The organism is Nostoc sp., from assembly GCF_036917935.1.
In the GTDB taxonomy this organism is placed as follows: domain Bacteria; phylum Cyanobacteriota; class Cyanobacteriia; order Cyanobacteriales; family Nostocaceae; genus Nostoc.
Map to the genome: position 1 here is coordinate 1 of NZ_JBALEL010000019.1, position 57,671 is coordinate 57,671.

Annotated in this window: 40 protein-coding genes and 3 pseudogenes; 28 read left to right on the plus strand and 15 right to left on the minus strand. The window is 43.1% G+C overall.

All coding sequences use genetic code 11. The features are described 5' to 3' along the window. From V7K62_RS08555 to V7K62_RS08590, 8 genes and pseudogenes are all read left to right on the plus strand, one after another. Window positions 1–1,953, plus strand: a pseudogene (locus tag V7K62_RS08555) (hypothetical protein); the annotation flags it as partial. 38 nt (window positions 1,954–1,991) lie between these two features. Further along, window positions 1,992–2,555 (plus strand): CIS tube protein, encoded by a 564-nt coding sequence (locus tag V7K62_RS08560; RefSeq protein WP_334863501.1) that lies wholly within the window; start codon window positions 1,992–1,994, stop codon window positions 2,553–2,555. Between the two features lie 432 nt (window positions 2,556–2,987). Then, window positions 2,988–4,721 (plus strand): VgrG-related protein, encoded by a 1,734-nt coding sequence (locus tag V7K62_RS08565; protein ID WP_334863502.1) that lies wholly within the window; start codon window positions 2,988–2,990, stop codon window positions 4,719–4,721. A gap of 190 nt (window positions 4,722–4,911) precedes the next feature. Then, window positions 4,912–5,409 carry a PAAR domain-containing protein gene (locus tag V7K62_RS08570; protein ID WP_334863503.1) on the plus strand — a complete coding sequence of 166 codons (498 nt, stop codon included), beginning with the start codon at window positions 4,912–4,914 and terminating at the stop codon, window positions 5,407–5,409. Window positions 5,410–5,948: 539 nt separating this feature from the next. Further along, window positions 5,949–6,362 (plus strand): GPW/gp25 family protein, encoded by a 414-nt coding sequence (locus tag V7K62_RS08575; protein WP_334863592.1) that lies wholly within the window; start codon window positions 5,949–5,951, stop codon window positions 6,360–6,362. Further along, window positions 6,359–8,557, plus strand: coding sequence for a putative baseplate assembly protein (locus V7K62_RS08580; RefSeq protein WP_334863504.1), 2,199 nt, complete (start codon window positions 6,359–6,361; stop codon window positions 8,555–8,557). Before V7K62_RS08575 ends, V7K62_RS08580 begins: the two co-directional genes overlap by 4 nt. A 50-nt stretch (window positions 8,558–8,607) precedes the next feature. Continuing rightward, window positions 8,608–9,639, plus strand: a complete 1,032-nt coding sequence (locus V7K62_RS08585) for a phage tail protein (protein WP_334863506.1) — start codon at window positions 8,608–8,610, stop codon at window positions 9,637–9,639. A 69-nt stretch (window positions 9,640–9,708) separates the two neighbouring features. Next, on the plus strand, window positions 9,709–10,908 hold the full coding sequence (locus V7K62_RS08590) for a DUF4159 domain-containing protein (protein WP_334863507.1): 1,200 nt from the start codon (window positions 9,709–9,711) through the stop codon (window positions 10,906–10,908). Between the two features lie 16 nt (window positions 10,909–10,924). On the opposite strand, the gene V7K62_RS08595 is transcribed toward V7K62_RS08590, so the two are convergent. The 4 genes from V7K62_RS08595 to serA form a co-directional block, all read right to left on the minus strand. Continuing rightward, the gene (locus V7K62_RS08595; RefSeq protein WP_442937239.1) at window positions 10,925–11,239 is read right to left on the minus strand and encodes a hypothetical protein; all 315 of its coding nucleotides are present in this window, start codon (window positions 11,237–11,239) and stop codon (window positions 10,925–10,927) included. 79 nt (window positions 11,240–11,318) lie between these two features. After that, a complete protein-coding gene (locus V7K62_RS08600; protein ID WP_334863508.1) occupies window positions 11,319–12,593 on the minus strand; it encodes a hypothetical protein in 1,275 nt (424 codons plus the stop codon). A 130-nt stretch (window positions 12,594–12,723) separates the two neighbouring features. Continuing rightward, on the minus strand, window positions 12,724–13,644 hold the full coding sequence (prmA, locus tag V7K62_RS08605; RefSeq protein WP_334863509.1) for a 50S ribosomal protein L11 methyltransferase: 921 nt from the start codon (window positions 13,642–13,644) through the stop codon (window positions 12,724–12,726). A gap of 121 nt (window positions 13,645–13,765) precedes the next feature. Then, window positions 13,766–15,346, minus strand: a complete 1,581-nt coding sequence (gene serA / locus V7K62_RS08610; RefSeq protein ID WP_334863510.1) for a phosphoglycerate dehydrogenase — start codon at window positions 15,344–15,346, stop codon at window positions 13,766–13,768. Between the two features lie 795 nt (window positions 15,347–16,141). On the opposite strand from serA, the gene V7K62_RS08615 reads away from it, so the two are divergent. Next, a complete protein-coding gene (locus V7K62_RS08615) occupies window positions 16,142–16,924 on the plus strand; it encodes a Uma2 family endonuclease (protein ID WP_334863512.1) in 783 nt (260 codons plus the stop codon). 105 nt (window positions 16,925–17,029) lie between these two features. On the opposite strand, the gene V7K62_RS08620 is transcribed toward V7K62_RS08615, so the two are convergent. Further along, window positions 17,030–17,884 carry an HIT family protein gene (locus V7K62_RS08620; protein WP_334863513.1) on the minus strand — a complete coding sequence of 285 codons (855 nt, stop codon included), beginning with the start codon at window positions 17,882–17,884 and terminating at the stop codon, window positions 17,030–17,032. Between the two features lie 62 nt (window positions 17,885–17,946). After that, a complete protein-coding gene (locus V7K62_RS08625) occupies window positions 17,947–18,789 on the minus strand; it encodes a Uma2 family endonuclease (RefSeq protein ID WP_334863514.1) in 843 nt (280 codons plus the stop codon). 182 nt (window positions 18,790–18,971) lie between these two features. Here V7K62_RS08625 and V7K62_RS08630 point away from each other — a divergent pair, with 182 nt between their 5' ends. Genes V7K62_RS08630 through V7K62_RS08645 form a run of 4 tightly spaced genes read left to right on the plus strand, consistent with a single transcriptional unit; the run spans window position 18,972 to window position 21,755 of the window. Continuing rightward, entirely contained in the window at window positions 18,972–21,041 is a 2,070-nt protein-coding gene (locus tag V7K62_RS08630; protein ID WP_334863515.1) for a HEAT repeat domain-containing protein, read from the plus strand. Between the two features lie 15 nt (window positions 21,042–21,056). After that, entirely contained in the window at window positions 21,057–21,287 is a 231-nt protein-coding gene (locus V7K62_RS08635) for a hypothetical protein (RefSeq protein WP_334863516.1), read from the plus strand. Next, window positions 21,280–21,528 (plus strand): type II toxin-antitoxin system RelE family toxin, encoded by a 249-nt coding sequence (locus tag V7K62_RS08640; RefSeq protein WP_334863517.1) that lies wholly within the window; start codon window positions 21,280–21,282, stop codon window positions 21,526–21,528. The genes V7K62_RS08635 and V7K62_RS08640 overlap by 8 nt, the downstream gene beginning before the upstream one ends. A 14-nt stretch (window positions 21,529–21,542) precedes the next feature. After that, on the plus strand, window positions 21,543–21,755 hold the full coding sequence (locus tag V7K62_RS08645) for a type II toxin-antitoxin system HicB family antitoxin (protein WP_334863518.1): 213 nt from the start codon (window positions 21,543–21,545) through the stop codon (window positions 21,753–21,755). Window positions 21,756–21,850: 95 nt separating this feature from the next. Here the strand turns inward: V7K62_RS08645 and V7K62_RS08650 are convergent, their stop codons facing one another. Beyond that, window positions 21,851–24,007, minus strand: coding sequence for a polyribonucleotide nucleotidyltransferase (locus V7K62_RS08650; protein ID WP_334863519.1), 2,157 nt, complete (start codon window positions 24,005–24,007; stop codon window positions 21,851–21,853). Between the two features lie 101 nt (window positions 24,008–24,108). Next, window positions 24,109–24,325, minus strand: a pseudogene (locus V7K62_RS08655) (GNAT family N-acetyltransferase); the annotation flags it as partial. A 448-nt stretch (window positions 24,326–24,773) separates the two neighbouring features. Between V7K62_RS08655 and V7K62_RS08660 the strand changes: the two are divergent. Next, entirely contained in the window at window positions 24,774–26,804 is a 2,031-nt protein-coding gene (locus tag V7K62_RS08660; RefSeq protein ID WP_334863520.1) for a S9 family peptidase, read from the plus strand. Window positions 26,805–27,605: 801 nt separating this feature from the next. Here the strand turns inward: V7K62_RS08660 and V7K62_RS08665 are convergent. Beyond that, window positions 27,606–27,800 (minus strand): annotated as a pseudogene (locus V7K62_RS08665) (GNAT family N-acetyltransferase); the annotation flags it as partial. Between the two features lie 144 nt (window positions 27,801–27,944). On the opposite strand from V7K62_RS08665, the gene V7K62_RS08670 reads away from it, so the two are divergent. Next, window positions 27,945–32,609, plus strand: coding sequence for an SNF2-related protein (locus V7K62_RS08670; RefSeq protein WP_334863521.1), 4,665 nt, complete (start codon window positions 27,945–27,947; stop codon window positions 32,607–32,609). 96 nt (window positions 32,610–32,705) lie between these two features. Beyond that, window positions 32,706–33,542, plus strand: coding sequence for an SWIM zinc finger family protein (locus V7K62_RS08675; protein ID WP_334863523.1), 837 nt, complete (start codon window positions 32,706–32,708; stop codon window positions 33,540–33,542). A gap of 220 nt (window positions 33,543–33,762) precedes the next feature. On the opposite strand, the gene V7K62_RS08680 is transcribed toward V7K62_RS08675, so the two are convergent. The 3 genes from V7K62_RS08680 to psbD form a co-directional block, all read right to left on the minus strand. After that, a complete protein-coding gene (locus V7K62_RS08680) occupies window positions 33,763–35,712 on the minus strand; it encodes a beta strand repeat-containing protein (protein WP_334863524.1) in 1,950 nt (649 codons plus the stop codon). Between the two features lie 129 nt (window positions 35,713–35,841). Then, the gene (psbC, locus tag V7K62_RS08685; protein ID WP_334863525.1) at window positions 35,842–37,233 is read right to left on the minus strand and encodes a photosystem II reaction center protein CP43; all 1,392 of its coding nucleotides are present in this window, start codon (window positions 37,231–37,233) and stop codon (window positions 35,842–35,844) included. Continuing rightward, a complete protein-coding gene (psbD, locus tag V7K62_RS08690) occupies window positions 37,217–38,272 on the minus strand; it encodes a photosystem II D2 protein (photosystem q(a) protein) (protein WP_012409998.1) in 1,056 nt (351 codons plus the stop codon). The genes psbC and psbD overlap by 17 nt, the downstream gene beginning before the upstream one ends. Window positions 38,273–39,197: 925 nt before the next feature. On the opposite strand from psbD, the gene V7K62_RS08695 reads away from it, so the two are divergent. The 11 genes from V7K62_RS08695 (at window position 39,198) to minE (ending at window position 51,346) form a co-directional block, all read left to right on the plus strand. Continuing rightward, window positions 39,198–39,767 (plus strand): photosystem I assembly protein Ycf4, encoded by a 570-nt coding sequence (locus V7K62_RS08695; protein WP_334863526.1) that lies wholly within the window; start codon window positions 39,198–39,200, stop codon window positions 39,765–39,767. Between the two features lie 112 nt (window positions 39,768–39,879). Beyond that, window positions 39,880–40,680 carry a peptidylprolyl isomerase gene (locus tag V7K62_RS08700; protein WP_334863527.1) on the plus strand — a complete coding sequence of 267 codons (801 nt, stop codon included), beginning with the start codon at window positions 39,880–39,882 and terminating at the stop codon, window positions 40,678–40,680. Window positions 40,681–40,755: 75 nt separating this feature from the next. Continuing rightward, window positions 40,756–41,901 carry a beta-ketoacyl-ACP synthase gene (locus V7K62_RS08705; protein ID WP_334863594.1) on the plus strand — a complete coding sequence of 382 codons (1,146 nt, stop codon included), beginning with the start codon at window positions 40,756–40,758 and terminating at the stop codon, window positions 41,899–41,901. A gap of 230 nt (window positions 41,902–42,131) precedes the next feature. After that, window positions 42,132–43,421: a Glu/Leu/Phe/Val family dehydrogenase gene (locus V7K62_RS08710; RefSeq protein WP_334863528.1), complete on the plus strand. Its 1,290-nt coding sequence runs from the start codon at window positions 42,132–42,134 to the stop codon at window positions 43,419–43,421. Window positions 43,422–43,932: 511 nt separating this feature from the next. Continuing rightward, window positions 43,933–45,666, plus strand: coding sequence for a tetratricopeptide repeat protein (locus V7K62_RS08715; RefSeq protein ID WP_334863529.1), 1,734 nt, complete (start codon window positions 43,933–43,935; stop codon window positions 45,664–45,666). A gap of 570 nt (window positions 45,667–46,236) precedes the next feature. Continuing rightward, window positions 46,237–46,752 (plus strand): DUF29 domain-containing protein, encoded by a 516-nt coding sequence (locus V7K62_RS08720; protein ID WP_334863530.1) that lies wholly within the window; start codon window positions 46,237–46,239, stop codon window positions 46,750–46,752. Between the two features lie 40 nt (window positions 46,753–46,792). Continuing rightward, entirely contained in the window at window positions 46,793–47,455 is a 663-nt protein-coding gene (locus V7K62_RS08725) for a hypothetical protein (protein WP_334863531.1), read from the plus strand. A gap of 56 nt (window positions 47,456–47,511) precedes the next feature. Then, window positions 47,512–48,834 (plus strand): four-carbon acid sugar kinase family protein, encoded by a 1,323-nt coding sequence (locus V7K62_RS08730; RefSeq protein ID WP_334863532.1) that lies wholly within the window; start codon window positions 47,512–47,514, stop codon window positions 48,832–48,834. 165 nt (window positions 48,835–48,999) lie between these two features. Further along, window positions 49,000–50,040 (plus strand): septum site-determining protein MinC, encoded by a 1,041-nt coding sequence (gene minC / locus V7K62_RS08735; RefSeq protein ID WP_334863533.1) that lies wholly within the window; start codon window positions 49,000–49,002, stop codon window positions 50,038–50,040. A gap of 172 nt (window positions 50,041–50,212) precedes the next feature. After that, complete coding sequence (gene minD, locus V7K62_RS08740) at window positions 50,213–51,019, plus strand: septum site-determining protein MinD (RefSeq protein WP_179067073.1); 807 nt, start codon at window positions 50,213–50,215, stop codon at window positions 51,017–51,019. A 36-nt stretch (window positions 51,020–51,055) separates the two neighbouring features. Then, on the plus strand, window positions 51,056–51,346 hold the full coding sequence (gene minE, locus V7K62_RS08745; protein ID WP_334863534.1) for a cell division topological specificity factor MinE: 291 nt from the start codon (window positions 51,056–51,058) through the stop codon (window positions 51,344–51,346). 690 nt (window positions 51,347–52,036) lie between these two features. Here the strand turns inward: minE and V7K62_RS08750 are convergent. After that, the gene (locus tag V7K62_RS08750) at window positions 52,037–53,359 is read right to left on the minus strand and encodes a hypothetical protein (RefSeq protein ID WP_334863535.1); all 1,323 of its coding nucleotides are present in this window, start codon (window positions 53,357–53,359) and stop codon (window positions 52,037–52,039) included. Window positions 53,360–54,435: 1,076 nt separating this feature from the next. On the opposite strand from V7K62_RS08750, the gene fmt reads away from it, so the two are divergent. After that, complete coding sequence (gene fmt / locus V7K62_RS08755) at window positions 54,436–55,440, plus strand: methionyl-tRNA formyltransferase (RefSeq protein ID WP_334863536.1); 1,005 nt, start codon at window positions 54,436–54,438, stop codon at window positions 55,438–55,440. Between the two features lie 120 nt (window positions 55,441–55,560). Here the strand turns inward: fmt and V7K62_RS08760 are convergent, their stop codons facing one another. Both V7K62_RS08760 and V7K62_RS08765 read right to left on the minus strand, forming a co-directional pair. Then, window positions 55,561–55,923 (minus strand): DUF6464 family protein, encoded by a 363-nt coding sequence (locus V7K62_RS08760; protein WP_334863537.1) that lies wholly within the window; start codon window positions 55,921–55,923, stop codon window positions 55,561–55,563. A gap of 149 nt (window positions 55,924–56,072) precedes the next feature. Next, window positions 56,073–57,584 carry a hydroxysqualene dehydroxylase gene (locus tag V7K62_RS08765; protein ID WP_334863538.1) on the minus strand — a complete coding sequence of 504 codons (1,512 nt, stop codon included), beginning with the start codon at window positions 57,582–57,584 and terminating at the stop codon, window positions 56,073–56,075. Window positions 57,585–57,671: the final 87 nt, after the last annotated feature.

Below are 57,671 nucleotides of genomic sequence, written 5' to 3' on the forward strand. Positions count from 1 at the left end.
ACAATTAGTGCTATATCACCTCAGATTGCTGAAACTGGGATGTTTAACGACAAGCCGCTAGATATCTACGCGCCACTTCCCACCACATCGCCTGAAATTAGTGAAACACCAACAATTACTGCTATATCAGCTGAGATTGCTGAAACTGGGATGTCTAACGACAAGCCGCTAGATATCTACGCGCCACTTCCCACCACATCGCCTGAGATTAGTCAAGTACCAACAATTACTGCTATATCACCTGAGATTGCTGAAACTGGGATGTTTAACGACAAGCCGCTAGATATCTACGCGCCACTTCCCACCACATCGCCTGAGATTAGTGAAACACCAACAATTACTGCTATATCACCTCAGATTGCTGAAACTGCGATGTCTAACGATAAGCCGCTAGATATCTACGCGCCACTTCCCACCACATCGCCTGAGATTAGTGAAACACCAACAATTACTGCTATATCACCTCAGATTGCTGAAACTGCGATGTCTAACGATAAGCCGCTAGATATCTACGCGCCACTTCCCAGCATATCGCCTGAGATTAGTCAAGTACCAACAATTACTGCTATATCACCTCAGATTGCTGAAACTGGGATGTCTAACGACAAGCCGCTAGATATCTACGCGCCACTTCCCAGCACATCGCCTGAGATTAGTCAAGTACCAACAATTACTGCTATATCACCTGAGATTGCTGAAACTGGGATGTCTAACGACAAGCCGCTAGATATCTACGCGCCACTTCCCACCATATCGCCAGAGATTAGTGAAGCACCAACAATTACTGCTATATCACCTGAGATTGATAATATACCAGTAGTTAGCGCCACACCACCTGAGATTGGTGCAACTGCAAGTATTTTCAGGAAAATTCTTGACAATGAACAACCAGTAAAATCAGAATTTTCCTCTGCGGTAACAAATCCTGAAATATCAACCTTTATTGATACCTCAGATAATCTAGATATCTCAGAAGAAACAACTTCCCCACAAAATGAGGTAAGTACACCACCTCAAGTTGAGCAAAATGCGATCGCAGAAAATTTGCCTGCATCTAAAGGTTATGCTACTGGTGGTCATGTCATAGACTCCCGCGTTGAAAATCGCCAGCAGATAGCACCCTCAGATACAGTACCTGCAATGCTTACGCCTGGGGAGTTTGTGATTAATACCAGGGATGCACAGAAGAATTTACCTCTACTACATCACATCAATACTGGTGGTACACCGCAGGATATTATCCTTCCAAGTTTACAGACACCCAATCCCACAGAACCAGAAGAAACAACTTCTCCAGAGACTCCGACTAAAGTCGATTCTTTTCCAGACACTTCGTTACAGCTAAAAAGCGCTGAAAATGATTCACCTGAGATATCCAATTCTTTAATTCCTTCTTCCTTGGGGTTGAATATTAGTAAACAGAAACTTTCTCTTCTCAATTCTCCAGAGATTCATACCCTTCACAATGAAACAATTGATGTAAATGAATCCTCACCCCAATACTCATCGCCTCCCCTAATTTTCCGAAAAGCAAATTCCAGCACTAACACACCTTCCCAATGGTCAAATACACCTTCTCAATGGTCAAATGTGGAAGATTTACTAAATGGAAATGATGATGAATTCACTAGCTTCAACTTTAATGATGGAGAATCTAACAGCCAAAAATCTGAATTTTCTCATGTTTCAGAATCACCACAAATTTTTGCTAAACACCTTCCTACATTTAGAGGCTTTGCTGATGGTGGAGAAGTCACTCTACCCGATATATCTAGAGAAATAGCACCAGTAACTGAGACGATAGAGAGCGCATCCTCATTTTCTCAAGAAGATGATAAAGATGATACGGCTGATCTTGAAGCTCTAGCTCGTGAAGTTTATCACAGATTACGACAACGGATAGAAATTGAGCGAGAACGTCATGGTGGTTCCTCTGGTAGATTACCTTGGTAAATTTGTATTCAAGAATTAATTTTTGGAGAAATACTCAAATGGCAAGTCCCGCAATTATTGTTATTCAAAAACGTCAACCGCAACTTGAGAAAGCCAAACTCGTAGCTTATAACGGTGAAGCGCCAGATATTGAATTAATGTTTAATCCTACAGATATTAGTTTCACTCGGACTGTTAAGTGGGAAAGTAAGGATGGTAATAGAGGAACTACTCTACTTCCGAAAGTAAACTTTTCTGGAGTTGAACCTTATAAATTTACACTCAAACAGTTACTTTATGATACTTATGAAACGAAAGACTCGGTGATGAAAAAATATATAGATAAAATTAAGAAAGGTGTGGAAACTATCAGTAAAGCAACTGATAAGCGCCCACCTGTTTACATATTTACATGGGGAAATGAGTATTTTTATTGTGTAATCACGAGTTTAACCTACACTTTAAATATGTTTCTGAGTGATGGTACACCAGTAAGGGCGCTGGTAGATATAGCCTTGCAAGAAGTGGATAAAAATAACCTTCCTGGAGGACGTGAATCTGCTTCTAAAGGCAATGCTCGTCAGGGAGATAAAAAGGGACAAACACTGAGTAAGACAAAATAAGTAAAGTGATAAATTATAGAACTTACGCATTGACAAAAGACTTCTTGCATAAATCAAAAATTAAGAACCCCACCCCGCATTTGCTTACGCAAACGCTCCCCTCCCGAAGAGCGGGGAGGGGTTGGGGGTGGGGTGTTTGGGACTTTTGCAAGAGGTCTAAAGACAGCCAACTGTGGATTACCTCTCGTTACAAGGCAGAGCCTTGTAATGCTCTTATGGGAGGGCTGCTGCCTCCCCTCAAACAAGTAGGCAGCAGCCCTACTTGCTCGCATTCCCAGGCACAGCCTGGGAACGAGGTAGGGTAAGACTTTTAGTTTAACAAGCTGACTCACCACATAATGGTCAATGTGTAAAGTGCGTAAGTGATAAATTAGTATTTACTTTGTGATTAAAGGCTGCTCTGAACATTTCATAAGTTATAAAGTAATAATTATGCCTCCTAAAAAAAGCCTTTATTTAAGCGAACCTAAAATACAGATAGATGGAAAACAGGCTTCTCCTGAATTAATCAAGGATGTGTTGCAAATCACAATCGAAGAAAGCCTTCATTTACCAGCAATGTTTACGCTAGTAATCCATAACAGCTATATTCCCGCATCTGACCGACCTGAAAACAAGGCTTGGCGACATGAGCCTTTATTTAAAATTGGGAAAAAAGTGAAGTTGGGTTTTACTTCGAGTACTACTCTAGATAATAATTTTCAAGAAGAGGTAGAAGAATTCCTCATTGAAGGCGAAATTACCGCGATGGAAGTTCACTTCAATGAAAAATCGGAAGCTGATATTATTGTGCGCGGTTATGACATTTCTCATCGTCTACACAGAGGTCGTTACAATCGCTCTTTTTTAAATAAAACTGATAGCGATATAGTCAAGCAAATAATTAAAGAAGTAGGTATAAAGCCTGGGAATATAGAGGCAACTGGTGAAGTTCATAAGTATGTCTTCCAAGAAAACCAAACTAATATGGAATTTTTGCGAGAAAGGGCTGCTCGCATTGGTTTTGAGTTATTTATTACAGAAGAAAAGCTAAATTTTTGCAAACCAAAAAGTCAGGAAGCTTTATCACTCAAATGGCTAGTTGATATTAATAAATTTAGTACCCGCGTTACCAGTGCTGAACAGATAAGTTCTGTAGAAGTACGCGCCTGGGACTATACCCAGAAACAATTGATTAGTGGAACAGCCAAGAAAGAAAAGCAAATAACCGAGACAGGTAATAAGTTCGGAAGTAGTACTAGTAATGCATTTTCTAATCTTAAATCTCCCAAAATGATTATTGTAGATAAACCTGTTGCCAGCAAAAAACAAGCTGAGACGATGGCTCAGGCTTTGTGTGATGAACTAGGAGGAGAATTTGTTTATGCAGATGCCAAAGCAGAAGGGAATCCTGAGATTCGTCCTGGACGGGTTATTAATCTTCAGGGTATGGGCGATCGCTATAGTGGTAAGTATTATGTTACAGAAACCCGCCACTTCTTCGGTCAGCGCGTTTATGAAACTTATTTCAGTGTGCGGGGGCTGCGTTCTGGTAGCTTATTCACAACTCTATCTCCAGAAAAACGTCTACAGCCATCTGAGACTTTATTAGTAGGAATTGTGACTGATAACAAAGACCCACAGGCATGGGGTAGGGTGAAGGTTAAGTTTCCCACTCTCACAGAAGAACATACAAGTGACTGGGCGAGAGTTGTAGCCGTGGGAGCAGGCCCAAATAGAGGTTTTGACTGTTTACCAGAGGTGAACGATGAAGTTTTAGTCGGTTTTGAGCATGGCGATATCCATCGTCCTTATGTTATTGGCGGAGTATGGAATGGCAAGGATGCACCACCGGAAAAGGTAAGGGATTCAGTTACAAGTGGTGTAAGATTACGCACCATTAAAACTCGTGTTGGTCATGTTCTACAGTTTGTTGAAGAAGATAAAGGAAGTAGTAAAAAAGGTATTCGCGTAGAAACTGAATACGGTCATAAAATATATCTCAATGATAGTCAAAGGTGTATAGAGATTGAAACTAAAGGCGGTCATAGAATCAAAATGGACGATATGGCTAAATCTGTTTCAGTAGAATCAACAGGTAATATGTCATTAGATGCTCGTGGAAATATAGACATTTCAGCCAAGGGCGTGATTACAGTTAAAGGTGCGATGATTCGACTTAATTAATTCACGCGATGTGCAACTTATCCTTAGAAACCCGCTTCCATTCCTCTCCTCCACTCCTGAGAGGCTTTGATTCTTGCTCCCCTTCCCTTGTAGGGAAGGGGTTGGGGGTTAGGTCTGAGAGAAAGTTGCACACGGCGTTAATTCGTAATTCGTAATTTGTAATTCGTAATAAACACAATAGGAGGTTGTGATGGGTAGACCAGCAGCAAGAATTACCGACAATGTGGCGCATCCCTTACCCCCAGTTTTAACAGGAGGGCCGGGTAGTCCCAATGTGTTGATTGGGTCTTTACCTGCGTGGCGGGGTGTGCTTGCCGCCGCAGTACCAGGTTTGCAGTCCGCCAAAACATCTTCTGATATAGCTATCAAAGCGGCTGAGGCTGCTACTTTAGCGGCGGCTGGTACACCAGGGGCACCTGCTGCCTTAGCTGCTGAACAAACTACAAAGACAACATCTGCTGCTACTATGGGTAGTGCGATCGCTGCTGCTGCTGCTGGTGCTGATATTCATAATTGCGCCACACCTTTACCCTTACCTCCTCACGGCCCTGGGGTTGTGATTGACGGTAGTCAGACTGTGCTGATTAACAATCTGCCTGCCTCTCGGATGGGCGACACTGTTTTAGAAGCATTAGGGCCACCGAATAAAATTATCAAAGGTAATCCCACTGTTTTGATTGGCGGTTGATTGGAATGTAAGGAATCTGCGTCCACGAGTAAAAAAGATTCATTAATGAAGCTCTGAGGTTCATTAACGGAGTTCAAAGACTCGTTAACGAAGCTCTGAGGTTCATTAGCGGAGTTCAAAGACTCATTAACGAAGCTCTGAGGTTCATTAACGGAGTTCAAAGACTCATTAACGAAGCTCTGAGGTTCATTAACGGAGTTCAAAGACTCATTAACGAAGCTCTGAGGTTCATTAACGGAGTTCAAAGACTCATTAACGAAGCTCTGAGGTTCATTTCACCTCGTTCCCAGCCTCCAGGCTGGGAATGTATTCCGAGAGGTTCTGCCTCTTGTCAAGAAAGAGGAGGCGGAGCCTCAAATTAGGCATTCCCAGTCGGAGACTGGGAACGAGATACGAGATACACGAGATACGAGATAAAAGGAAGTAAGCATTTTTTCTCTTCTGTTGCCTCTTCATCCTCGACCTTTGGCGAATAGGCTTAAACACTTTGTGCCGATATCTTTGAAGATATCCATGTAACAGCTGTCTAAGTGCCAGATATGGTTTATGGTCGTGAACAAGCCTATTTGGGAACAGGTTGGGCTTATCCACTGCATTTAAGTGTGCAAGGTGGGATACAACTTAGCCGTGAAGATCAAAAAGTTAAAGAATCTATTTGGATTATCCTCCGCACGGGTGTAGGTGAGCGGGTTTATCGACCTACCTTTGGTTCGCGCTTGTCAGAACTGGCGTTTGCACCAATGAATAGCGATACCCTACTGCGAATCCGTCTTTATGTCTTGGAAGCTTTAGAAGTTTGGGAACCACGCATTATTATCGATGAAGTTGTGGCTGATCCTGACCCTGTGCGTGGCAGAGTGGATATCATCATCAATTATCGACTCAAAGACGGCCCCGATATTTATAGCTTTGTTTATCCTTATTATTTGGTTTCAGCTGGGGAGGAATCGTGAACTTTGACTTTTTACCAAAATTACCTTCTTCCAACTTAGACGATCGCGCCTTCGATGATTTGGTGGAAGAATGTATTATGCGTATTCCTCGCTACTGTCCAGAATGGACTGACCACAATCTCAGCGACCCAGGAATTACGCTAATTGAGTTATTTGCTTGGTTAACTGACCAAATGTTGCTCAGATTTAACCAAGTTCCTCGCAAAAATTATGTCGCTTTTCTAGAATTACTGGGTATCCGTCTCCAGCCTCCCGCCCCAGCCCGTACAGAATTAACTTTTTATTTAAGCGCTGCACTACCTGAAGCCTACACGATTCCCGCAGGATTGGAAGCCTCAACTATCCGCACTGAAACCACAGAAGCGATTACCTTTAGCACAGATTCTCCTCTAATTATCGGCACACCCCGCATCCAACATTTCTTAACTGCCCAAACCACCGAAGATATTCCCCAATCTCTGCGCGAAAGAGTCACAACTTCCTGGACTCGTCAATCTAACGGTTACTGGACAGGTAATGAACAACCGATATTTGAAGAGGAACCCCAGCCTGGTAACTGCTTTTATTTAGCAATTAATTCTGATGATCCAATAGACGCTAATGTTTTAGAAATTATTTTCCAAGGGGCTGCGGCTACTCCTGCTGGGATTAACCCCAATCAACCACCCCGGAAGTGGTCAGCCTGGGATGGAGAAAATTGGCAACCAGTTTTATTACAAGAGTCAGATGATAAGACTCGCGGTTTCAGTTTTTATGAAATCGCCCAACAGGGTGGAAACCCATCTCAAGGTGCAGAAGTACGTTTGCATCTACCTCAAGTTTGGCCTGTGGCTAATTTTACCTCTTACCGAGGTCGCTGGCTGCGCTGTAGTTTTATTTCCACAGAAGTCAATGAATCTGGTTACAATCGTCCACCACGAATTATTGGTTTAGCAGTGCGTTCAATTGGCGGTACTGTTAGAGCTAGCCACAGTACGCTGATTCAAGATGAGCGATTGGGAATTAGTGATGGTACGCCTGGTCAGACTTTCCAGTTACAAACGGCACCAATTTTAGAACGCCGAGAAAATGAGTATATTTTAGTTACTCCTGCTGGTGGTTTGCCTCAGAAGTGGACTGAGGTGAGAGATTTTGCTGATTCTGGGCCGCATAACTTTCATTACACCATCGATTCGATCACTGGTACAATCCAGTTTGGGCCGCTGATTCGGGAACCTAGCCAACTCAAGCAGCATACCCAGGTGCGATCGCGAATCCAGCAACCATCACTAGATGACACATCTGTACAAGTTCTGGAAAATAACCAGTCTGAACACCAATATGGGGCGATTCCTCCCCGTGGTTCAGAGATTAGAATGGTTACTTATCGTACAGGCGGTGGTAGAGAAGGCAATGTTCAACCTGGGGCAATCCAGTTTTTGAAGTCTGCATATCCATACATTGCTAGTGTGATCAATCGTGTGCCAGCAATCAATGGAGCAGATGCCGAATCGCTGGAACAAGCTGTAATGAAGGCTCCCCGCATCCTCCGCACGCGCGATCGCGCCGTCACTGCTGAAGATTTTGAAGTTTTAACTCAACAGGCGGGTGCTGGTGCGATCGCGCGCGTCCGTTGTTTGCCAGCAAATTCTCAAAGACAAGCTGGTATAGTTAGTTTACTGGTAGTTCCATTCGCAAATACAGATGCGATCGCGCAAGGCGATGGCATGACACCAGAAGATTTTGCCCTCAGTAATGCCCTGCAAGAGCAAATTTTGAGTTACTTAGATGAAAGACGCTTATTAGGGGTGCAAGTAGAGTTACAAGAACCAAATTACGTAGGTGTTTCTGTACAGACAGAAGTTGCTTTAGAGCCAGCATACAACAACCCTTTTGCCAGCGAGGAAATTCGCCGGAATTTGAGGCGATCGCTGTATAAATATTTAAATCCCTTAACTGGAGGAATCGATGGCAAAGGTTGGCCATTTGGGCGACCAGTTTATACATCGGATATTGTGGCATTACTGCAACAAACCCCAGGCGTGCGTCATTTAGGCCCCGTTTTGCTGTTTCCCATCCGCAAGCAAGGGGAAAATTGGCGACGACAACCATCCCCAGAACAATTGATCGATCCGGGATCGGAAGGTTTGATATGTTCTTGGGCTGATACAAATCTGCGTTCAAATCACGACATCCAAATAATTCGTAATTCCTGATTTGTCATTGGTCATTTGTCAGTAGTTATTCTCCCCCAATCCCCAATCCTATGGTTCAAAGTCGCTCTAGTCCAGCTGTAAGCATTCAATTAACGCCAATGCAAATTCCCGAAGCTTTACCTGTGGCAGGTTTAGCATTTGCAAATGCGGAAAACATGCATGTAGCTGGACGTAGTTTACTCTTGCATCCTGGGCATCCCAGCGAGATGATTGTGCAAGTGCAAAACTTAGATCAACGTCCTTTGCGGGTAAGCTTAAGCGTTGAAGGAAACTTTCCAACTGAATGGTGTCAGATTGGTACAGAAGGCACTGAAATACCGCCTCGTGGACAAATGGATGCTGTTCTTTACTTCTCAATTCCCGACACATTTTTTGAAGACCAAGAAGCGATCGCTCCTGGAAAAAAAGACAAACTAACACTCAATTTTCGCAGCCTAGTTACTCTACATATAGACCCAGGCACTGACAACGAACAAATCGAGAGAAGCGAGTATTTCGATTTATACATCCGTCCCTACACTGCCTACATGGAATTCTTGCCAATTTTGTATCGGGAAGTAGACTTTATTGGTCGCTTCATGAAAATATTTGAGCAAGCTTTTCAGCCAATAGTTAATAGTTATAACGTCATGTGGGCAAACCTCGATCCCTTGACAGCACCGCAAGCACTACTACCCTTTATGGCTCATTGGGTTGCTTGGCAAGTAGATTCTGTTTGGGATATCCAGCAACAGCGGCGTTTAATTCGCCGAGCCGTAGAACTTTATCGCTGGCGGGGAACTCGTAAAGGATTGCGTCTCTACTTGCATCTTTATACTGGTTTACCGCTAGACGAAGATTTACCTAATGAAGCTGATAAACATATTAGTATTACAGAACCTTTTGGCCCAAGTTTCATTATAGGAGATGCACAATTAGGAAATGCAGTTTTAGCAGGTGGGCAACCATATCATTTTATAGTGCGTTTGCGTTCAAATATTTCTAGTCGCATCATCAATGAAGAACTTATCCAAAGAATCATAGAACAAGAAAAACCAGCTTTTTGTACTTATGAATTATCTATCGAAAATCCCCCTAATTGAATAATTCGTAATTAAGTAAGTAAAATAAAAATTTAATCCAAAATCTAAAATCCAAAATCCAAAATTGCTATGTCCCATCCTTTCCCACCCCCACCAATAAAATCTTTTGAACGCTTGCAAGCCGCAGACGGTTTACTAATCAATGCGGAACGCTGGCGCACAGCCCACGATTACCACCGTAATCGGCAAAATGCTCAATATCAAAGTTTAAACCAACCGGGAATTGTCTGCGGTTTAGGCGTGCGAGATGTGACTGCCCCAAGCCAAGTTGAAGCTAAATATCGAGATGGACGTTGGGTACAAATTCAACCTGGGATTGCAATTGATTTAGCAGGTAATCTAATTGTTATACCGACTTCTTATGATTTTCCCATTGATCTAGAAGTAGCAAGTTCAGAACCGCTCATGATCTACTTAGTAGTTAGCTATGTAGATCCTGATGAATTGCGGCGCGGACAGCAAAGAGATGTTGTTCAAGAAACTTATCGAATTGACCAAATCAACTCTACACCAGCTAGTTCAGAAATAGAAATATGTCGAATACTCCTACAACCAGGACATACTGAAATTACCCAACCTGCGGATGCTTTCTTTCCTGGATATAACAATATTGATTTGCGTTATCGTCGTCAGGCACAAATGCGTCCTCAAGCACTTGTATGTATGGCACAGGCGACTCATAATGATCCCGAATGTGCGCGTAATTTTTTCAGCCTTTCATATTTATTACAAGCAGTAGAACCCCTATACCCTAGTTTGCGAGGGGCTGATGAACCAGGTCAGGTTTCTTTAGCAGAAAATATCCAAGACTATGACATCCTTTATCTCACAGGTGGACAGGCTATATCTTTAAATAGTCTCGAATTTGAATCCCTCAGAAATTACTTAAATTTAGGTGGTGTGCTTTTAGTTGATGCGCCAACAAATGCTAATCCTCTAATTGAGAGTACTCAAGCCCTAGCACAACAGTTAGAGAGTCCTTTAAGACCAATAGATGAATTGCAACGGAGTCATCCTTTAAGGACAAAACCTTTCTTATTTGCTGCCTTGCCAATGGTTAATCAACAGCAGATTAAACTGTTAATCGGTGGAGGAATTATTTTAGCAATTGGAGATTTAGCAACAGCTTGGGGACTGGATAGAGATTTGAGTTTACCTAGATTGACCATTCGGACAGCTCAGGAATTAGGGATTAATATTCTTCACTATGCTTGGAAGCGGCGACAGTTAATTGGGTTGCAACAAGAGGATAATTCAGGGCAGTGGTGAAAGCCAAGCAGATAGATCAGAATTCAGTATCGGAACGCGTGTTGCAAACAAACTGGAGACATTTTTCAAAGTCATCGCCTTGCCAGTTGTTAGCAAATTTCAGCAAATCTTTAGCTTTGGAGTGGCGCAGCGTTGCTTCCCCATCTTGGATAGAGGTATCTTTTAGTTTAATAGCAGAGGCATTTTTTCTAATTTTAAGGTATTCGAGATAGTCGAGGGTTTGCTCTAGAATCGATTCGGGAGCGGTTTCGATCGCAGCAAGTAGCTGTTCGTTAATGGTAGTCATGGGGGCACTGGAGGATTGATTATGGATATCTTGATTCTTCATCATTTCCTACCGTTGTTTCTGAAACCGAAGATAGCGATCGCACTAAATTAACGATACCACCAAGGTCTGAAAATTATTGACTTTATTTGTTTGCGATCGCACTATTATTTTTATCATGTTCAAGTTCTCTCATTAGAGAATCAAAACCACTGGTATTGTTTCCACTTTGGGCAAATAAAGACCGAATTTTATTGATTATCGCACTCATACTGTTGGAGAAAAACTGACCGAGATTATTAACAAAGTTTTTCAGTTTTTCAAATATCGAAACCTCTACAGTGGAATATTTATTGACAATGGGATATACAATTTTTCCTTTTTCTGTTTCATAGTACTCTTGTTCAGGCATCAACATTGATGTGAGTGGTTGCACCTGTTTTGCCATATCTGCTTCGGTTCGTTTATTGCTGAGGAATAAAACATCGTAAATTTTTCCATTCCAGCTAGCCCAATAATGGTTTTGGAAAAACCATCGTTTAGCGTCATCACAATTAGGTTTTTTCCCTTGGTATGGGGTCGCTCCAGCTTCACTCAAAAAAGGTTTGGCGATACTTTCAATTGTTATTTTTTCAATCCCAAAATATTCTTCTGCAACTTTTTTAAAAGTCCGGGCTAATGTCTGACAATCTCCTTCTGGAGAGCCTTTTAAGAGCGTTTCTGGACTCTTGCTCACCATTGTGTATTGAAATTGGATATTTACAAAGTTTTTGAAAAGTTGTTCCAGTATTTTATCTTGTGGTAATGTGTCATCTATACCATTTACTAGTGTTTTGGCTAGCGAATATTCTTGTAAAAATTTTTGTTTTTTATCTGCTGGGTTGTTTGCTGCTAATATTTCTTCAGACTTTCCTTGTTCGTTTTTAACGCCTGCGTCTTGGTTTTCCAAAGCAGCTCTATTAATTTGGTTAACTACAGAAGTAGCGACGCTATCCGCTTCTTGCTCATATCGATCTCCTGATTGACCAATAGTAAGTTTTGGCTGTATTTGTCCCAGTGACACACTATCAGCACGTTTTATCGCCATTTTGCTCAGGTTATGACCAAACTGCGAAGAGTGTTCCTTTCCTTGCTGCAACGACTCATTCATCTTTGTTTGCAATACAATAAGTCGCTCCTGTCCCTCTGGCGTGATAGTGCCGTGCTTGGCTTGTATTTGGAGTTTGGTTGCCTCAAACTGATATTGTTGAAATTTCTGATTTTCTACCTTTGCCTGTACTATAGGCTGGTTGGAGCCAAGTTGAGAGTGGTTAGTTAATAAATGCGTAGGCGTAGCCCGTCGTAGACATCGCAACTGACTTTGCTCTGACGAATAAGCGGATGAGTCAGCTTTTTTGGGGATTTGTAGCCGTTCTTTCATCGCTAGTTTCAAAAGTCAATAGTGGCTAATCTATATATTATGTCACTTACTTAAAGATCCCCGACTTTTTTAAGAAGTTGGGGATCTGATTGTTTACGAATGATTTAGGATTGCGATAATTTCTACTGGCTTAAGAACGCCGTACATTTAAGCAACACCATTCTTTGCGTTTCCACAGGGTAGCGACAACCCAACCATTTTCTTCTAAAGCGTCAGCAACAGCTTTAGATTGTTCCAGTAAAATTCCACTGAAGATTGCCCAAGTTTCAGGTTTAGCGATCGCACTCATTTCTGGAACCAATTCAATAATTACATTCGCCAGAATATTGCAGACGATACCATCCACTGGGCTTTGAACTAGTTTTGTCAAAACGTCTACACTTCCCAGTGCAGGTAGTAAACGTTCTGGGCTAATGTCGTTCAGGACACCATTACTGATAGTTGATTGCACCGCCAAAGGGTCAGTATCCACTGCATAGACTTTCTCGGCTCCTAGTAGCAGCGCCCCAATCGAAAGGATACCAGAACCACAGCCAATATCCGCAATTACCAGATGTTCATGTTTACCACGACTACCCACAAACGACTGAGAGACTCCACTTAGCCGCATTTCCAGGGATTCCAAACATAGTTGCGTAGTGGCATGGTTGCCCGTACCAAATGCTACACCAGGGTCAAGACGAATCACTAACCGTTCCGTTGTTTCTGGTAATGGTAGCCACGCGGGGTTAATTAGGAAGCGATCGCCTATTTCCTGCGGATGCCAATATTGTTTCCAGCTAGTCGCCCAATCTTCCTCATCAATTAACTGCCATTGCAGGGAGGGAGATGAAACTCCTACACAGAGGGCATCTTGACGCAACCACAGCGATAGTGCTGCCAAATCTAATAGTTGTGTTTGAATTGTCGGCAGATAAGCCCTTACTAAAGATGAATTTCCTTTGTTTTCACTAGCTGTACCACGACAGCCAAAATCTTCCAGTCGCCAAAAGATCGAATCTTCTAGGTCTGGCTCACATAAAATATTTAGTTCCCACCAGGTGTTTGCCATATAATTTTAGATTTTAGATTTTAGATTTTAGATTGGGGACTAGGTAACGGTTAATGACAATGCGAAAAACAATGAGCAATTAGCCATTACCAATCCAAAATCCAAAATCCGAAATCCAAAATTAAAGTGTTACCGTATACGCGTCTCGAATACCAGGGACTTTTATAATTTCAGCCAAAATGCCCTCTGGTAAAGGGTCATCTATACTCAGAGCCATTACCGCATCACCACGGACGATTTTACGACCTACTTGCATACTGGCAATATTCACATTAAAACTGCCGAGTAGGGAACCAAGTTTGCCGATGATCCCCGGCATATCGCGGTGCAGGGTAAACAACATATATTTGCTGGGTGGGACGTTAATCGGGAAACCGTCAACGTCGGTGAGGTGGATTTCGCGCTCACCTAACAAAGCGCCTGTGACAGAATGAGTACCTAAAGTACCTGTGGCTTCTAGATGCAGTGTGCCGGCATAGTCTCGAATGGAAGCATCGCGGGTTTCAATCACCCGAATTCCGCGTTCTTTGGCTTCTATGCTGGCATTTACGTAATTTACTCGTTCCCGCAAAGCTTGGTAAAGTAGTCCTTTGAGGGCAGCGACGATTAAAGGCTGACTTTTGTTAGTCGCGAGTTCCCCTTGCAGTCGAATATTCAGTACTTCCACCCGTCCGCCAGCTAGCTGTCCCACCAGATTACCTAGAGTTTCTGCTAGTTGCATATAGGGTTTGAGTTCTTCCAACACATCGGGGCCGAGTCCGGGAATGTTGACGGCTGAACGAGCTGGTAGTCCTAAAAGTACATCCCGAATTTGTTCGGCAACATCAATAGCCACATTCACTTGAGCTTCTGCGGTAGAGGCTCCCAAGTGGGGGGTGAGGATAACTTCCTTACCTAGCGATCGCAATTCCGATTCACCCAGTGGTTCAGACTCGAACACATCCAAGGCTGCGCCCCCGATTTTACCCGCTTTCAGAGCTGCTGCTAAAGCTACTTCATCAATTATCCCACCACGAGCGCAGTTGATAATCCGGGCTGTGGGTTTCATCTTTGCCAAGGTTGTGGCATTGATTAAGTGGGTAGTTTCTGGGGTTTTGGGGATGTGTAGCGTGATATAGTCTGCTTGCTGAAAGAGTAAATCTAGCTCCACTAACTGACAGCCAATTTGTTCGGCTCGTTCTGTAGAAATAAAAGGGTCATAAGCTAGGAGTTTCATCCCCATTGTCTTAGCTACAGCGGCAACATGCGAGCCAATTTTACCCAAACCGACAACGCCAAGAGTTTTTTTGTAGACTTCCGCACCGACAAAGCTATTGCGATCCCACGCACCGCGTTTCACCGAAGCGTTAGCATCGGGGATGTGGCGAGATAAAGCCAAAATCATCGCTAGCGCGTGTTCAGCCGCAGCAATTGTGTTTCCCTCTGGAGAATTGACTACCACAATTCCCCGGCGTGTGGCTGCGGGAACATCCACATTATCCACACCCACACCAGCACGACCGATGATTTTTAGCTGGGTGCCAGCTTCAATGATTTCTTGAGTGACGCGTGTACTAGAGCGAATCATCAGCGCGTCATACTCACCAATAATTTGGAGCAGTTCGGCTGGTTTTAGACCTAGTTTGACATCAACGGTAGCAACTTGCGAAAGAATGTCAATTCCAGCTTGGTCAATAGAATCGGAGACAAGAACCTTAGACATGATTACTTCATTTAAAGCTACAGGTTTTGCTGCACAAGACTTTTTAGTTTAGTCTTTATCTGTCGCAATTCAGCAAAAATTATTCGTTTGAATATCGACTTAACCTTAACTTACACTATATGGTGGTGGTATCTAAGCATGAGTTGCCTCTAATGGCTACTGCCTCCTAAGTTTTTGAACATGAGTTGGCTGTTTGCACCACCCTGTCGCTAAATATAAAGCATGAATAGTACTAAGCACCTATTATATTTATTAATAGTTAAGAGTTACCAAAATTTTATCGTCTGAAGCAACTTCCTTCGTGAGGTAAAAATGCCTGTATTCTTGACTGGGCTGCAACTTTAGATGAGGCAATGCTATGTACAACCAGGAAACGAGCTAGTAACTATTATATCTGTAGAATTTTGTCTGTTTCTCAATACCACAAGTGGTATCCCTTAGTCAAAGCAAAACATTGCATCATCAAGATAATCGGATTGTGACAGTTAGAATTTTGGTATCAAATAAATTTTATTGCTCATGATTCCGGCAGATTTAAGATTGTCTACTAGTTAAAAACTACCAATTAGTGTCAGTAGAGTACTTAATATACAGTAGTAAACTAGTAATTTGTCAAGCTAAGTTTGAGAGTTCGTAGTCAGGACTTTAGTGCTTAAAAAACCAGTACTAAAGTCCTGACTACGAACTACTTCACGCCTCGTAACTAATCAGACAGACTACTAATGACATCGCTAGGGGAGAAATCGCTATAATTCTGATCAGCCAAATATCCTTTGAGTTTTGGGGAAACCAGCCATGTTAGAGTACAACTTGCCAAGGTACTTGCCCTCAGCCGAGGAACTACCAGACTCTGATGAAACGCCTGTGGATAATGAACTGCAAGAATTGATACCAGGCTTGCTGAAGGCAATCCTGCTGATACTTTGGGCAGAACGTATGGACTGGTTGTTTGCGATAGATATGGGTATTTATTATCACCCAGATAAACCGCCTATAGTGCCAGATGGGTTTTTGAGCTTAGGTGTAGAGCGGTTTTATGATGAGGAACTGCGTCCCAGTTATGTGCTGTGGGATGAAAACGTTGTGCCGATTTTCGTGCTAGAAGTAGTTTCGCAAAATTATCGCAAGGAATACACTACTAAATTGGATGAATATGAGGCTTTGGGCGTACTTTATTACGTGATTTATTCCTCTCGTCGCCGCCGCAAACCGCATCTGGAAGTACATAAGTTAGTTAATGGTAGATATGAATTGCAAGAGGGAAACCCCGTTTGGCTACCAGAAATGGGCTTAGGAATTGGTTGCGAAAGGGGAAATTATTGCGGTGTAACGCGGGAATGGATGTATTGGTATGACTCGCAAGGACAACGGTATCTCACGCCCGCAGAACAAGTAAAACAAGAGACACAACGCGCTCAACAAGAGACACAACGCGCCCAACAAGAAGCGCAACGCGCTCAACAAGAAGCGCAACGCGCCCAACAAGAAGCGCAACGCGCTCAACAAGCAGAACAACGAGTGCAACAATTGACAGAACAATTAAGAGCGCTGGGAATAGATCCAGATAATCTCAGTTAACTGAATATTTGGCAATATTTTCAACAAGACTGAAAAATCAGGTTTTTCAGATTTATGTATTTGCTATAAATCCGGGTTTGCTACTGAAAGCTATCAGTAAAAAAACTATTGCTTTTTAGGAATGACGTTCCTGATTCCACTTTTAGTACTAACAGTATCACCTTTGTAACGAGGGATGATATGAATACTGGCGTGCATTATATTTTGACCGGCGGCTCGATTGATATTCATTCCTATATTAAAGCCATCAGGTTCAAATTCTGCTTTGAGAATTTCTTGTACTTTGTTCATCATAAACCAGCAAGCAGATTGCTCTTTAAGTGGTAGTTCAAAATAACTGCTAACATGACGTTTGGGAATAATCAAAACATGTCCTTTACTTATAGGATAGCCATCAAACATAGCATAAGCAGTTGCTGATTCAGTTAATAGGTTGAGATTTTTATAAGGATTACAGAATATACAATAATTAGATGAATTTCGCTGATGATTATAGTGGATATACTCATATAATTCCCGATGTGCATCTAAACAAACTGAAGTAAAGGGAAGTTTGACAATACACTGATAGGTAGGCTTTTTGTGAACATAATGTTCTCGAAAACCTTCTTTTTTAATATCCCTTCTTACAGCATAATAAGCTTTACCTCCTGGTTTTAATAAGTGTGATATTTCCATTAGAACATTAGTTTGTTCTTCAGTAAATAAAACATTTAAAACATAAAAGCAAATTATTGTATCGAATTTATTCTGAGGATATTCTGGAAAATAATAAGGGTCATAGCCTGTAATATCACAACCTTTTTGGCGCAATATTTTAACATCATTACCAAAGCCACAACCAAAATCTAGTATTTTGCCTTGTAAAAGGTTTTGATTTAATAAAAACTGTGCCGGAAATGATAGATAACTTCTTTCGATCGCAGTAAGATGGCTGAACTGATTTTTTTGCTGTTTCATGGAATTTTGGTGCTGATGTCCCAAAATTATTATTCCCAGCATCCCTTTAGGTTATGCGATGTCTACGACGGGCTATTCGGCGTCGCATCAGGGTCAACACCTAGCTCACGTAACTTAGCTGCTAATATATCAGCGCGTTGGCGTTCCTGTTCAGCGCGTTGGCGTTCTTGTTCAGCGCGTTGGCGTTCTTGTTCAGCGCGTTGGCGTTCTTGTTCAGCACGCTGGCGTTCCTGTTCAGCACGCTGGCGTTCTTGTTGGGCTTGTTCGCTGCTCCACAACAGCAAATTTCCTTCTGTATCCCACCAGCGCAGCCAATTCATGGTTTGACATAATCTTTCACCTTGCCAAATTCCGAGAAATAACTCTAACTCAGGAATCCAGTAACGTCCATTGGCGTCTGCTTGCTGCAAGGTATATTGTCCATTTTGCAAGCATCTTAGTTCTATGCTTGGTTCGTAAGGGTCGTAGGTTACGTAGGTTGGAACTTGGAGAATCTTTTCGTAATAATGTAGTTTACCGTAGGGTGGAGTTGAGCGGACTGATAATTCTCCACCTTCTGTATCCGAGAGAAATTCCATTACTACAGCCACAGCAACGCCTTCTAAATTCGGGGTATAGCTGCGACGAACGACATTTGTTCCTACAGACTGCACTTGAGGAACGTAAAACCAATCTGGGGCTTTAACGACAATTTTTTTGTTGACTGTGGCTACAAGTCCAAAATTAGAGCCAATCAGCATCTGGGGTTGGATGCGTCCTGCGGTTCCCAAAGCATCGGTAAGCGCAGCAGCGATCGCGGGTTGTTGAATATTTTCCACTGGATCGTCAGGTAAAATGAAGTCGGCTGGAAGTGCTTCCCAAGTAACAACTGGTTCTTTTTGGATGGGGTTAACTTGTAGAACCATAAATAAAACTACTCCTAATCTCAATGCATAGTATATTAGTTATTTTTAACAAATCTTCAGGTAGCACAGGTATGCTAACCTACTGTGCGATCGCAGCATCTAAATCCAGATAATCTTAAGTTTTGGATGAATAGACTCGCACTCCCTAAAAACCCAGAAATCTAGAAATATTCCTCTGACAGGTGTATATACTCGTAGTCAACCACTTAGCAGGCGTGAATATTATGGTGGAATGGTTGATTGGCTGGATAGCAAGCAATGCCTTTCTGCATCGGAAATTTTTAGAATATTTCTGTGCTTCGGAGATTGTCCGGCAGTTTGAGAAGGAACGTAGTATTTCAATTGAGGATCTCAAAACTGAAGTTTTTGGCAAACACTGGCAAGATGAAACTTGGCATGAGGTATTGCGGCTAATTGCGGGAATGATTGAGCCAAAATTTGTTGGTGAAATTCTGGATTACTTAATGGTGCAAGATGGCGAAGAGGAAAAATTTCTCAACTTGTTTTTAGCGGCTAAGTGTTTTGCAGAAGTGAGAAATCGCTCGGTAATTGCGCCAGTGGCTAATAAATTATTTGGCAAACTAAAAGACTTAACTAAATATGACCCCTGGTACTATTACAGACCCCATCCATATACAGAAGAAACTAAGCTAGTTCTGAAAGTTCGCATTCAAGCAATTGCAACAATTACCGCAATTTGGAAAGATAACCGTGATACCTTAGACTGCCTCAAAGACCGCGCCATTGCTGATAATGATCAGGATGTGCGATATGCAGCCATCGAAGCATTAGCCAGCAATTTCAAAGATGACCCGGACACCCGCTTGTTTCTCAAAGACCTCGCCACTACTGATGATGAAAAGTATGTGAGACGTGCAGCCATCGAAGCATTAGCTAGCAATTTCAAAGATGACCCGGACACCCGCTCGTTTCTCAAAGACCTCACCACTACTGATGATGATGTGCGATATGCAGCGATAGAAGCATTAGCCAGCAATTTCTCAGATGACCCGGACACCCGCTCGTTTATTAAAGACCGCGCCACTGCTGATAATGATTGGTATGTGCGATGTGCAGCCATCGAAGCATTAGCCAGCAATTTCAAAGATGACCCGGACACCTGCTTGATTCTCAAAGACCGCGCCACTGCTGATAATGATGAGGATGTGCGATGTGCAGCCATCGAAGCATTAGCCAGCAATTTCAAAGATGACCCGGACACCTGCTTGATTCTCAAAGACCGCGCCACTACTGATAATGATGGGGATGTGCGATATGCAGCCATCGAAGCATTAGCCAGCAATTTCAAAGATGACCCGGACACCCGCTCGTTTCTCAAAGACCGCGCCACTGCTGATAATGATGGGGATGTGCGATATGCAGCCATCGAAGCATTAGCCAGCAATTTCCCAGATGACCCGGACACCCGCTTGATTCTCAAAGAACGCGCCACTGCTGATAATCATGACTATGTGCGATATGCAGCCATCCAAGCATTAGCCAGCAATTTCAAAGATGACCCGGACACCCGCTCGATTCTCAAAGACCGCGCCACTGCTGATAATCATGAGTATCTGCGACGTACAGCCATCCAAGCATTAGCCAGCAATTTCAAAGATGACCCAGACACCCGCTCGTTTCTTAAAGAACGCGCCACTGCTGATAATCATGAGTATCTGCGACGTACAGCCATCCAAGCATTAGCCAGCAATTTCAAAGATGACCCAGACACCCGCTCGTTTCTCAAAGAACGCGCCACTGCTGATAATCATAAGTATGTGCGACGTGCAGCCATCGAAGCATTAGCCAGCAATTTCAAAGATGACCCGGATACCTGCTTGATTCTCAAAGAACGCGCCACTGCTGATAATCATGAGTATGTGCGACGTGGAGCCATCCAAGCATTAGCCAGCAATTTCAAAGATGACCCAGACACCCGCTCGTTTCTCAAAGAACGTGCCACTGCTAATAATGAAGGGGATGTGCGATGTGCAGCCATCGAAGCATTAGCGAAACACTTCCGAAATCAGTCTGAGTTGTTTGAAATTTACTACAACTGCGCTGTCAATGATCCCTTTGAGCGTAAGCAAGTCTATGAAACCAACCCTCGGCGCGTTGCACTTGAGATAATTATCAAGCAATTTCCTCAGCATCCCCAGACTTTACCATTGTTGCGCGACAAAGCAGAGAATGACGCAGATGAGGAAGTGAGAGAGTTTGCTCAACAGAAGTTGGCAGAATTAGAGAAGTAAAAGAGTTTCAAAAATATGAACAACACAGAAGTTCGTCAACAAATCAACCAATATCTAGATGGATTGTCTTCAGAACGCCTACAACTGGTTGCTGACTTCTTAGCTTATCTAGCAGATAAAGAAAGTGAAGACGCTACCGAAGAGTTAATTGATATTCCTGGATTTATTGAATCCTTCGAGAGGGGTAAAAAAGATGTTACTGAGGGTCGGGTAAAAAGTTGGAGAACGATTCGGTCTGATGTATAGCGTTGTTTTATCTGCTGAAGCAGAGGAGATTTATGCTTTTGCAAACCAAGCCTTAGCCAAAAAGATTGCTAGGTGCTTTGAGCAACTGGAACAAAATCCTCGTTTTCACCCTAATATTAAGCCTCTCAAAGGTAATTTCGTCGGCTACTATCGCTATCGCATTGGTGAATATCGCGTGATTTACCGAATTGATGATGAAACTAATCAGCTCTTTGTCACCACTATTGCTCATCGACGATAGGTATATGAATAAATATGAAATATACAATCGTTATTCAGTGGTCTGATGAAGATGAGTGTTTTGTTGTGAGTTTTCCTGAAGGGGGAGAGTTTTGTCAGACTCACGGAGACACTTACGAAGAAGCTTTCAAAAATGCTCAAGAAGTTTTAGAAATGCTGATTGAATCGTCTTTAGCAGATGATCAACCTCTACCTGAGCCAAAAACACTAGAAAAGTCGTTAAAATAATTTGTAATTCGTCAAATTAGAGAAGCATACGGCGATGCCTTCACGATAGGCATCGCGGATTTTAGATTTAATCTAATCTAAAATCCCAAATCGAGTTACCGATTCACCGCCGCAGCTTCTCTTGCTGCTGCTGCTTGATCTGGGTGGATACCCAAGCGAGTGAGATTAATCCGACCTTTGTTATCAATTTCGCGCACTTTGATAATCACTTCATCGCCCACCGCTACTTCATCCTCAACTTTGCCAACGCGGTAGTCAGCTAGTTGAGAAATGTGGATCATGCCTTCTTTTCCAGGCAAAAATTCCACAAATGCACCTATCGGTATAATCCGAGTAATGCGTCCTGCATAGACATCCCCCTCGTGCAACTTGCGGGTCATGCCTTGGATGATATTTTTGGCTCTCTTGGCCTTGTTCTCATCCACAGCGGAAATTGTCACGGTGCCATCATCTTCGATGTCAATTTTTGCACCAGTTTCCTCTGTGATCCCCTTAATAGTCTTGCCTCCAGGCCCGATGATCAAACCAATCATGTCTGAATCAATCTTGATTGTTAGCAGACGTGGGGCATAAGGTGAGGTTTCAGTCCGCGGCGTGTCAATGCAAGCGAGCATTTTCTCCAGAATGTGCAACCGGGCTGATTTGGCTTGGTGGACGGCTTGAGAAATAACCTCCAAAGACAAACCGGAGATTTTCATATCCATTTGCAAGGCGGTAATCCCGGCATCCGTCCCGGCAACTTTGAAGTCCATGTCACCCAAAAAGTCTTCAATGCCTTGGATGTCGGTCAAGATTCGCACTTCGTCCCCATCCTTAATCAGACCCATTGCTGCGCCACTGACAGGTTTGAGAATTGGTACACCAGCATCCATCAGGGCGAGGGTGGAACCGCAGACTGAACCCATTGAGGTGGAACCGTTGGAAGAAAGTACTTCCGATACGATGCGAATCACGTAGGGAAATTCTTCTTTTGACGGTAGCACAGGTAGGAGCGCTCGCTCTGCTAATGCCCCGTGACCAATTTCGCGCCTTCCTGGGGCCCGCATTGGCTTGGTTTCCCCGACTGAGAACGGCGGGAAGTTGTAATGATGCAGGTAACGCTTGTGCTGATCTAGCTGCATGTCATCGTTGAGGTTTTGAGCATCCCCAGGTGTACCCAGAGTACAAGCGGATAATACCTGAGTTAGTTCCCGGTTAAATAAACCGCTACCGTGGACTCGCTTTGGTAAGACACCAACTAAACAAGAAACAGGTCGCACTTCATCAAGTTTGCGGCCATCAACGCGGACATTATCTTCGATGATTTGTCGCCGCATGAAGTGTTTGGTAATATCTTTAAAAGTGTTACCAAGTGCCTTCTTATTTGCAGTTGCGGCAACTCGAATGGGATCTTCTTCTGACAGTTCGGTAATCGTCGCGGCAATTTCATCCTTGACGACATCTAAAGCTGCATCGCGTTCGGGTTTGGTCAAACTAAATTGAGACAGGATTTTCTTAATCTGACCGTTGGCGCGATCGCGGATATAATTTTCTAGCGTTTGGTCTACTTCTGGTGGTGCTTCTTGCACTATTACTAGACCCAATTCTGCAATTAAATCTTGCTGCGCTTTAATTAAGTCCCGCACCGCTTCATAACCAAAGTCAATCGCCTCGATAATATCTCGTTCTGGCAACTGATTGGCTCCCGCCTCCACCATGATTACACCGTGGGGTGAACCTGCTACTACCAGATCCAAGTCTCCGGCTTCAATTTCTGCATAAGTGGGGTTAATAATGAAATCATCTCCCACTAAACCAACCCGTACTGCTGCCATTGGCCCATTAAAAGGAATCTGGGCAATCAGGGTAGCGATGGAAGCGCCTGTAACTGCTAGCACATCGGGCGGCACTAACTCGTCCATCGATAGCGTTAAGGCAATAATTTGCAAGTCATCCCGCAACCATGAGGGGAACAAAGGACGCATGGGACGGTCTATAAGACGGCTGGTGAGAATTGTTTTTTCTGGTGGACGACCTTCCCGCCGCATGATCCCACCGGGAATCCTACCAGCGGCATATAGCCTTTCTTCATAATCTACGGTAAGAGGAAGAAAATCAATGCCTTCTCTGGCTTGCGATCGCGTAGCCGTGACTAAAACGGATGTGTCCCCTGATTCTATCAACACCGACCCACCAGCCTGGGGAGCTAGTAAGCCTACTTTCAGTCGAATATCCCTACCATCGAAGGATATTGACTTATCAACTTCTGCCATTCAGTTTTTTTTCCTTCTCTTTCGCTATTCTCTTTCTGTGGCAATCCTAACATTTATGCACTATGACTGACTTCTGGTACATACAAAGATAGATAAGTCGTTCAACCCAAAGCGCGATACATGATCAGCGCGTCTACCACTTGTTGATCTCCTAGCTTGGCTGCACGCCCAATCCGCCCAATGATCTCAAATCCTAACGACTGCCAAAGTGTAATTGAAGGTATATTAGTTTACAAAGACCAAATTGATCATTACTGCCTCGTAGCCCAAGTTTGCTGCTATCAAGAGCATCGCCTCCCCCATGAACCGCCCGAACCCTCAGGGCGAACGCATCTTATTCCCTAACAAAAACTAAAGAAAATTCCAAAATGATATAGATAATATCCATCGCGGCAAGAAACTGTTTGTTTTTTATCTATGCTCATCAATATTTAGATGCGTTTGCCCTGACGCAATAACCGTTATGTCTATCTCTTCTTATAACTTTATTCTAGAGGCTCTTTTCTATGCAGCTTCATATTAAATTGGTATTAGCCTTGGGTATTGATTCACTACTCGTCACTATCCAAAAACTTTATTTCTCGCAAAGCCTTATGACCAAGTTAACCTAATCGGCATTTAACTTGCATCATTAGGACGGGGAAAATGCCTACCCCACAAGATATAGATAAAATTTTAATCTGCAAATTAAATGTGTTTTAGCTTATTTCCCAATTTCTCTAACTTCAAAAAAAAATCTGCCAACCCCAAGTTATGATATCTAGTTATGAAAAAGCTAACAAAAATCGCTTTCATAAGTGCTGTTTTATCGATCACACTCGGTATAAATATTTCGGCTCAAGCTCAAGAAAAACGCCTACTGACGCTTGAGGATAAGTTTTCCTTTCGCCAAATTAGCGATCCCCAACTTTCTCCCACTGGAGACTGGATTGCTTACACAGTAACTAATACGGATTTGAAAAACGATACACAAGATAAACATATTTACATGACTTCTTGGGATGCTTCCCGAACGTTACATTTAACTAACGGTAAAGATGGTGAATATAACCCTCGGTTCAGCCCAGATCGGAAGTATCTAGCTTTCATCTCCAGCCGTGAATCTGGAAAACAGCAAATTTGGTTGCTCAACCTAGCAGGTGGTGAAGCCGAAAAAATATCGGACTTTGCTGGTGATGTTAGCGATTTTGTCTGGTCTGGTGACAGTAAACGACTAGCCGTAATTGCCTCTGAACCAGCTCCAGAAACTGCCTTTAATGGCAAAACCCCACCACCGATTGTTATCGATCTGTTTCACTTTCAAGAAGATGGTGTCGGTTTTATTGACAAAAGTCGAGAACATCTTTATGTATTGGACTTAGCAACTCGCAAAACAGAGATTCTCACCCCAGGTTCATTTAATGAGTCTTTACCTGCTTGGTCAAGTGATAGCAAAAATATTGCTTTTGTGAGCAAACGCGGTGAAAATAGCGATCGCAACAATAATTGGGATCTTTATGTCATCGCTGCCCAACCTGGAGCAAAAGCCCGCCAGCTAACCACTTTTTATGGACCTGATAGCGATCCTGATTGGGGTAGCCGTCCAGCTTGGAGTCCAGATGGGAAGTCAATTGCCTATCTTCAAGGAGGTTCACCCAAACTCATTGAATATGCAGTTTACCATCTAGCGGTGATTCCTGCACTTGGCGGCACTCCGCGTCTACTGACTTCCAGCCTTGATCGCAATGTTGTCAAACCGCGTTTTACAAAAGATGGCAAATCAATACTGTTTTTAATCGAAGACGATGGCAACGTTCACCTTGCAAAGATACCCGTAGCTGGTGGCAAAATTGAGCGATTGTTAGCAGGAAGGCGAAATATTAGTAACTTTGATTTAGGAGGCGATGACAAAATCGCTTTACTTTCTTCAACGCCACAACAACCAAGTGAAGTCTTCGCCTTCAAAGGTAAAGATTTGCGTCCATTGTCGCACCAAAATGATCAGTTGCTAGCTCAACTAAATTTAGCAACTACAAATGAAATCACCTTTAATAGTAAGGATGGAACAGAAATTCACGGTTTTCTCGTCAAGCCACCTAACTTTCAGTCAGGGAAGAGATACCCGACACTGCTGATGCTGCACGGCGGACCTGTGGGGCAGTTCACAAATCAGTTTATGTTTAATTGGCAACTGTTTGCGGCCAAAGGCTATGTGGTTGTCGGTGTTAACCCACGCGGGAGTTCAGGAAGAGGTGAAGCCTTCTCCAAAGCGATTTATGCAGACTGGGGAAACAAAGACGCTCAAGATATTATTGCCGGTGCTGATTATGCGATCGCTAGCAAAATTGCTTCGCCATCGCGTTTAGGAATTGGTGGGTGGAGTTATGGGGGGATGTTAACCAACTATACTATTGCTCAAGATACTCGCTTTAAAGCCGCAGTTAGTGGGGCTAGTGAATCAAATATTCTGGCGACCTATGGTACAGATGAGTATATTTATGATTACGAACAGGAGTTAGGCGTACCGTGGAAGAACCTTAATACATGGCTGCGAATTTCTTTCCCATTTCTTCACGCTGACCGAATTGTGACACCGACAATATTTCTGGGAGGTGACAAGGATGGTTCTGTACCACTGCTAAACTCTGAACAGATGTATCAAGCCCTGAAAAGTCTCGGAATTGATACTCAGTTAGTAGTTTATCCCGGACAGTCCCACGGAATCACCAAACCGAGTTATCAACGTGATGTCCTAGAGCGTTATTTAGCTTGGTATGATAAATACTTGATCCCCTCAACCGCAACTACTGGAAAATAGTCTTGAAGAAGAATTCAGTGTTCTTCTGGAAAAGAAAAAGCGGAGGTATTTATCAAAGGTCAAGCTAGGGGTGAGAAGTTAAATGTTGTGGTTGAGTTGGGAATTAGCGATCGCATAGGGGATTATTGGATTATTAGTAAATTGCTCCCATCTCCACCTTGAATGTGACAAGATTAACAACTTGTGCCTACCCCTACGGCTGCACCCTGCACTTGTATTTTTCATATCGTCTCTAGCTGTTCCGTCAGGTTCTCAATCTTACGCTGACAAAAGTCAATCTCGCTTTTCATCTCCAAACGCAATACGCAATTCTTCTTCGGATGGTAAGTCAGGGTGGCCACATCATGTCAATAAGACTAGTTTATTCTCAATATATCTAAAATTAATCTCATTAACACTTACTTATTGACATAAGTTTAGCGTAGGCGTAGCCTGTCGTAGACATCGCTTTAAGGCTTGGAAAATAAATCAAACGAGAAAATCAGCATTTCTCGTTAGTTCTTAACCTTAGTTGCGATCAAGAGTAATTTAGATGCGTTTGTCCTGCCCGATCCCCTGACCGCGTACCCAGGTTGTACAATAAAACCAGCGTTGCAAATATGGCAACATCGACCGGGGAAGTTTGGTTTTAAATAAAACGCCCCTAATATTTTTTTTGGCTTGTGTGTACCATTCAAAACAGATGTCCTGATACCAATTCGCTTTGAAGATGCACTTAATTTTAAACGAACCGCCAAGTACGCCAAGTACGCCAAGAGAGAAGGAGTAATAATTAAGTGCAAACCTATGGAGAATTGGTATGACAACAAAGGCATCCTTGTTTAACCAGTAAGTTGAAAATTCTGCCGGAGATAGAGGTTGTTTTTGGGGATAAGTTTTACCTTCAACAATTACAACATTTAGTAATGCTCTTACAACCTCCTGTTCTTGAGGATGCATATAATCTATTTCTACTGTTATGTTACTTTTTATAACTTTAACTAGGGGAAAGTCCATTATTAATAATGTTTATACAGACTGATTATTTAAAATTTTATTTTTATGCAACAATTATATTAGAAATGTTATTTAGAAGATGTAAGAAATAGAGCTTTTACAAGTTAAATTATTTAATTTTACGGAAATCTGAGTAGTTAGCAAATGGCGATTTTACACGGTAATTGGTTATTAAAGAGTCAAACGGGTTGTTTATTTATTTGGGGGGAAACTTGGCGATCGCCACGAGTGAATTTCGAGTCTAGTGGATCTGGAGATATAGCACTACATCCATTAGCAATGACATCAGTTGAGTTGAGTGAGTGGTTGCGTTCGCAGAATATGGCAATTACCAACTTCACCCAAAAACCCCAAGTTGCCATCGCGACTACTGGGCGAACACGCAAAGCCGCCAGTGCTACTGAGATCAGTTTACCAACGCACTCCCAAATTATTGCCCTACCAACTTATATCGCAGAAGGTAGTAGCGAAGAAACAGCAGGGATTTTCCCTGTGCATTCTGCCAGTTTGGGGCTAGATACAGACTCTCCGCAATATTTGCAACCGTGGCGAGTTGAGGGTTTTTGTTTGAACCCCAGCGAAGCAGTAAAATTTCTTGCTGCTGTTCCCCTAAATGCTACTAACGGAGAAGATGCCTTTTTAGGTGGAGATTTACGCTTTTGGTCGCAAGTTGCCCGATGGAGTTTAGATTTAATCTCGCGGTGTAAGTTTTTACCAACAATTGACCGACAATCAGATGATGCGATCGCTGCTAAATGGCAAGTACTTCTAGACAGTGCTGTAGATGGAACCCGCCTAGAAAAATTTTCTGTGAATATGCCCTTGGTTTGTCGTACTTATCAGGAGGGACTGGCGACTGGAGAGGAGTTTTCCCAATCTCCAATCCCTAATCCCCAATCCCTAATCTATGTAAACTTTCCCACCGAACCTCAAGAATTACTTTTGGGATTTCTCAACAGTACGATAGATGCCCAAGTGCGAGAAATGGTGGGTTCTCAACCTCCAATTGAAGCGAAGGCAATCGCATCTTTAGCATCTGGGGTGCGACAGTGGTTGCAAGCCTTAACTAGTGCATCTCATACAGTTAATGCAGATGTAATAGAAGTGGAACGACTGGAAGCGGCACTAAAGGCTTGGACTATGCCGCTACAATACCAATTAACTCTTAAAACTCTATTTCGTAACTGTTTTCAACTGCGTTCTCCTGAGTCTGGCGAAACAGATTGGACGTTGGCGTATTTCCTGCAAGCGGCTGACGATCCTGAGTTTTTGGTGGATGCGGCAACTATTTGGAATAATCCAGTTGAACGATTGGTTTATGAAAATCGGACAATTGAACAACCACAAGAAACATTTTTGCGGGGTTTGGGGCTAGCTTCCCGATTATATCCAGCGATCGCACCCAGTTTTGAAACCGAATATCCCCAATATTCTCATCTCACTCCCATCCAAGCTTATGAGTTTATCAAAGCTGTAGCTTGGAGGTTGGAAGACAGTGGTTTAGGTGTAATTTTGCCTCCCAGTTTAGCGAACCGTGAAGGATGGGCGAACCGTTTGGGTTTGAAAATTACTGCCGAAACCCCAAAGACAAAGCAGGGACGTTTAGGGTTGCAGAGTCTACTAAATTTTCAATGGCAATTGGCAATTGGTGGACAAACTATTTCCAAAGCTGAGTTTGATAAACTTGTGGCTTTAAATAGTCCACTGGTGGAAATTAACGGTGAGTGGGTAGAATTGCGATCGCAAGACATCAAGACAGCCCAAACTTTTTTTACCACGCGCAAAGACCAAATGGCGCTTTCTTTGGAAGATGCCTTGCGTTTTAGTACAGGGGATACCCAGGTAATTGAAAAATTACCAGTGGTTAGTTTTGAGGCATCTGGGGCATTGCAAGAGTTGATTGGGGCGCTAAACAATAATCAAGCGATCGCACCTTTACCCACACCAACAGGCTTTAAAGGGCAGTTGCGACCTTATCAAGAACGTGGTGCTGCTTGGCTGTCCTTCTTGGAACATTGGGGTTTGGGTGCGTGTCTTGCCGACGATATGGGACTCGGTAAATGCGTAGCCAATGATACTCTAGTAAATGTAAATGGACTGTTACGCACAGCCGAGACAATCTGGAAAACTCACGCTGGAGAAACAGAGTTTGACGGCGAAGGATTTTGGACTAACCCCACAGAGGAATTAATAGTTAATTCTATAGATGAAAAAACTGGCAAAATTGTCCAGGCTAATGTCAGGCGGTTGTATCGGCAGCAAGTCTGCGAAAAATTGCGAAAAATCACCCTAGAAGACGGTAATAGTATCACTATTACTCATCGTCACAAGCTGCTGACAAGTAAAGGTTGGACAAATAACTTACAGGTGGGTGATTACGTTTGTGTGCCAGGTAAAACCCTTTGGAATGGAAAACCACAAGACCATGATTTAGTCAAGTTTCTCGCTTGGCAGATTGCCGAAGGGCATGAACTACCCGATGTGGGAAGAGTCACAGTATCCCAAAAAGATACCAGAGTATTAGAGGATTTACTCCAGACTTGCCAACGCATTCAAAAGCGCTATAACCTCAAAATTAACAGCCCTAATATCTCTACCTTCCCTAACAGAGTTGCTTCTCTTCGAGTTAATAGCCAAGCCTATCGGGAATTCTTAGAAGCTAAGGGTTATGTTTGGGGTAAATTGTCGGCAGAAAAATCTATTCCGCCCTTGATCATGCAGGCAGATTTGGATAGTGTGCGGATATTTTTACAAAACTATTTCGATGCTGAGTCTGCTGTTCTTTTTAGTATGCGGAGTATTGAGATTTCTACAGCTTCAGCCTTACTAATTCAGCAACTTTCTGCACTGTTGCGTCGTTTCGGCATTTGGTTGCGAATATCACCCAAACTGAAATGTGCCACTAATGGAACTCGCACTTTCCGCACCTACTATATTGGTGTAATTGGAGGGAATTCGGCTCGCAGATTTCTGCAAGAAATTGGTTTCGATAACTCAGAAAAACAGAGTACGTTAGAGCAAATTTGTCAAAGAGTCAGCAACACAAATATTGAAGGAATTCCTGCTTCTGATATTGTTACTCAAACAGTTAGAGTAACGGGACTACCGTTGCGGCATTTGGGGATGCACAACACTGTTTATATTAATGGCTCACAGCAATTTTCTAGAGATAGTTTACAGCGAGTAATAGCTGGGATGAGCCGCATGATTAGTCGAGAAGCCCAAGAACAATATCAGCTACTAAAACCTTCTAAATGGACAACTCAAACTTTATCAGCCTACGGCAACCTAGATATAGAAAAGTTGAGATTAACAAGACAGTCTTTGCAATGTCTTCTCGATCAAGAGGTATTTTATTGCCGGATTGAGGCTATTGAGGATGTGGAGTACGAAGGGTGGGTATACGATTTTGAAGTTAGCAAACATCATAATTTCGTTGCTAACAATATTATTTGCCATAATACAGTCCAATTCATTGCTTTCTTGCTACATCTCAAAGAACAGGATGCACTAGAAAATCCAACACTGCTAGTTTGTCCAACTTCGGTTTTAGGTAACTGGGAAAGGGAAGTTAATAAATTTGCACCAAGCCTGAAAATTTTGCAATATCACGGTGACAAACGCCCAAAAGGGAAAGCGTTTTTAGAAGCAGTGAAAAAGCACGATTTAATCGTTACCAGCTACTCACTTCTTCATCGAGATATCAAGTTACTGCAAAGTGTTTCTTGGCAGATAATTGTTTTAGATGAAGCCCAGAATGTGAAAAATCCAGAGGCGAAGCAATCAAAAGCAGTGCGGCAATTATCAGCTACATTTCGCATTGCATTGACGGGGACACCAGTAGAAAATAGACTGCAAGAGCTATGGTCTATTTTAGATTTTCTGAATCCTGGGTATTTAGGTAATAAGCAATTTTTTCAGCGGCGGTTTGCCATGCCAATTGAAAAGTATGGGGATACGGCTTCTTTGACTCAGTTACGTTCATTAGTCCAACCATTTATACTGCGGCGATTGAAAAGCGATCGCGACATCATTCAAGATTTACCAGATAAGCAAGAAATGACCGTATTTTGTGGTCTAACTGGTGAACAAGCTGCACTTTATCAACAAGTTGTAGAAGCATCTTTAGCAGAGATTGAATCTGCTGAAGGATTGCAACGCCGGGGGATGATTTTGGCTTTACTAATCAAACTCAAGCAAATCTGCAATCACCCAGCCCAATATTTGAAACAGGCGACATTAGACCAACATAATTCAGCTAAACTTCTGCGACTAGAAGAAATGTTAGAAGAAGTTTTAGCAGAAGGCGATCGCGCTTTAATTTTTACACAATTTGCTGAGTGGGGTAAGTTACTTAAACCCTATTTAGAAAAACAGCTAGGACGAGAAATATTCTTTTTATATGGTAGCACCAGTAAAAAACAACGTGAGGAAATGATCGATCGTTTTCAACACGATCCTCAAGGGCCACCGATTATGATTCTTTCTCTGAAAGCTGGTGGAGTAGGACTGAATTTAACACGAGCAAATCATGTATTCCACTTTGATAGATGGTGGAATCCAGCCGTAGAAAATCAAGCCACAGACAGAGTATTTCGGATTGGTCAAACTCGGAATGTGCAAGTACATAAATTTGTTTGCACTGGCACTTTGGAAGAAAAAATTCATGACATGATTGAAAGTAAAAAACAACTCGCTGAACAAGTTGTAGGTGCTGGTGAAGAGTGGTTAACTGAAATGGATACAGACCAACTTCGCAACTTACTACTACTTGATCGCAGTGCAGTAATTGACGATGATGCAGAATAAGTTCGTAGTAAGGACTTTAGTCCTTTAATTGAGCGATTTATCACTCACTACGAATTCACAATTGGTGTGGCAAACTACTAAGTTTTTAAATTGATTATGACTAATGACACATTACAAGCTAGTCGAGAATGGTGGTCACAACAATGGCTAGATTTGCTAGATTCTTATCGTTTTAAAAAGCGTTTAGAACGTGCAAGAAATTATGCTCGGCAAGGAAATGTTTTAAGCATCGAATTTAAAGGTGCAAAAGTATTGGCTAGGGTGCAAGGTAGTGAAGTAGAACCTTATAAAGTTTCTCTTTCCCTTGAACCATTTACCGATGAACAATGGGGTTATGTAATTGAAACCATGTCCCAAAGGGCAATTTTTGCTGCCAAGCTACTAGCAGGAGAAATGCCACAAAATATAGAAGAAGTCTTCACGGCTAATGGTCTTTCGATATTTCCATTTACCCTTGCTGATGTCCAGAGTAAATGCTCTTGTCCTGACAAAGCAAATCCCTGTAAACACATTGGTGCGATATACTATCAGTTAGGCGATCGCTTTAGTGAAGACCCTTTTGTACTATTTCAATTGCGCGGACGCACCAAAGAGCAAATTATCAGCGATTTACGTCAATTACGTAGTGCTAAGATTCAACCTAGTACTACAGAAACGCCCGATATTCAACAGTCAATTTCTAATCACAAATACTCGGTAAAAATTGACTCTTTCTGGCAATACAATGAGCCACTAGAGTCATCCTTGGTAGTGATTGCGCCATCCACTAGCGAGACGATATTAGATGTATTAGGAGCAATCACCCTTGCAAAGGAAGAGGAAAATGGAGTAAATTCAACTTCGAGTGATATGGTAATGAAGTATTTGAATACAGTTTACAGAGATGTGAGTCAAAAAGCTTTTTTAGCAGCAATGAATGTGGGAGGAAGTTGATACTAATTCGTAATTCGTAATTATTTTTCGTGAGATTGTTGTAATTTTAGTTTCAGAGGATGTTTGAAAAGTCTTCTTGTTAGTAGCAAAACATTATAGATCCCCCTAAATCCCCTAATAAAAAGGGGGACTTTGATTCCGGTTCCCCCCTTTTTAAGGGGGGCTAGGGGGGATCTAGAAGTACTTAAAATTTACAGCCAAACACTTTTCAAACAACCTCTCAGCCCAAAGTGCTGTAGCACAAAGAGCCATCTGCAAAGATAAAATTCTCAAAGCCTGTTGTGGAGAGTGTAATAACATTTCCATTGTTATTGAAGTTGATATTAGCTGGGTTTAGGACATTGCCTGAAATTACACCAGAAAAAGTGAGTTGAGAGCGATTGAAAGCACTGAGGTCTAAGGTGTCAAAACCTTTTCCACCATCCACAGTCCCAGTACCAAACCCTTTGAAGTAGTCATTTCCAGTTCCTAGATCAATGTTGATACCGCCACCAATAGTAACTTTTTGTTGAACTCCATTGATGGTACTGGTGGCTGTAATTTTATCATTGCCATCACCAGTTTTAATCATTCCTTGTCCAAAAATGCCATAGGCACTACCACCAATTGTTGCTGTAGCCTGTCCGGTAAGAATGTCACAACCATTCCCAGTATCAATTACTGCGTCGTTGAAGATGCCATAGGCAGTGCCATTTGTGCCATTTGCGCCTGATATTTTGCCAGTACCACCTCTACCGCCCTGACCAGTGCCGGTGATAGTGTCATTTCCATCCCCTGCATTCAGATTGCCACTGTTACTAATACCTGTTCCATTACCACCATTACCGCCGTTATCAACGTAAACGCTATTACTACCATTACCGCCCTGACCAGTGCCAGTTATAGTGTCATTGCCATCCCCTGCATTCAGACTGCCACTGTTACTAATACCTGTTCCACTACCACCAGACGGACTAAACTCATCATTGCTGTCACCGCCAGTGCCAATGCCGGTAATAGTATCATTGCCAGCGCCAGTTTTAATGATTCCTTGTCCATAAATGCCATAGGCAGTACCACCAATTGTTGTCCTAGCTTGGCCAGTCACAATGTCACAACCATTGCCAGTATCAATTACTCCATCGTTGGAGATGCCTATGACGATGAGGTTGTAGACTAAACCGTTGCCAGAACCAGTAATTGTGTCGTTACCCTGCCCTGTGGTGATGGTGGCACCTTTCATGTTCTGGATGCCAGTTCCATCATCAATATTGTCGTTAAAGCTGCCAGTAGAAGTGCCAGTGCCTATGATCGTGTCTTCTCCGTCTCCGGTATCCAGTTTCTTACTGTTAATGATGCCAGTTCCAGTACCGCCGATGCCAAAAATCATCTCAGTTCCAGTACCTGTACCAGTGCCTGCGATCGTGTCATTTCCTGAGCCTGTATTGAGACTGCCATTATTGCTGATGCCAGTCCCTACACCGCCATTGCCGGGTATAACCCCATCGGCGGGAATGCCGGCAATACCGATGCCTGTGATCGTGTCATTTCCGTCTCCGCTATCCAGTTGCCCAGTGTTGCTGATGCCAGTCCCAAATCCACCGCCGCTGCCATAGCGACCGTCACCACCAGCGCCGCCCTGACCAGTGCCGATAATAGTGTCATTGCCCAACCCAGTATTCAGTTTGCCACTGTTGCTGATGCCAGTCCCAAATCCACCGCTGCCGCCAGCGGACCCTAGACCGCCGCCGCTTCCGCCGTTGCCGCCAGTGCCATTGGCGATGATAGTGTCATTGCCCAACCCAGTATTAAGGATGCCAATGTTACTGATGCCTGTCCCTGCACCGCCACCGCCGCCACCAGTGCCAGAGCTTTCACGAAGATTAGGATCACTCTCATCCCAGCCGTTGCCTCCAAGACCCCCAATACCGTTGCCGATGATAGCGTCGTCGCCCGACCCAGCATTCAGATTGCCATTATTGCTGATGCCGATTCCAGCACCGCCTTCGCTGCCATTGACGTTCTTACCGATAGCACCATCAGCCCCTTTACCGCCAGTGCCGTTGCCTTTAATGGTGACCTTTCCTGAGGCTGTAAAACTTAAAAGATCAATCCCAATTGCTGAAAATTGCTGTAAATCTTCCCCAATTAAAGTGGTAGAATCAGCACTGCCTGTGAATTTTAAGCTCATAGTATTAATTATCTTGGTAAGTCGCTCAGTTAATCAATGTATTACTAATTCTCCTATAAAAAAAGCCCTTGCTTTTACGCAAGAGCCTCTAAATTATTTAGTTGTCAGTGATGAGATAAACTTTACAACCTAATCTAGGTCGTTCATAAACATCACTGGCTCAGTATCACGGTTAATTCCTTTCTCAAAACCACCAGCCGCAGCCCGTGCGCGACCAGCGTGCCACAAGTGACCAACTAGGAAGAAGAATCCTAGTACGAAGTGAGAAGTTGCCAACCAAGCACGAGGAGATACGTAGTTGAAGGAGTTAATTTCGGTAGCCACACCACCCACAGAGTTCAGAGAACCCAGAGGAGCGTGGGTCATGTATTCAGCAGCGCGACGAGCTTGCCAAGGCTGAATATCATTCTTGATTTTTTCCAAGTCAAGACCATTGGGGCCACGTAGAGGCTCCAACCAAGGGCCGCGGAAATCCCAGAAGCGCATGGTTTCACCACCGAAGATGATTTCACCAGTTGGAGAGCGCATCAGGTATTTACCTAGACCAGTGGGGCCTTGGGCAGAACCGACGTTAGCACCCAAGCGTTGGTCACGAATCAAGAAGGTCAAAGCCTGAGCTTGAGAAGCTTCTGGGCCGGTAGGGCCAAAAAATTCGCTGGGATAAACGGTGTTGTTGAACCAAACAAAGATTGAGGCAATGAAGCCCATCAGTGAAAGAGCGCCCAAGCTGTAGGAAAGGTAAGCCTCACCAGACCAGATGGATGCACGACGTGACCAAGCAAAAGGCTTGGTAAGAATGTGGAAAATACCACCAGCAATTAAGATCAAGGCAACCCAAATGTGACCACCGACCACATCTTCTAAGTTATCGACGCTGACAATCCAGCCTTCCCCACCAAAGGGAGACTTGATTACATAACCGAAGATAACTGCTGGGTTCAATGTCGGATTGGTAATAATCCGAACATCACCACCGCCTGGTGCCCAGGTGTCATACAGACCACCAAAGAACATCGCCTTCAGCACCAACAGCAGCGCACCGATTCCCAAAATAATCAGGTGGAAGCCGATGATGTTGGTCATCTTGTTCTTGTCTTTCCAGTCGTAACCAAAGAAAGAGGAGTATTCTTCTAAGGTTTCTGGGCCACGCACGGCATGATAGATACCGCCAAAGCCAAGGACGGCTGAGGAAATTAGATGGAGTACACCGACAACAAAGTAAGGGAAGGTGTCGATGACTTCACCACCAGCACCAACACCCCAACCCTGAGCGGCGAGGTGAGGTAACAGGATCAAGCCTTGCTCATACATGGGCTTTTCAGGAATGAAGTGAGCGACTTCAAACAAAGTCATCGCTCCAGCCCAGAATACAATCAAACCAGCGTGGGCAACGTGAGCGCCCAGCAGTTTACCAGATAGGTTGATTAAACGTGCGTTACCAGACCACCAAGCAAATCCAGTGGATTCTTGGTCGCGTCCAGCACCGCCTAAGATATTTGGTCTATTAGAGAGCGTTACCACGTGGTAATACCTCCTCAGGGAATACAAATTGTTCGTGGGGTTGATCTTGAGGAGCCATCCAAGCGCGGATACCCTCGTTCAGCAAAATGTTTTTGGTATAGAAGGTTTCAAACTCTGGGTCTTCCGCCGCCCGTAATTCTTGGGAGACGAAATCATAAGCCCGCAGGTTGAGTGCTAAACCGACGATGCCGACGGCGCTCATCCACAAACCTGTGACTGGCACGAACAACATGAAGAAGTGCAACCAGCGCTTGTTAGAGAAAGCAATCCCGAAAATCTGTGACCAGAAACGGTTTGCCGTCACCATTGAGTAGGTTTCTTCCGACTGGGTGGGATTGAAGGCGCGGAAGGTGTTAGCACCATCACCGTCTTCAAACAAGGTATTTTCGACTGTCGCTCCATGAATGGCGCACAATAAAGCACCACCCAATACACCCGCAACACCCATCATGTGGAAGGGGTTGAGTGTCCAGTTGTGGAAGCCTTGCAGGAATAGCAGGAATCGGAAAATTGCCGCTACGCCAAAGCTGGGTGCAAAGAACCAGCTTGATTGTCCCAAGGGGTACATCAGGAATACGCTGACGAATACTGCAATCGGGGCAGAGAAGGCGAGGGCGTTGTAAGGACGGATACCTACTAGACGCGCAATTTCAAATTGCCGCAACATGAAGCCAATCAAACCGAAGGCTCCGTGTAGGGCCACAAATGGCCACAAGCCACCCAATTGGAACCAACGGGTGAGGTCGCCTTGGGCTTCTGGGCCCCACAACAGCAATAGGGAATGTCCCATGCTGTCGGCGGGGGTGGATACTGCCACTGTCAGGAAGTTAGCACCTTCTAGGTAGGAGGAGGCTAATCCGTGGGTGTACCAAGAGGTGACGAAGGTTGTGCCGGTCAGCCAACCGCCTAGTGCTAGGAAGGCGCAGGGAAATAATAGTATCCCTGACCAACCTACGAATACGAAGCGATCGCGCTTGAGCCAGTCGTCTAGAACGTCAAACCACCCTCTACTGGGGGCACGTCCAACTGCGATGGTCATCGGGCTAAAATCCTCTTTTTTTACTAAAATTGCAAACGTTTATAAGGCAATACGGAGAGCCAGTGTAACCGACTGCCGTGAGGAATTAACGTTTTTTTGACAATCTTAACTGCTTTTAAGCAACTGAGATTCTGAGAGCTTGCCGACTTGTGAAGTCACGATTTCTCAGGGTTATGCCATTACACGTACCATCGGCTAGTAATCTAGCTTGTGGTAACTTAATGATTCTTAATTTATCACACTAGTAAGGGTTTTTGCCTGATACACAGAAGCAAATCAGGTATGAAACACGAACCTTATAAATAATATGAATATCAGAATTTTTACAATTTGACACAACTTTTCTCAGAAATCTAAAAAAAATTAATGCAAATCGACGTATCTAGATAACTTATTCCTAAGAGGTCAAAAAGAGTCAGGGAGAGGGAAACAGGAGAGAAAGGGAGCAGAAGGGCAGGGGAGAAAAAATTTTTATCAGCCATTTAGTGATAAAGATAGTTAAGACAGGCCCTAAGAAATTATATCGGTAGCAGGAATATGCAGGGGCGTAGTTGAGTTTTTGTCAACGATGTTTGGTAAAATATGGATGGTCACTTCGCCGCCACGATCGCTGATACACCTCTGGAAAATCTATGTGAAACGTTGAATAACGGGAAAGGAAGTTGGCACATCTTGACTAATACAAATAGCCTACGTGGTTTGTCCCATAGTGCAAGTAAGCCAGCATCATCCGGGACAGTTAAGATTTGTAGGGTACAGGGTCAAGAATTCATAGTCTGCGGTGGGGTATCCCGTGGACTTAAAACATAGCTCTCCGTGCCTCCTAAGCAATAGCCGGATTGGCACAGAAAGCCACCACTCTATGCAATAAGCATTCAGTGTGCGAGTATGTCACAGCGAGTATCTCACGGACAATGGTAGTTCAATGACGACATCAACAACGATTAACAAAGGCGATCGCCTCCTGCATCAAAATGTTCTCGGTTCTCGTCGGTTCAGTAACTACTGGTGGGCAACTATCGTTACCTTGGGAGCAAGCGGCTTTTTATTGGCTGGGATATCCAGTTATTTAAAAGTTAATTTACTCATAGTTTCCGATCCCACTCAACTGGTATTCGTCCCCCAAGGATTGGTGATGGGGTTATATGGTACTGCTGGCTTGCTATTAGCCACATACCTGTGGCTAGTTATTTTATTGGATGTTGGAGGCGGTTACAACGAATTTAATCAGGAAACTGGCGCAATCAAAATCTTCCGTTGGGGGTTTCCTGGCAAAAACCGCCAAATTCAGATTGATAGCCGCATAGAAGATGTGCAATCTGTACTAATAGACGTAAAAGAAGGTCTTAATCCCCGTCGCGCCCTCTATTTACGCATTAAGGGACGGCGAGATATACCCTTAACACGGGTTGGACAACCCTTATCTTTAACAGAGTTGGAAACAGAAGGCGCAAAGTTAGCCCGCTTTTTGGGAGTGTCATTAGAAGGACTTTAAGGGAGTGGACAGTGGACAGTGGACAGTGGACAACTAACTGTCAACTATCAACTGCCCCATGCCCAATGCTCCTCGAAACGATAAGATACTCTGGTAAAATCGGTAACAGGCAATGCGGTTAAAAATTTCACAATTTTTGCTTTCTCTTGTGCTTATCAGTGCCTTGATGTTGGGAGGATGTTCAACACAGCAAGTCACTTCTAATACGTCTTCTCCAACCTCGACAGCAGCCTCGGCCACAAGCGAGGCAAGCACCAAGACAACTACTGAAGCAACATCTGTATCTCAAACTAGTAGTGAGAGTATTCCGGGACTGGCAGATTTACCAAGACTCGAAGGCAAGGCTACTGTGGTAATCACGGTTAAAGGTTCGCCGATTACTATCGAAGTAGACGGCACTGATGCCCCGATTACAGCTGGCAACTTCGTAGATTTAGTGCAAAAGGGTGTGTACGATGGTTTAGCTTTCCATCGAGTTGTGCGCGAACCCCAACCGTTTGTAGTTCAAGGGGGCGATCCCCAAAGCAAAGACCCGAAAGTTTCTCTAGATAGACTAGGAACAGGTAGTTATATTGACCCCAAAACTGGAAATGCTCGTTATATACCTTTAGAAGTTAAGGCAAAAGGTTCAGATACTCCGATTTACAATAAACCATTTGATGCTACTGCTCAAGCCGTTGTATTGCCCCATAAGCAGGGTGCAGTAGCGATGGCGCGATCGCAATCACCAGATTCTGCTTCTGCTCAGTTTTACTTTGCTTTAGCCGAACTAGCCTTCTTAGATGGTAACTACGCCGTGTTTGGCAATGTCACTCAAGGCTTTGATGTAGTAAACAAAATTCAGCAAGGCGATCGCATTGACTCCGCTAAAGTCACCCAAGGTGCTGAAAATCTGAAAACGCCTGGACAGTAGGAGAAATCAATTCAAAATTCAAAATGAAGAATTGAATGTTTGAATAGCGAAAGATTCCTCACCCCGAAATTCAAATTGGTTAAGGTTTGTGTTACTGGTATTGGTTTAATTTCCGCCTTGGGTGGAAGCTTAGAGGATAGTTGGCGAAATTTAATCGCAGGTAAATCTGGAATTCGGTTACATCAACCATTTCCAGAACTTATACCACTTCCTCTAGGTTTGATTGCTCAACAACCATCTGAGTTGACAATGTTAACTCAGATGGTTGTTGCTTCTGCTTTGCAAGATTCTGGGTTAGTTCCAGATGCAGCTGATTGTGCTGTAGTCATTGGATCGAGTCGCTCTTATCAAGCGTCTTGGGAAATCCTGGCGCGGCAAATGCATAGTGACGCGGAAAATTTTCCCGTTTCCTCTTTTGGAAATTGGCTAAATACATTACCTCATATAAATGCGATCGCAGCTGCAAGGCAAATCGGTGCATCGGGGATAGTTTTGGCACCAATGGCAGCTTGTGCTACTGGAATTTGGTCTATTGCCCAAGCAGCTTTACTTATCCAAACTGGGCAATGTCAACAAGCGATCGCAGGTGCAGTGGAAGCACCAATTACACCCTTAACTTTAGCTGGATTTCAGCAGATGGGTGCTTTGGCTAAAACTGGGGCTTATCCCTTTGATTTGCATCGGGAAGGCTTAGTGTTGGGCGAAGGCGCGGCTGTGTTTGTCTTAGAATCAGCAGAGTTGGCAAAGCAGCGTCAAGCAAAAGTTTATGGTGAAATTCTCGGTTTTGGCTTAACTAACGATGCATATCATAGTAATTCACCAGAACCTGAAGGCAAAAGTGCGATCGCTGCCATCAAGCAATGTCTAGAACGTAGTTGTCTAGTACCAAGCGATATCGATTATATTCATGCTCATGGTACAGCTACTCAGCTAAATGACCAGATGGAGAGTATGATAATCCAGCGTTTGTTTCCCCAAGGGGTGGCGGTTAGTTCCACCAAGGGAAGCACAGGGCATACATTAGGAGCTTCGGGAGCTTTAGGTGTAGCTTTTTCTCTCATGGCATTAAAGCATCAAATATTACCACCTTGTGTAGGATTGCAGCAGCCAGAATTTGATTTAGATATCGTTACAGCCGCACGCCTAAGTAAAATTAGGCAGGTATTATGTTTGAGTTTTGGCTTTGGTGGACAGAATGCCGCGATCGCATTGGCAAGGTAAAAACTTTGGGGTTTAACTATCTGACCAACATAATATATAAATTTTGATTAAGGGGCGCACATCTGTGCGCCCCTACGATCGGTCATATTTGAATCCTTTGTACATATCAGAATACAAAATATAAAACTGTAACAAAAACTACAAAATGCTTGTTTATTCCGAAAAAAAGGATAAGCTTAGGTACAGATGATATCCGGTTCGCAAAGATACCGTGATTAGGAGAAAATTTTATGATTTCAAAATCCTTGTTGCTGTCAGAACCTGCTTCTCCAGCGCATATATGCCCATTTGACCAAGCCTGTAGCTACTTAGAGGCGGCAGCTAAAGAATTAAATTTAAATCAGGGTTTGCTGGAAATTCTCAGCCACCCGCGTAAAGTTGTCACGGTTTCCATTCCTGTGAAACTAGATGATGGGGAAATACAGGTTCTCGCTGGACACCGGGTACAGCACTCTGATGTCTTAGGCCCATACAAGGGCGGAATTCGTTACCATCCAGCTGTGACATTGCGCGAAGTATCCGCTCTCGCAATGCTGATGACCTGGAAATGTGCCTTGTTAGGTATTCCTTACGGTGGTGGTAAGGGTGGCATTGCTATAGATCCCAAACGCTACAGTGTTGGCGAATTAGAGCGAATCAGCCGCCGTTATATCAGCGAGTTGATTAAAGATATTGGGCCTGCCGTAGATATTCCTGCGCCAGATATGGGTACTTCTGCCCGTGAGATGGCTTGGATGATGGACACTTACTCTGTGAATGTTGGTCATGCTGTACCAGGAGTTGTAACTGGAAAGCCCCTTTCTATTGGTGGTTCTCTGGGACGAGAAATGGCAACCGGACGTGGCGTGATGATTATTGTACGTGAGGCACTAGCAGATCAAGGTAAATCTTTGGCAGGAATGCGAGTAGCTATTCAGGGTTTCGGTAACGTCGGCTGTGCCGCAGCGGAATTACTATATGAAGCAGGCGCGAAAATTATCGCCGTTTCAACGGGTGCTGGGGGAGTATTTTCCGAAATTGGTCTTGATATTCCCAAGTTGAAAGTCTATGCGGCTGAAAATCGCAAGAGTATGGTGGGTTTCCCGCAATCTGTACCAATTAGCAATGCAGATTTATTAACTTTACCCTGTGATATCTTAATACCAGCAGCTTTAGAAAACCAGATCACTGAAGAAAATGTGAATCAGGTGCAGGCGCAGATTGTGGCAGAAGCTGCTAACGGGCCGGTTACTCTTGAGGCTAACTTGGCGTTAGAGGCGCGGGGAGTGATAGTACTACCCGATATTTTGGCCAATGCTGGCGGTGTAGTAGTCAGTTATTTAGAGTGGGTGCAGGGTCTTTCTTACGTATTTTGGGATGAGGAGCGTGTCAACCGCGAAATGGAACATTTGATGGTACAAGCTTACCATCGGGTGATTCACCAGTCGAAGGTACGGCAAATTTCTTTAAGGTTAGCAGCTTACACTTTAGGGGTGGGTAGAGTGGCTCAGGCGCTGACTGACAGAGGTCTTTATCCTTAATTGTTGATAGCGACAATTGAATTTATGAGAGAGAATAAATCATCAGTGGGCAAAAGTTTAGGCGATCGCTCACTGATGATTTCTCTATTACAGCAGAATTCAAGTATTTGAACCACATCTGTCGTAAGGGCACAGCAATGCTCATTGGTGTCAACTGAAGCTGAAACTCCTTTAAAACCTCGTTTCTAGCCTCTAGCTAGAAATGCTGCTCCTTGAGGCTCCGCCAGCAAGAGAGGCGGAGCCTCAAGGACGAGCATTCCCAGTCTGAGACTGGGAACGAGCAATGCTGTGCCCCTACCGCGTGGTTTAAGCTAAAAAACATCTAATTTGCATAATCGAATTCGAGATAACTCTTGTGGGGTGGGCAACATGAGCGCCCAGCTTATGTAATTTAAATATGGAACCTGAAAATAGCTGTAAGTCAGTATTATTTACGCCGCTATACTTAAATTTGTTGTGAAAGCCAATACGATCAAAAATTAACCAGGATTTTTACGAGATATCTATAAATATGAATATGTGGCTAGTAATAGCTTTTATCTGTTTTGGTTGGATATTGTCTTTATGTTTGCATGAGTTTGGTCATGCAATAGCAGCATATTGGGGTGGTGATACTTCTGTCAAAGATAAGGGGTATTTGACATTGAACCCACTCAAATATACCGAACCGAGTTTGAGTTTGATGATGCCGTTATTTTTTCTCCTCATTGGCGGTATTGCTCTACCTGGGGGAGCAGTTTATATTAATCACAGTCGATTACGCGATCGCAAATGGAAAAGTGCGGTTTCGGCTGCTGGCCCAATTGCCAATTTGATTCTAGCTTACCTGCTATCATTGCCTTTTCAATTGGGTTGGGATTCTTTAGCTCTCGAAAATCCAAATTCAGTTTTATTTGCTTTGATTACTGCCCTAACTTATATAATTTCCCTAAATATCTATGTCGTTTTGATTAATTTATTACCTATTCCTGGCCTAGATGGTTATGGAATTATCGAGCCGTGGCTGCCAAAAGCGATTCAACAGCAAATCAATAAGGTTGCTAAATATGGAATTTGGATATTGATTGGTTTATTATGGTTTGCCAGACCTTTTAATCAATTTTTATGGAATTTCACTCATACAATTAGCGAATATCTTCATCTCCCAGAAAATTTAACTGTTTTCGCGAATGCAATATTTAGAGAGAATTCGCGGTATTTAGTTATCGGATTAGTTTTAGTTTTATGGATATTTAGAGATCAAAACCAAGAGTTACAAAGACAAGCTGATAAATTAGTCTCATCGCGACAATATGAGCAGGCGATCGCTTGCTATGACAAAATAATTAAAAATAAACCCAAAAATGCTGATGCTTGGTATTGGCGAGGTTATGCGCTTTATTCTTTAAACAAACATGATGAAGCGATCGCCTCCTACGATCGAGTAATTAAAATTCAACCAGACTACGTTAATGCTTGGTATTTACGCGGTTATTCCCTTTATTTTTTGCAAAGATATGTAGAAGCAGTTGATTCCTATAAAAAAGCTTTAGAAATCAAATCTGATGATTCAAAAACTTGGTACTATCAGGGCATTGCTCTTACAGATTTAGGACGCAATGAAGAAGCTTTAGCAGCATATAAACAAGCGATCGCCATTCAGTTAGATTTTTATCAAGCTTGGTATAAACAAGGCGAAACCTTGGCAAAATTACAGCGTTATGAACAAGCGATCGTAGCCTACGATAAAGTAATAGAAATTAGACCAGAAGATAGCAATACTTGGTGGTTACGAGGACAAGCTTTAGCAGCACAGCAAAATTATCAAGCAGCCGTAGACTCATATAATCGGGCAATTACTATCTATTCTGACTTTTATGGTTTCTGGTTAGATCGTGGGAATGCACTCTATTTTTTACAACAATATGAAGATGCGATCGCCTCTTACGAAAAAGTTATTCAATTAAAACCAGATAACATCAATGGTTGGAATTACAAAGGTGTCAGCTTGATAAAATTACAACGTTATGAAGAGGCATTAGTTGTCTATAATCAAGCAATTGAAATTAAATCTGACGATGCTGATTACTGGTATAACAAAGCCTGTTGTTACGCACTACAAAACAATGTAACTCTAGCAATACAAAATCTACAACAATCAATCAAACTTGAATCAAATAGATTGGAACTTGCTAAAATTGATCCTGATTTTGATGCTATTAGAGAACATGAGATGTTCCAGATTTTAGTTGACGAATATAGTTAGTAGAAAATAGACGCTATTGCATCCCAATTTACTATAGTAGTTTTTGATTTTTGAAATGCACGTAGTGGACTGTCTAGGTTTTAATAGTGCATTAGACGTAGACGTAGGTTGGGTGGAGGCTTTGCGTAACCCAACATATATCAGGATGTTGGGTTGCGCTCCGCTCCACCCAACAAAGCAATTTTTTGCAACATTAGACCTCTTGCAAAAGTCCCAAACACCCCACCCCCAACCCCTCCCCGCTTGCGGGGAGGGGTTGGGGGTGGGGTTCTTAATTTTTGATTTATGCAAGAAGTCTATTAAAGCCATGACAGTTCACTACAAGACTACCGAGATTTTTTCAGAAATCAAATATGATTCCTATATAGTAGTTTTTGAGACTATATTGCTTGTGCGAGGCGATCGCTCCAAAACAACTAATACTGATTGTCTTTGATGATGGTGTCACATCGGGGTAGTTTTATTTTTGTGAAGGTAAAACTATTGAGCTATAGTCAGAGATTACAGGCAATTTTGGGTAGAAGCTCAATTGAGCTAAATTAAAAAACATACTAGGAATTCGGCTAGTGTATGGTGAAACCAATAATCCAATCAGTAACTCAAACCTTATACGACCAAGATTATTACCTGTGGCTGAGGACAACCATAAACCAACTTCGCACTGGACAGTTTTCTGCTGTTGATTTAGATAATTTGTTAGAAGAATTAGAAACTATAGGTAGAAGGGAGAAGCGAACAATTGAAAGTTTATTAATTAAGCTTCTTCAACATCTACTAAAACTCAAGTTTTGGGATGACGAACGAGAACGTAATCAAGGACATTGGAAAGGGGAAATCAGGACTTTTCGTAGAGAGATTAAAAAAGCTCTGAAAGATAGTCCTAGCTTGAAACCTTACATTTTAGAAATATTTGATGAATGTTATCAAGATGCAAGAACAGAAGCAAGCGATGCCTACGGCGGTAAACTACGCTCTCAACTTGCCATTGACATATTTCCCTTTATACCCATTTGTTCTAAAGAACCAATTTTAGATGAAAACTGGTTTCCCGAATATAACCACAATCATCACGGTAAACCCGATTAAAATGAATACGCAACTGGGGTTTTCATAGGAGTGTGCAGCCGTGCAGCCGGACTTAATAGGCTTGGAAATTAGTAAGGGGGAACTAAGACGTTTGACTGGGTTCGATCCAGAAGACGTTTTTCGACCCTCAGTTTTGCGAGATGGCAAAAAGCGATTAGGGTTTTTTATCAATGAAATGCTGGTGACGCTGGCGCTAACGCCAATAATTGTGGGCTTTGTTTACGCGTTTATTATTCTGCCAACAATTGGTTCTTCAATTCGACTAGGAATTCTTTTACTAATTTTAGTGCCAATGCCGATATTAGTGGGGCGATGGCTGTGGCGACAATTAACCTGTCCCGAAGGACTGACAATACTTTTAGATGAAGTTGATAAATATCATGACCTGGTTGCTGCCATCGATATCAATGACCAATTGGCAGCATCAGGAAACGTAGAAAGCAGTATTCACGACCGAGATAAAGTCACCAATGCCCTACAACTGATTAGAGAAGATTTAGTCCGCGCTCTGAAAACGGAACGAATTTTGCGAGATAATAAAAAACTGCTTGCGAATAATCAAGAGTTATTTGTGAATAATTTACCCAGTCTGCAAGCTTTACAAGTTAGTAGTCAAGCAGGCGAATATGCTCAACTGCTAAATCAATCATTGCAAATTGCGATCGATGTCCAAGCAGAAATCAGAAAATTGCAGAAAGGCTGAGTAGAGATTACCTCTGTTGATGAATTTCCCAAAAAACAATCGCCCCGTTGAGTTAAATGAGCAACAAACCCAAAATAATTGTCCTGGATGATGATCCTACAGGTTCTCAAACAGTCCACAGCTGCTTGCTGCTAATGCACTGGGATGTGGACACTTTACGCAGCGGGTTGCAGGATGATTCACCGATTTTCTTTGTGCTGACTAATACTAGATCGCTAACGCCAGAGTCAGCTGCATCTGTCATCAAAGAAGTCTGTCAAAACCTGAAAATCGCTTTGAATACAGAAGGAATTGACGATTTTCTGATTGTCAGCCGTTCTGATTCTACCTTGCGGGGACATTATCCGATTGAAACTGATGCGATCGCACAAGAACTCGGCCCCTTTGATGCTCATTTTCTCGTACCAGCATTTTTTGACGGCGGACGCATCACCCGCGACAGCGTGCATTACTTGATTATTGACGGTGTAACCACCCCAGTCCATGAAACTGAATTTGCCCGTGATTCAGTCTTTAGCTACGATCACAGTTACTTACCCAAGTATGTTGAAGAAAAGACTCAAGGACGAATTAGTGCCGAAGTTGTAGAAAGGTTTCTCCTGGCCGATATTCGCGCTGGTAGTTTGGAACGATTGTTACAACTTCATGGTAATCAGTGCGCTGTCGTTGATGGTGAAACTCAAGCCGATCTCAACCGCTTTGCAGTGGATATATTAGCAGCCGCCAGTCAAGGGAAACGCTTTCTATTTCGCAGTGCAGCAAGTATTTTAACGGCTTTAGCTGCTTTACCTCCCCAACCGATTGCCGCCGAAAACATGGCGCAGTACGTGCGACAAGGCAAAGCAGGTGCTGTAATTGTTGGTTCCCATGTGAAAAAGACTACTGAGCAATTAGAGGCGCTATTGCAACTAGAGGGAACTGTGGGAATCGAAGTAAATGTAGCGCGATTACTTGATCATCCAAATCAATCTGCGGCATTGCTAACTGAAATCCAAGAAAGTACACGGGCAGCACACGAAGCTGGCAAAACACCAGTAGTTTATACTAGCCGTCAGGAACTAAATTTTAAAGATGTCAAGACACGATTGGAGTTTGGAGAAAAAGTTTCAGGTTTATTGATGGATATTGTGCGCGGTTTACCATCTGATATAGGATTCTTAATCAGCAAGGGTGGTATTACTTCAAACGATGTCTTGAGTACTGGACTAGCTTTAACTTCAGCCCGTTTACTCGGTCAAATTTTAGCTGGTTGTTCAATGGTGTTAACGTCATCCGATCATCCCCAGTTTCCTGATTTGCCTGTGGTGCTGTTTCCAGGTAATGTCGGCGATGCTGATGCCTTGGGGACAGTTTATCAGAGGTTGACCATGCCAATTTGAGATTTGAGATTTTAGATTAAAGAGTATTTTGGTTAATGTCGGACTAATATCCCGCTACGCCAACACCCCTTGTGAGTGACATAAATCCAAAATCCAAGTTGCGCTGTCAGCGCACCAAAGGTGCGACCCAAAATTTAAAATCTGTTGTCTTTTGGCTAGTACTGCATGACTTCTGATTCTGCGATTCCCAATCTAAAGTCAAATTCTGCACTTCCTAATGCAGAATCAAACTCTATCCTTTCTGAGGTAGAGGCAAATTCTACTATTTCTGATGTAGAGTCAGATTCTATCCTCCCGGATGCTGAGTTAAAATCTGTCCTCCTTTATTTAAAATCAAATACTGTCCTTGGGGGTGTAGAGTCAAATCCTGCTAAACCAGATGTAGAGTCAAATACTGATGCGCCATCAGATTTTATCCTGACTGATTTAAATCCCAATGAGTTAGTATTACCAGGGCATCGCGTAAATGATAATACTCAAGTCCAGTTAAAAAGTAAGGAGGGACGACTGTTATTAATTTTGCCCTCGGAATCTCAAGTATCTGCCTCAGAACTCACTTGGTCTGATATTTGGCAACAAATAAGGCAACGTCTGAGTGCAGGCGATCGCTTCCGTATATCTAATACACCTGTGCATTTTATGGCACAAGACCGCCTAGTAGATGCCAGACAACTCCAAGAACTCGCCGAGGCTTTGAGTGATGTCCAACTCCGGCTCATATCTGTCTCGACGAGTCGTCGGCAAACTGCGATCGCCGCCGTAACATCTGGGTATTCTGTAGAACAATTGCAGCCCGTAACTTCCCTGAGTTCCGAGCCAACAGCTACAGCCATACCCCAAGCAGATGCCCTCTATCTAGAAATGACAGTCCGCTCTGGAGTGGAAATTCGTCATCCGGGGACAGTAATTCTCTTGGGAGATTTAAATCCAGGTGGTATTGTAATTGCAGATGGAGATATTATTATCTGGGGTCGCCTACGTGGAATTGCTCATGCTGGGGCTGGAGGCAATCGTGAGTGTCTGATTATGGCCTTGCAAATGGAACCAACCCAACTGCGGATCGCAGATGCTGTAGCGAGGGCACCAGAAAAACCGCCAATGCAATTTTCTCCAGAAGTGGCACATATTACGCCCCAAGGAATTCGCATCGCTAGGGCTACTGATTTTTCCAGACACCAATTCACCAAGAGCAATCAAGAGCCATAAATATTTACTTAAAGAATGAAGTATATAAGTAAGGATGAAATAAAACAAATATTCATGCCTGACCCTCATCAGGGAGAACAGATATTTCTTCATACTTGATACGATACTTCATACTTTATACTGCAATTTACTGTTTTATATTTTCTGAACCCTCATTGACCGCATTTCTATCATGACTCGCATTATTGTGATTACCTCCGGCAAAGGAGGAGTGGGTAAAACCACAGTTTCAGCAAATTTGGGCATGGCTTTAGCCAAAATGGGGCGTCAAGTTGCCTTGGTTGATGCAGATTTTGGTCTGAGAAATTTGGATTTGCTGTTAGGGCTGGAAAACCGCATCGTTTATACTGCGGTGGAAGTCTTAGCCAGAGAGTGCCGTTTAGAACAAGCCTTGGTGAAAGATAAGCGCCAACCTAATCTCGTACTCTTGCCGGCTGCCCAAAATCGCTCCAAAGATGCAGTCACACCTGAACAGATGAAGTTATTGGTGAATGCACTAGCGCAAAAATATCAGTACGTGATTATTGATAGCCCTGCCGGGATTGAAAATGGGTTTAAAAATGCGATCGGCCCAGCAAAAGAAGCGCTAGTAGTCAGCACACCAGAAATTTCCTCAGTTCGTGATGCTGACCGGGTAGTGGGGTTACTAGAAGCACAAGGTATCAAGCGTGTTCATTTAATAATTAACCGCATCAGACCCGCAATGGTGCAGGCAAATGATATGATGTCAGTGCAAGATGTTCAGGAACTTCTCGCCATTCCCCTGATCGGGGTAATCCCTGACGACGAGCGTGTTATTGTATCTACCAATCGCGGCGAACCCTTAGTTTTAGCGGAAAATCCCTCTTTAGCTGCCACAGCCTTTGAGAACATTGCTCGTAGATTAGAAGGGGAAAGTGTCGAATTTCTGGAGATCGACCCATCCCAAGACAGCATCTTCGCCCGTCTACGAAGGTTGTTGTGGACAAAGATTGTTTAACTTACTTTTCTAGTCTCCGCCCCAGACCTATTCGTAATGATTGAACTTCTAGAAAAACTTTTTTCTCGCGGCCCTGATAGCAGTCGAACTCAAGTTAAACGTCGCCTGCAATTGGTGATTGCTCACGATCGCGCTGACTTAGATCCTCAAACGTTGGAAAAAATGCGCCAAGAAATCCTAGATGTCGTCTGTCGCTATGTCGAAATTGAGACAGAGGGCTTGGAGTTCTCTTTAGAAAGCAACCAACGAACCACAGCTTTAATTGCTAATTTGCCCATCCGCCGGGTGAAAGGTGTCATACCTGAGTGGGAAAGGGGTGATAAATAAGTCTTTATTAATTTTAATCTTAGAGGATGTTTTAAAAGTCGATGCTGGTCAAAAATTATAAAAGTTCCGTTTTTACTTGTAAATTGAATTAAGTACATTCTCGCTTAACCTGTACAGACTTTCTGTACAGGTTGATGCTTTGATCGTAACATAACAGACTTTCACGTCCGGTTCTGAAGCCAAGTCGGAAGGGCGACCTTCCGGCTTAGGTCAACGGAGTATCAAACAGTGCCAAAAAAAATCCCGTTGTCAGCAGTGACGACAACGGGAGTAATAAGATTTTTAACGAGTCGCGGAAGTCCCCACCTTCTCTACGAGACGCTACGCGAACAATGTACTCATAAGGTGGGGATTGTGAGCGGGGGATGAGGATTACATCTGGAATTGATTTTTTGCTTATGTAAAAACAAATTCTGGATGTATGACGAATCCCCAGGATTTTCTGGTAAGATAGGTGATGTCTTGACCATCAATGCCACAAGCGAAAACCAAGCTAATAGGTATATGTCGCATCGCCCTTGGCGTCTCCCCTTGGGAGAAGAGAAAGATTTGGGTCTTGGGAACCAGGACTCCTGCCCTTGGAGGGAATGTCAGACCAAAAAAACTACGGAGTAATTGATGGCTATTCCCGATGAATTGGGAAGCTCAGACTTCAGCTTTGGGCAAGTCTGAGTAGTTCACTTAACTATCCTATCGATAAGCTACTTGTGGGCCTGCCCAAATTTCTGTAACCTTTTTCCCAAAAGTAATTGGCTGATCGTCGTCTGTTGTAGTGACAGTCTTGCCATCATTAGCAACTTGCATTAATGGCCAGTTTTCTTCGCCCAATTCACCTGCACGGAACAGCACATGATCGGGTTGGCTTTTACTCCAGCCTAACAAGACGGCAATTTTATCATGCTCTTCTTGCTCATTAGCGGGAGCAACTGTGTTAGCGTGATTTTTTTGCCGATCCCAAATCACCGCACTATCTGTAGAATCTCCTGTGTTAAATATACCTTCAAACTTGCGTGCTAAGAAGCGATCGCCTTTTTCTGACCAGCTAACTGGAACTAATACCCCAATTTTACCGCTCGTATCAGTTTCTTCTGAAGACTCCGCCTTTACAGCCTTTACCTTTAATAAAGGATCGCTAACTGGAGTAGTTGAAGCCATCACCCACAATTTCTTAGTTTGCATATCTTGAACAAACAGAACGCTGGTGACACGGCTGTTGTACATTTGGGGTTTTACCTCTAGTTGCACCCGGCTATAAACAGCATATTTGCCATCTGGAGAAATCACAGGTACACTGCGATAGTGACGCACTCCAGAACCACCATTAGAAGCAATGGCTTCTTGAGTTGCTGTAATCCATTTCCAAGGAATCGGGTGAGGACTACCGATGGGATCTATTTGTTCTGCTTGGGACTCATCAACTGGTTGTGCAACAGGTATTTCCGTCGTTGTGGTTGATTGTGATTCTCTAAGAGTTGGTGCTACTTGAGTTGCTGTCAATGATTGAGTAAAAGACTTTTCTTTAGAGGAAGAATTTTTTTGGACTCTCAAAGACTTGACATTAGCAGCTTTGAGTTTTTGTACTAAATTAAGTTGACTAACAGGAACATCTGTTAATGGTGCCAGTTCAACTGCTGCCAAAGAATCAGGAACAGTTAAATCGCTGTTTGACACAGAACTATCTACTTCAGCCGAAGACTCAATTTTATCCGCTGGTAATACTTGCGGTTCCTGAATAGCAATACTTTGTGTTGGCACAGAGTCAAATTCTTCTGTTATCGAGTCGATTTGATCTGTTTTTAATGTTGTAGCTATCTCAGGTTCCCCAACTACAGCTATTTCCTTTGATACAGAGTCAGACTCTCCAGTTATCGAAGTGAGTTTAGCTACTTCGGATCTTACTGGGGTCGAGTGGCCCGATGCCCCTAACAAGGGTGCGATCAATATCACAACGACAACGTAATTGAGAAATGGTTGCGCGCGGAACCATCCTGACAGCAAAAGGGGTTTAAGCATTTGTAGACTCTCTAGAGGGGGCGGTTGCTATGTGAGAAGCAATACCTATGTAGCAATGGGGCAGGCGATAGTTATATGTATAACAAGAAACTAAAAGCTTTGACGAGAGAATTTCTTCAAAGTTTGCAGAGTTTTACAAAAATTAAGTATCATTCTCTACACCTTTTCTTACTCAGGTACTGAATTTTTTTGGCAAAAATATGCTAGTATAGTAAATATGCTGATAACTCAGTAATTACTACACGATGTATAAGGTTGCTCTACCCACCTACACCAAAAATAGGTCTTGGTCAAGGGAGGTTCAGCGTATAGTTTGGGGAATGCCGCTAATAACCAAGAGCGAGATAACTTAGCGATCGGGGATCGTACTAGCGATCGCTAGTACACACCAAATAAGCCAGTTAACACACTAAATATAACAGCGCAAACCCTCAAGATGGTAAACGTGAGGCGTTAATTAAAAACCTGGGAAAGCGGACGCATAATACATCATACTCAGAAGATATTGCTGTCAGCAACCTAAAGTTATAAATTGCTATCTAAACTACAAAAATAGCTAGAAAATGCAATAGTTTTTACTAAACCAACTGTATTTAAAACCAATTTCGGGAAGATGAGCGGGAACACAACAAAATTTACTCGGTAGATGCTCTAGCGAATCGTAACGAAAAACCACTAAGTGATTAGGTTCACTAGAGGCAGATGCAGTTTATACTAGCTGTTAAACTTGTCAACTTAACTATAGCGGTTCTCAGTTGAGTGAGATACAAGAACCCCACCCCCAACCCCCTCCCCGCAAGCGAGGATGGGGCTATGACGTACCTCGTATGATTAGGAAACGCTATATTAACTTAATCAAGCAGGCTTTGGTTTGATCAATACGAAAATATTGTACCACCAAACAGCCAATATTATTTACAGCAAATAAACTGTGTTTTCAACTGCCATCCAGAATACAGGAGTTTGCTAAATCATGGCTTGGTAAATTCTGTTTAAACATGTAAGTTGCATGTTGTCAGTTACCAGTGGCGCACTTACGATTAACTAATGACTAACAACTAACAACTAATTTATTAATGAAAATTGTATTTTTTGGTACACCTCAGTTTGCTGTACCCACCTTGGAAAAGTTATTGAATCATTCAGAATTTGAGGTGCTGGCGGTTGTGACCCAACCAGATAAACGCCGGGAACGCGGAAATAAACTTACGCCAACACCTGTAAAAGCGATCGCTACTGCTCACAACTTACCAGTATGGCAACCCGAACGGGTGAAAAAAGACACTGAAACTTTAACCCAACTCAAACAATTAGATGCAGAGGTGTTTGTTGTTGTCGCTTATGGACAGATTTTATCGTCAAAAATCTTGAATATGCCAAAGTTGGCCTGCATTAATGTGCATGGCTCGATTTTACCCAAATATCGCGGTGCAGCGCCGATTCAGTGGTGTTTGTATAACGGTGAGAGTGAAACGGGGATCACGACCATGTTAATGGATGTGGGGATGGATACTGGCGCAATGCTCCAAATCGCCACTACACCCATTGGATTGCTGGATAATGCCCAAGATTTAGCCGACAGACTAGCTGCGATCGGTGGGGATTTGTTGGTGGAAACTCTGTTGAAGTTGGAACGCCAGGAAATTCAACCAATTCCTCAAGATAATTTAGCAGCTACTTATGCACCTCTAATTCAAAAACAAGATTATGGTTTGGATTGGTCAAAAACCGCTATCCAATTACACAATCAAATCAGAGGCTTTTACCCTAATTGCACCGCTACCTTTCGTGACAATCTGCTAAAAATCACCGCTTCTGCTCCCCTTGGTTCTGTAGGCGATCGCGATCTCCCACCAGAATTACAAGAATTGATACATAAATTGCCTGATTTCTCAAATGTATCAGATAAACCGGGAGTTGTAGTGAGCATTGCCAAAGGAATTGGCGCGATTGTCCAAACTGGGGAAGGTTTATTGCTGTTGCGAGAGGTTCAGCTAGCCGGTAAACGTCCCCAGTCGGGATGGGATTTTGTTAATGGTAGTCGCTTAACTGTGGGAGAAGTTTTTGGTACGGGAAGCTGAGGGGTTGCCAATTTTAGATTTTAGATTTTGGATTTTGGATTAAAGGAAAAATTCAAAATTAAATTACTGCCTATTTTGGATTGAAGGAAAAATCTAAAATCTAAAATCCAAAATCCAAAATTAAACGGCTTCTAACTTTTCATAAAAGCGGCAAGATTCGCAAGGGCCATCTGGGTTGACTGCACAGCGAATGAGTTCTGAATGAGCATTGTAGCAGCAGGTGGCATCACCAATTACCCAACGTCCCGCTACCAAACTTTTCTCCGATGGTCGTTTAGCAGACTGTACATAAATGGCAATATTATGCAAGCGGTAGCGTCCAGCTTGAAGTTGATATCTATGGCGGCGCTCTAGAACCGCGTAGGTTTTACCTTCAAAATCGAGATAGTTTCCGGGTTGGGGTGTCCAATCAAGTTGCACTCTACCGAGAGACTCACGCGGGTGCGTTAGAATCACCTCGGTTGGTAAAGAGTCTGGCTCCATAAGCTTATGTGGTTTGATTTAGATTATAAGGATGGTATCGCGATCGCTTTCTTTAGCTTACCGAATTTAGATTCCAATTAATGATTAACTAGATTTGCCAGAGATATACATAAATTAGGGATGCACTGCTGTGCTAGCCTAAATAAATGTTATGGCAACCAAAAGTCAGGCAGGATAGATTTGCCCAAGTCACGCAAAGTTTGGTTGAGCGATCGCGCCACTTGGATATGCACTTCATCCTCTTCTACAGCTAAAATCTCAGATGGCTGACCTTCTCCCAAATAAGACACCACCAAATTAGCCGCCTCCAAACCAGTAACATAAGCCTTTTCCTGTGACCAGGAACCATGACGGTTCACAATCCAATCCCCACTCATAAACACATTCTCAAAACTTGTTTTAGCGGGCAACATATAACGATAGCTACCAGGTGCAAAGTGAGTCACCGCTTGAGGTAGCCGAATTACACTGCTATCAATTATCTTTGCCTCTCTAAATGCGGGCACACAAGTTGCTAAATAACCCTGAACTATTGCTAAAATCTCCTCATCACTCAAACCCAGAAACTGATTCGCATGATAGAAATCAGCTTCAATCACTGTTCCCGGCTCATCCCGATATTCATCATGTAGGGCATTCAAATCAAAAAACGTCCAACCTGTACTTGTGTCGAATCCAAAACAAGCATTAGAAGGACGAGGAATATCAACTTTGCGGTCAAACCATAGTCGCGTTGCTAAAACATCAATTGCTCCTAAATTGCTCAAATTACGGAATTCTTCACGGCTTTGTAAACTAGGGCTAGTTGAGACAATTTTCTTCATCCCCGTGATTCCAACCGCAAAAATCACGGCATCTGCTTCAATTACTTCATCACCGCAAACCACAGCCTTGGCTCGATGATTACTATCAACAATTAAATCTGTAACCCGGCGCTTGGGCAACACTCGCACACCAGCTTTTTCGATGCGTTCCACCCAAGGACGAAATATCTTTTCTCCGACAGTTCCCCGACACCAAACTACATCAAAATCCGGTTGATGAGCCAGAATAAAAAAGTAAAGCATCCCTAAAGTTGCGGCGGCTGAACATTGTTCACCAGGGGCAAATAAGCCCACTAATAACATTGGTTCAAAAGCCTCGCGGTAAAGTCGTGCAGAAACGTTAAAGTCTTTGAACAATTCACGGGCAGTTACAAAGTCATAGCGCCGCCAAGCTGCATCGGAATTGTCAAAATCAACGACAGTATAAAGTAAAGGCAGGGCGCTAAGACGGTCAATTAGTGGTAGCCGCTTAAACTGAGTGTAGAGAAAAGTTCCCAGTGGCGAGGGGAGTCGCGGTAAGTCTTGAAAAATTGGTGATTCAACTTCCAAACCTGCTGGCGAATATTGCGAAGAACGAGTCCAAGTAGTAAAAGGATTAATTCCTAATTCATTAATTAGGGAAAAAATGTTTTTGTAAGGATACCAGAAGCCATGAATGCCAGCTTCTACAGATTTTCCGGCGGCTGTTTGCCAACCTGCCACCAATCCACCGGGATAGGAACCTGCTTCGAGAAGTGTCACATCATAACCTTGTTTTGCCAAATGGTAAGTTGCTCCTAAACCAGCCCAACCAGCACCTACAACTACCACCCGTTTTTGTTGTGACCCTTGTATCATCACAGCCTCCAATTGTTGCAGTCCATCAACTAATGTATACGAACTTGCCGCTCTGATCCGGCAAGGGTTGTTATTATAACGGTTTTC

What these genes read in the sequence shown, in the direction of transcription:
- V7K62_RS08560 (WP_334863501.1), top strand. Translation starts at nt 1,992, where the DNA reads ATGGCAAGTCCCGCAATTATTGTTATTCAAAAACGTCAACCGCAACTT.
- V7K62_RS08565 (WP_334863502.1), top strand. Translation starts at nt 2,988, where the DNA reads ATGCCTCCTAAAAAAAGCCTTTATTTAAGCGAACCTAAAATACAGATA.
- V7K62_RS08570 (WP_334863503.1), top strand. Translation starts at nt 4,912, where the DNA reads ATGGGTAGACCAGCAGCAAGAATTACCGACAATGTGGCGCATCCCTTA.
- V7K62_RS08575 (WP_334863592.1), top strand. Translation starts at nt 5,949, where the DNA reads ATGGTTTATGGTCGTGAACAAGCCTATTTGGGAACAGGTTGGGCTTAT.
- V7K62_RS08585 (WP_334863506.1), top strand. Translation starts at nt 8,608, where the DNA reads ATGGTTCAAAGTCGCTCTAGTCCAGCTGTAAGCATTCAATTAACGCCA.
- V7K62_RS08590 (WP_334863507.1), top strand. Translation starts at nt 9,709, where the DNA reads ATGTCCCATCCTTTCCCACCCCCACCAATAAAATCTTTTGAACGCTTG.
- V7K62_RS08595 (WP_442937239.1), bottom strand. Translation starts at nt 11,239, where the DNA reads ATGATGAAGAATCAAGATATCCATAATCAATCCTCCAGTGCCCCCATG.
- V7K62_RS08600 (WP_334863508.1), bottom strand. Translation starts at nt 12,593, where the DNA reads ATGAAAGAACGGCTACAAATCCCCAAAAAAGCTGACTCATCCGCTTAT.
- prmA (WP_334863509.1), bottom strand. Translation starts at nt 13,644, where the DNA reads ATGGCAAACACCTGGTGGGAACTAAATATTTTATGTGAGCCAGACCTA.
- serA (WP_334863510.1), bottom strand. Translation starts at nt 15,346, where the DNA reads ATGTCTAAGGTTCTTGTCTCCGATTCTATTGACCAAGCTGGAATTGAC.
- V7K62_RS08615 (WP_334863512.1), top strand. Translation starts at nt 16,142, where the DNA reads ATGTTAGAGTACAACTTGCCAAGGTACTTGCCCTCAGCCGAGGAACTA.
- V7K62_RS08620 (WP_334863513.1), bottom strand. Translation starts at nt 17,884, where the DNA reads ATGAAACAGCAAAAAAATCAGTTCAGCCATCTTACTGCGATCGAAAGA.
- V7K62_RS08625 (WP_334863514.1), bottom strand. Translation starts at nt 18,789, where the DNA reads ATGGTTCTACAAGTTAACCCCATCCAAAAAGAACCAGTTGTTACTTGG.
- V7K62_RS08635 (WP_334863516.1), top strand. Translation starts at nt 21,057, where the DNA reads ATGAACAACACAGAAGTTCGTCAACAAATCAACCAATATCTAGATGGA.
- V7K62_RS08640 (WP_334863517.1), top strand. Translation starts at nt 21,280, where the DNA reads ATGTATAGCGTTGTTTTATCTGCTGAAGCAGAGGAGATTTATGCTTTT.
- V7K62_RS08645 (WP_334863518.1), top strand. Translation starts at nt 21,543, where the DNA reads ATGAAATATACAATCGTTATTCAGTGGTCTGATGAAGATGAGTGTTTT.
- V7K62_RS08650 (WP_334863519.1), bottom strand. Translation starts at nt 24,007, where the DNA reads ATGGCAGAAGTTGATAAGTCAATATCCTTCGATGGTAGGGATATTCGA.
- V7K62_RS08660 (WP_334863520.1), top strand. Translation starts at nt 24,774, where the DNA reads ATGAAAAAGCTAACAAAAATCGCTTTCATAAGTGCTGTTTTATCGATC.
- V7K62_RS08670 (WP_334863521.1), top strand. Translation starts at nt 27,945, where the DNA reads ATGGCGATTTTACACGGTAATTGGTTATTAAAGAGTCAAACGGGTTGT.
- V7K62_RS08675 (WP_334863523.1), top strand. Translation starts at nt 32,706, where the DNA reads ATGACTAATGACACATTACAAGCTAGTCGAGAATGGTGGTCACAACAA.
- V7K62_RS08680 (WP_334863524.1), bottom strand. Translation starts at nt 35,712, where the DNA reads ATGAGCTTAAAATTCACAGGCAGTGCTGATTCTACCACTTTAATTGGG.
- psbD (WP_012409998.1), bottom strand. Translation starts at nt 38,272, where the DNA reads ATGACCATCGCAGTTGGACGTGCCCCCAGTAGAGGGTGGTTTGACGTT.
- V7K62_RS08695 (WP_334863526.1), top strand. Translation starts at nt 39,198, where the DNA reads ATGACGACATCAACAACGATTAACAAAGGCGATCGCCTCCTGCATCAA.
- V7K62_RS08700 (WP_334863527.1), top strand. Translation starts at nt 39,880, where the DNA reads ATGCGGTTAAAAATTTCACAATTTTTGCTTTCTCTTGTGCTTATCAGT.
- V7K62_RS08710 (WP_334863528.1), top strand. Translation starts at nt 42,132, where the DNA reads ATGATTTCAAAATCCTTGTTGCTGTCAGAACCTGCTTCTCCAGCGCAT.
- V7K62_RS08715 (WP_334863529.1), top strand. Translation starts at nt 43,933, where the DNA reads ATGAATATGTGGCTAGTAATAGCTTTTATCTGTTTTGGTTGGATATTG.
- V7K62_RS08720 (WP_334863530.1), top strand. Translation starts at nt 46,237, where the DNA reads ATGGTGAAACCAATAATCCAATCAGTAACTCAAACCTTATACGACCAA.
- V7K62_RS08730 (WP_334863532.1), top strand. Translation starts at nt 47,512, where the DNA reads ATGAGCAACAAACCCAAAATAATTGTCCTGGATGATGATCCTACAGGT.
- minC (WP_334863533.1), top strand. Translation starts at nt 49,000, where the DNA reads ATGACTTCTGATTCTGCGATTCCCAATCTAAAGTCAAATTCTGCACTT.
- minD (WP_179067073.1), top strand. Translation starts at nt 50,213, where the DNA reads ATGACTCGCATTATTGTGATTACCTCCGGCAAAGGAGGAGTGGGTAAA.
- minE (WP_334863534.1), top strand. Translation starts at nt 51,056, where the DNA reads ATGATTGAACTTCTAGAAAAACTTTTTTCTCGCGGCCCTGATAGCAGT.
- V7K62_RS08750 (WP_334863535.1), bottom strand. Translation starts at nt 53,359, where the DNA reads ATGCTTAAACCCCTTTTGCTGTCAGGATGGTTCCGCGCGCAACCATTT.
- fmt (WP_334863536.1), top strand. Translation starts at nt 54,436, where the DNA reads ATGAAAATTGTATTTTTTGGTACACCTCAGTTTGCTGTACCCACCTTG.
- V7K62_RS08760 (WP_334863537.1), bottom strand. Translation starts at nt 55,923, where the DNA reads ATGGAGCCAGACTCTTTACCAACCGAGGTGATTCTAACGCACCCGCGT.
- V7K62_RS08765 (WP_334863538.1), bottom strand. Translation starts at nt 57,584, where the DNA reads ATGATACAAGGGTCACAACAAAAACGGGTGGTAGTTGTAGGTGCTGGT.